Annotated in this window: 45 protein-coding genes; 22 read left to right on the forward strand and 23 right to left on the reverse strand. The window is 60.2% G+C overall.

Annotated features, from left to right (window positions below; all coding sequences use genetic code 11):
- Window positions 1–226: 226 nt before the first annotated feature.
- Window positions 227–850 carry a VOC family protein gene (locus KFO72_RS22855; protein ID WP_225033106.1) on the reverse strand — a complete coding sequence of 208 codons (624 nt, stop codon included), beginning with the start codon at window positions 848–850 and terminating at the stop codon, window positions 227–229.
- Window positions 851–1,084: 234 nt separating this feature from the next.
- On the opposite strand from KFO72_RS22855, the gene KFO72_RS22860 reads away from it, so the two are divergent.
- The gene (locus KFO72_RS22860; protein WP_082433859.1) at window positions 1,085–1,633 is read left to right on the forward strand and encodes a DUF4142 domain-containing protein; all 549 of its coding nucleotides are present in this window, start codon (window positions 1,085–1,087) and stop codon (window positions 1,631–1,633) included.
- Between the two features lie 118 nt (window positions 1,634–1,751).
- Here the strand turns inward: KFO72_RS22860 and KFO72_RS22865 are convergent, their stop codons facing one another.
- Together KFO72_RS22865 and KFO72_RS22870 are read right to left on the reverse strand one after the other, a co-directional pair.
- Window positions 1,752–2,009 carry a hypothetical protein gene (locus KFO72_RS22865; protein ID WP_225033107.1) on the reverse strand — a complete coding sequence of 86 codons (258 nt, stop codon included), beginning with the start codon at window positions 2,007–2,009 and terminating at the stop codon, window positions 1,752–1,754.
- 311 nt (window positions 2,010–2,320) lie between these two features.
- Window positions 2,321–2,524 (reverse strand): DUF2795 domain-containing protein, encoded by a 204-nt coding sequence (locus KFO72_RS22870; RefSeq protein WP_107203160.1) that lies wholly within the window; start codon window positions 2,522–2,524, stop codon window positions 2,321–2,323.
- A 170-nt stretch (window positions 2,525–2,694) separates the two neighbouring features.
- Between KFO72_RS22870 and KFO72_RS22875 the strand changes: the two genes are divergently transcribed.
- From KFO72_RS22875 to KFO72_RS22910, 8 genes are all read left to right on the forward strand, one after another.
- Window positions 2,695–2,937, forward strand: a complete 243-nt coding sequence (locus KFO72_RS22875) for a hypothetical protein (protein ID WP_054931587.1) — start codon at window positions 2,695–2,697, stop codon at window positions 2,935–2,937.
- Between the two features lie 250 nt (window positions 2,938–3,187).
- Entirely contained in the window at window positions 3,188–3,502 is a 315-nt protein-coding gene (locus KFO72_RS22880) for a hypothetical protein (RefSeq protein ID WP_225033135.1), read from the forward strand.
- Window positions 3,503–3,567: 65 nt separating this feature from the next.
- A complete protein-coding gene (locus KFO72_RS22885) occupies window positions 3,568–3,756 on the forward strand; it encodes an SDR family NAD(P)-dependent oxidoreductase (RefSeq protein ID WP_060609940.1) in 189 nt (62 codons plus the stop codon).
- An 81-nt stretch (window positions 3,757–3,837) separates the two neighbouring features.
- Complete coding sequence (locus KFO72_RS22890; protein WP_225033108.1) at window positions 3,838–4,827, forward strand: chemotaxis protein CheB; 990 nt, start codon at window positions 3,838–3,840, stop codon at window positions 4,825–4,827.
- A gap of 85 nt (window positions 4,828–4,912) precedes the next feature.
- Complete coding sequence (locus KFO72_RS22895; RefSeq protein WP_225033109.1) at window positions 4,913–8,995, forward strand: CheR family methyltransferase; 4,083 nt, start codon at window positions 4,913–4,915, stop codon at window positions 8,993–8,995.
- A gap of 96 nt (window positions 8,996–9,091) precedes the next feature.
- Complete coding sequence (locus KFO72_RS22900) at window positions 9,092–9,673, forward strand: hypothetical protein (RefSeq protein WP_225033110.1); 582 nt, start codon at window positions 9,092–9,094, stop codon at window positions 9,671–9,673.
- The gene (locus KFO72_RS22905) at window positions 9,633–10,304 is read left to right on the forward strand and encodes a recombinase family protein (protein ID WP_224101982.1); all 672 of its coding nucleotides are present in this window, start codon (window positions 9,633–9,635) and stop codon (window positions 10,302–10,304) included. Before KFO72_RS22900 ends, KFO72_RS22905 begins: the two co-directional genes overlap by 41 nt.
- A gap of 445 nt (window positions 10,305–10,749) precedes the next feature.
- Window positions 10,750–11,049, forward strand: a complete 300-nt coding sequence (locus KFO72_RS22910) for a hypothetical protein (protein WP_225033111.1) — start codon at window positions 10,750–10,752, stop codon at window positions 11,047–11,049.
- A gap of 238 nt (window positions 11,050–11,287) precedes the next feature.
- Here the strand turns inward: KFO72_RS22910 and KFO72_RS22915 are convergent, their stop codons facing one another.
- The 7 genes from KFO72_RS22915 to mdlC all read right to left on the reverse strand — a co-directional run bounded on the left by KFO72_RS22915 (window position 11,288) and on the right by mdlC (window position 21,641).
- Window positions 11,288–13,492: a PAS domain S-box protein gene (locus KFO72_RS22915; protein ID WP_225033112.1), complete on the reverse strand. Its 2,205-nt coding sequence runs from the start codon at window positions 13,490–13,492 to the stop codon at window positions 11,288–11,290.
- Window positions 13,489–13,899, reverse strand: coding sequence for a response regulator transcription factor (locus tag KFO72_RS22920; RefSeq protein ID WP_225033113.1), 411 nt, complete (start codon window positions 13,897–13,899; stop codon window positions 13,489–13,491). The genes KFO72_RS22915 and KFO72_RS22920 overlap by 4 nt, the downstream gene beginning before the upstream one ends.
- A gap of 559 nt (window positions 13,900–14,458) precedes the next feature.
- Entirely contained in the window at window positions 14,459–15,604 is a 1,146-nt protein-coding gene (locus tag KFO72_RS22925) for an alpha-hydroxy-acid oxidizing protein (protein ID WP_062917592.1), read from the reverse strand.
- 357 nt (window positions 15,605–15,961) lie between these two features.
- Window positions 15,962–17,338 (reverse strand): MFS transporter, encoded by a 1,377-nt coding sequence (locus KFO72_RS22930; protein WP_054931569.1) that lies wholly within the window; start codon window positions 17,336–17,338, stop codon window positions 15,962–15,964.
- A gap of 188 nt (window positions 17,339–17,526) precedes the next feature.
- A complete protein-coding gene (locus KFO72_RS22935; RefSeq protein WP_318248517.1) occupies window positions 17,527–18,462 on the reverse strand; it encodes a 2-dehydropantoate 2-reductase in 936 nt (311 codons plus the stop codon).
- 73 nt (window positions 18,463–18,535) lie between these two features.
- Window positions 18,536–19,987 (reverse strand): aldehyde dehydrogenase, encoded by a 1,452-nt coding sequence (locus tag KFO72_RS22940; RefSeq protein ID WP_225033114.1) that lies wholly within the window; start codon window positions 19,985–19,987, stop codon window positions 18,536–18,538.
- 40 nt (window positions 19,988–20,027) lie between these two features.
- Window positions 20,028–21,641 carry a benzoylformate decarboxylase gene (gene mdlC, locus KFO72_RS22945; RefSeq protein WP_225033132.1) on the reverse strand — a complete coding sequence of 538 codons (1,614 nt, stop codon included), beginning with the start codon at window positions 21,639–21,641 and terminating at the stop codon, window positions 20,028–20,030.
- Window positions 21,642–21,937: 296 nt separating this feature from the next.
- On the opposite strand from mdlC, the gene KFO72_RS22950 reads away from it, so the two are divergent.
- On the forward strand, window positions 21,938–22,864 hold the full coding sequence (locus KFO72_RS22950; RefSeq protein ID WP_107203144.1) for a LysR family transcriptional regulator: 927 nt from the start codon (window positions 21,938–21,940) through the stop codon (window positions 22,862–22,864).
- A gap of 49 nt (window positions 22,865–22,913) precedes the next feature.
- On the opposite strand, the gene KFO72_RS22955 is transcribed toward KFO72_RS22950, so the two are convergent.
- The 3 genes from KFO72_RS22955 to KFO72_RS22965 all read right to left on the reverse strand — a co-directional run bounded on the left by KFO72_RS22955 (window position 22,914) and on the right by KFO72_RS22965 (window position 25,810).
- Window positions 22,914–23,240, reverse strand: coding sequence for a hypothetical protein (locus KFO72_RS22955; RefSeq protein WP_225033115.1), 327 nt, complete (start codon window positions 23,238–23,240; stop codon window positions 22,914–22,916).
- Between the two features lie 201 nt (window positions 23,241–23,441).
- Window positions 23,442–24,740, reverse strand: a complete 1,299-nt coding sequence (locus tag KFO72_RS22960) for an Nramp family divalent metal transporter (RefSeq protein WP_225033116.1) — start codon at window positions 24,738–24,740, stop codon at window positions 23,442–23,444.
- A 104-nt stretch (window positions 24,741–24,844) separates the two neighbouring features.
- Entirely contained in the window at window positions 24,845–25,810 is a 966-nt protein-coding gene (locus KFO72_RS22965) for a ferritin-like domain-containing protein (RefSeq protein ID WP_225033117.1), read from the reverse strand.
- A 444-nt stretch (window positions 25,811–26,254) separates the two neighbouring features.
- On the opposite strand from KFO72_RS22965, the gene KFO72_RS22970 reads away from it, so the two are divergent.
- The 6 genes from KFO72_RS22970 to KFO72_RS22995 all read left to right on the forward strand — a co-directional run bounded on the left by KFO72_RS22970 (window position 26,255) and on the right by KFO72_RS22995 (window position 32,339).
- Window positions 26,255–26,857 carry a sigma-70 family RNA polymerase sigma factor gene (locus tag KFO72_RS22970; RefSeq protein WP_412101797.1) on the forward strand — a complete coding sequence of 201 codons (603 nt, stop codon included), beginning with the start codon at window positions 26,255–26,257 and terminating at the stop codon, window positions 26,855–26,857.
- Window positions 26,854–27,573, forward strand: a complete 720-nt coding sequence (locus KFO72_RS22975; RefSeq protein ID WP_225033118.1) for an anti-sigma factor domain-containing protein — start codon at window positions 26,854–26,856, stop codon at window positions 27,571–27,573. The genes KFO72_RS22970 and KFO72_RS22975 overlap by 4 nt, the downstream gene beginning before the upstream one ends.
- A gap of 842 nt (window positions 27,574–28,415) precedes the next feature.
- Complete coding sequence (locus tag KFO72_RS22980) at window positions 28,416–29,255, forward strand: ABC transporter permease subunit (protein ID WP_225033119.1); 840 nt, start codon at window positions 28,416–28,418, stop codon at window positions 29,253–29,255.
- Window positions 29,252–29,995 (forward strand): ABC transporter ATP-binding protein, encoded by a 744-nt coding sequence (locus tag KFO72_RS22985; protein WP_225033120.1) that lies wholly within the window; start codon window positions 29,252–29,254, stop codon window positions 29,993–29,995. The genes KFO72_RS22980 and KFO72_RS22985 overlap by 4 nt, the downstream gene beginning before the upstream one ends.
- Window positions 29,996–30,035: 40 nt before the next feature.
- On the forward strand, window positions 30,036–31,040 hold the full coding sequence (locus KFO72_RS22990) for an NrtA/SsuA/CpmA family ABC transporter substrate-binding protein (RefSeq protein ID WP_107203147.1): 1,005 nt from the start codon (window positions 30,036–30,038) through the stop codon (window positions 31,038–31,040).
- A 51-nt stretch (window positions 31,041–31,091) separates the two neighbouring features.
- Window positions 31,092–32,339 (forward strand): acyl-CoA dehydrogenase family protein, encoded by a 1,248-nt coding sequence (locus KFO72_RS22995; RefSeq protein WP_225033121.1) that lies wholly within the window; start codon window positions 31,092–31,094, stop codon window positions 32,337–32,339.
- A gap of 46 nt (window positions 32,340–32,385) precedes the next feature.
- Here the strand turns inward: KFO72_RS22995 and KFO72_RS23000 are convergent, their stop codons facing one another.
- Window positions 32,386–33,450, reverse strand: coding sequence for an LLM class flavin-dependent oxidoreductase (locus tag KFO72_RS23000; RefSeq protein ID WP_060609892.1), 1,065 nt, complete (start codon window positions 33,448–33,450; stop codon window positions 32,386–32,388).
- A gap of 444 nt (window positions 33,451–33,894) precedes the next feature.
- Between KFO72_RS23000 and KFO72_RS23005 the strand changes: the two genes are divergently transcribed.
- The 5 genes from KFO72_RS23005 to KFO72_RS23025 all read left to right on the forward strand — a co-directional run bounded on the left by KFO72_RS23005 (window position 33,895) and on the right by KFO72_RS23025 (window position 41,384).
- A complete protein-coding gene (locus tag KFO72_RS23005) occupies window positions 33,895–35,865 on the forward strand; it encodes a lytic transglycosylase domain-containing protein (protein WP_225033134.1) in 1,971 nt (656 codons plus the stop codon).
- A 306-nt stretch (window positions 35,866–36,171) separates the two neighbouring features.
- Window positions 36,172–36,540 carry a DoxX family protein gene (locus KFO72_RS23010; protein WP_225033122.1) on the forward strand — a complete coding sequence of 123 codons (369 nt, stop codon included), beginning with the start codon at window positions 36,172–36,174 and terminating at the stop codon, window positions 36,538–36,540.
- Between the two features lie 365 nt (window positions 36,541–36,905).
- Window positions 36,906–37,211, forward strand: coding sequence for a hypothetical protein (locus KFO72_RS23015; RefSeq protein WP_225033123.1), 306 nt, complete (start codon window positions 36,906–36,908; stop codon window positions 37,209–37,211).
- A gap of 263 nt (window positions 37,212–37,474) precedes the next feature.
- A complete protein-coding gene (locus KFO72_RS23020; protein WP_225033124.1) occupies window positions 37,475–39,196 on the forward strand; it encodes a methyl-accepting chemotaxis protein in 1,722 nt (573 codons plus the stop codon).
- A 481-nt stretch (window positions 39,197–39,677) separates the two neighbouring features.
- Window positions 39,678–41,384: a thiamine pyrophosphate-binding protein gene (locus tag KFO72_RS23025; protein WP_253074229.1), complete on the forward strand. Its 1,707-nt coding sequence runs from the start codon at window positions 39,678–39,680 to the stop codon at window positions 41,382–41,384.
- Between the two features lie 493 nt (window positions 41,385–41,877).
- Here KFO72_RS23025 and KFO72_RS23030 read toward each other — a convergent pair whose 3' ends face one another.
- The 7 genes from KFO72_RS23030 to KFO72_RS23060 form a co-directional block, all read right to left on the reverse strand.
- Window positions 41,878–43,041, reverse strand: a complete 1,164-nt coding sequence (locus KFO72_RS23030) for an EAL and HDOD domain-containing protein (protein WP_225033125.1) — start codon at window positions 43,039–43,041, stop codon at window positions 41,878–41,880.
- Between the two features lie 1,183 nt (window positions 43,042–44,224).
- Window positions 44,225–44,428, reverse strand: coding sequence for a hypothetical protein (locus KFO72_RS23035; RefSeq protein WP_225033126.1), 204 nt, complete (start codon window positions 44,426–44,428; stop codon window positions 44,225–44,227).
- Between the two features lie 156 nt (window positions 44,429–44,584).
- Complete coding sequence (locus KFO72_RS23040) at window positions 44,585–46,192, reverse strand: methyl-accepting chemotaxis protein (protein ID WP_225033127.1); 1,608 nt, start codon at window positions 46,190–46,192, stop codon at window positions 44,585–44,587.
- 647 nt (window positions 46,193–46,839) lie between these two features.
- Window positions 46,840–48,360 (reverse strand): sensor domain-containing diguanylate cyclase, encoded by a 1,521-nt coding sequence (locus KFO72_RS23045; protein WP_225033128.1) that lies wholly within the window; start codon window positions 48,358–48,360, stop codon window positions 46,840–46,842.
- A 555-nt stretch (window positions 48,361–48,915) separates the two neighbouring features.
- On the reverse strand, window positions 48,916–50,640 hold the full coding sequence (locus KFO72_RS23050) for a methyl-accepting chemotaxis protein (RefSeq protein ID WP_225033129.1): 1,725 nt from the start codon (window positions 50,638–50,640) through the stop codon (window positions 48,916–48,918).
- Window positions 50,641–50,910: 270 nt separating this feature from the next.
- Entirely contained in the window at window positions 50,911–52,380 is a 1,470-nt protein-coding gene (locus KFO72_RS23055; RefSeq protein ID WP_224102003.1) for a carbohydrate porin, read from the reverse strand.
- 96 nt (window positions 52,381–52,476) lie between these two features.
- Complete coding sequence (locus tag KFO72_RS23060) at window positions 52,477–52,935, reverse strand: hypothetical protein (RefSeq protein WP_225033130.1); 459 nt, start codon at window positions 52,933–52,935, stop codon at window positions 52,477–52,479.
- A 1,015-nt stretch (window positions 52,936–53,950) separates the two neighbouring features.
- Here KFO72_RS23060 and KFO72_RS23070 point away from each other — a divergent pair.
- Entirely contained in the window at window positions 53,951–54,886 is a 936-nt protein-coding gene (locus KFO72_RS23070) for a substrate-binding domain-containing protein (protein ID WP_062918789.1), read from the forward strand.
- A 239-nt stretch (window positions 54,887–55,125) separates the two neighbouring features.
- Here KFO72_RS23070 and KFO72_RS23075 read toward each other — a convergent pair whose 3' ends face one another.
- Window positions 55,126–55,758 carry a response regulator gene (locus KFO72_RS23075; RefSeq protein WP_176054218.1) on the reverse strand — a complete coding sequence of 211 codons (633 nt, stop codon included), beginning with the start codon at window positions 55,756–55,758 and terminating at the stop codon, window positions 55,126–55,128.
- The coding region (locus KFO72_RS23080) for a sensor histidine kinase (RefSeq protein ID WP_263627777.1) at window positions 55,755–56,125 on the reverse strand (371 nt) is incomplete at its 5' end. The genes KFO72_RS23080 and KFO72_RS23075, both read right to left, overlap by 4 nt.

Below are 56,125 nucleotides of genomic sequence, written 5' to 3' on the forward strand. Positions count from 1 at the left end.
AAGAAAAGTAGGTGCCGCCCCGCACAGGGGCGACGCGTGAAGCGAGCTAACGTAAAGCGGATGCCAGCGCAAACACCGGCAAACCACCCAGCGTCGCAGACAACCAAAACCAAAAGCGGATGCCAGCGCAAAGACCAGAACACCAAACGGTATAGCCCGGCCCCACACCCGCACAATACGGAATGCCCGCCAAAAACCACCCCAACCCGCCCGCGCAGCAAAACCCCTATCCACCTTGCTCACGAACGATGAATTCGGCATACCAGTCAGGCCAGTTCTCATCATGCTGACCGGTCTTTTTCTCGTGTTCGCCATGCGCGGCGGCAGCGCGCCGCAACGCCCCTGCAAGGTCCTTCGCCGAACCGAATTTCGTATCGCCCGCCTCCACTCTGCCGGGAAGCCGTGCCGTCACTTCCTGAAAAACCCAGCCATTTCCGTCGGGGTCGCTGAACGATGCGAAAGAACCATAAGTAGCCCGTGACGGATGCGGACCGCTCAACCGTCCCACTTCACCGGCATGATGGAATACCCCACCGACGTCGTGAAAAACCTCGCTAACCTCGATACCCCGCTCCACGAGCTCCGCGCGCGCGGCCACGACATCCGACACGATAAGGTGAAGTCCCTGCACGGAGCCAGGTTCCTCCGTCGTGACGCCGGTTCCAAACAGAACCGAGCAATGCGAGCCCGGCGGTGTGAAGTGCACGACCCGAAACTGATCACCCTTCACGAGATCGACGTCGAGCCGCCAGCCCAACCTCTCGTAGAACTGCTTCGCGCGATCGACGTCCGCCACGGGAATGACCACGACCTCCAGTTTCATGTCGACCGTTCTCTGTCCAGTGCTCATGTCTAGCTCCTCATGATTGGCCAATCCAGGCGGGCAATTGCAAACAGGCAAGCTACGCGGAGAAACAGGCGGTCGGATCGAGTAAAAAGCGCGATCGACACGAATCGCGTTCCGCCTCCAGAGATTGGGTGAAGACCGCCACATGCGGGCGCTCGACGCGCCGATTCATTTCCGGAGGCGGCACATCGATTGCACCTCACACCTGAACTGCCATCCATTCAGGGAGAAAACCGCATGAAGCATAAACATATCGCCATTGGCGCGATCGTGCTGACAAGCACCCTCGCCCTCTCGCCTCTCGCAGCCGCACAAACGCAGGCCGCGTCCACAACCGCCGCCAACCCATTAGCCCAGGCCGACAAGGACTTCGTGCAGGCGGCGTCGATGTCGTCATCGACCGAGATCGATGCGGCCAAGCTGGCCACCGCAAATTCGGAAGACAAGGATGTGAAATCGTTCGCGCGCCACATGATGCTCGACCACACGAAGCTCACCGTGCAGTTGAAAATGGCGGCACCACATGGCGTGAGCGTTCCCAAGGACAACTCGGATACGTCCCTGCTCGGCTCGCTAAAAACCCTGAAGGGCAAGACTTTCGACCAGGCGTACATAGCGAAGGTCGGCGTGGAAGGCCACAAGCAAGCCGTCGCGGCGTTCGAAAAGGAGATCTCGGACGGTCAGGACGCGAAGCTGAAGAAGGCCGCCCAGGACGCACTGCCGACCATCAGGAAGCACTACCAGATGGCGCAGGATCTCGCCGCGGCGAAGGGCGTATCGCAGTAGCAGCAGTAGCGATAAAAAGGCGGCCGGCATAGGGAACGATGCCGGCCGCACGGGCGCCAGAGTTGGCCCTCCGGCTATCCGTTGCCCGCAGCAACGGAATGTCTTGCAGCGACATCGCTCAGAGCGTCGCTGCTTTCAGCACTCGTTCCTCTTCGTCGCTCGTTGCCGCGTCGCTACCGGGCGCAAGAAGATGGAGAAACGAATGGATGATCCACTTTTCCTCGTTGAGCCGGGACAGAATCCGGTCGGCTTCCGCTCTGCCCAGCGGTTCGAAACTGATCGTGATGCGCTCGAACTTGTCATACAGCACGGATGTCGTCGACGTGCCTCGCATGCAGGCACCCGCATCCGTTAGCAAACGCCAGAGAGCAGTCATATGCATATCGCCGCACGCCGATTGAACGGTGATGCGGCCGACACGCGCAGTTTCCCTCCGGATGCGGGTCATCTTTATGGTCCGAAATCCCTCATTGCGTGAGATCTGTCCGCCCGGAAGGTCGCATCAAACAGATGCGAACGCAGTTCTGGTGAATACGACTAGAAGGTTAGCGTCGGCGCGTGAGATTGTTAAGCGCGTGCGCCTGTCCGTAAGTTATGGTTATTGGACGGACGGGCGCCAGTTCGCGCCACATTGCGTGCATCCGCGCCGCCCCGGCATGCATCGCCGGCGCAATCCAACCGTCAGGCCTAACGCGCCCCCGTGCCCACCGCTTGGGAAACGGCAGCCGGACTGTCGTAGTCCTCGTCGGGCAAAGCCGCGAGTGCTTCCATCACGGTTTCATCCGCATCGTTTTCCTTGGCCGTTTTTAGAAGCGCATCCTTTCGCGCGGGATATGAAGCGCCCTTCAATGCCTTCTGTACTTCAATGAACCTCGCAGTTGACGTCGACATGTTTCTCTCCATACGGATCGGTGGAATTCCCAGTAGCGCATGCGCCATACCAAAGGTTGTCAGCGCGCGAATCCGCCGGGAATGCCGCTTGCCGCCGCAATGGTTAGACGAACTTTCGTTAAACGAACTTTCTTTCGCGCCAGTCAGCGATGCAATTCAAGGAGCAGATCATGACCATCACGACGATACGCAAGTCGGACACGGAACTTCAGGTCGAGCAGACCTTGTATGTCTTCGCGAGGAAAGAGGAGGCCGAGGCGTTCCAGCAGTGCCTCGTCAACGGCACGGTGGAAGGCTGTTATCGCGCGCATCCGCCTGTGTCGATGCGGCCCGCGCGTGCCGACGAGCGCGCCGACGACCCCAGCCGCGACAGCACGATTTCGCCGTCGCTCGGCGGCGATACGGCGATGTGACGGTGCGCGGCCGGTCAATCACGGCCAATGAACCGGGCGTCCAGAAACGGACAGAGGCCCAAATAGACGGCAATACTTCTCATCAGGCACCGGAACCGATTGGTACGCACGATCCGGACCATGCCCGGATTTCGGCGTCTGCCCGCCTTTCGCGCCGCGATCCGAACAGGTTTCGTCCGAGGCAGCCAGGTGCCGCGCACATATTCTTCGCGGTGCCGAACTCGTCCTGGCCCAGGAGACGCCCGATCGCATGAAGCAGAGCGTCGTCGCGCTCCTGCAGTTCGAGCACGCCGCGCTTGCCCCGCGTCCCTTCTTTGCACCCGATGCAATGGCACATGGCACGGGAATACCACTTGCGGATCGTCAGGCATACACGAAACCCCTGGAGGCCCAGATGCAGCCCGACGAAACCCCTCTCAAACCCGGCGACGAAGGACCGCCCGACGCTCCCGGCGTCGGCGAAGATGCGTGCCGCGCATGCCACGGCACGGGCAGTGTCGAAGGCCATCGCTGCGCCGTTTGCAACGGCACGGGCAAGGTGCTGCAGGGCATCGGCGGCGGCTAGCGACTACCGGCTGCGACTAGCGGTCGGCTCGCCGACAAGGAGACTCGAATGGATCTGAAAGACAGGTGGCGCTCGTGACGGGCGCGGGTTCCGGCATCGGCAGGGCGTGCGCGCTCAAGCTCGCAGCCGAAGGCGCAGGGGTCATCGTGCATGCACATAAGGGGGACGAGACCCAGGCAACCGTCGACGCGATCAGGCAGGCTGGCGGCACCGCATTCGGCATCACCGACGACCTGCGCGACGACCGGGGGTGAAGAGTCTCTCACTGCGCCGCGACATAGCCTGCGGGGCACGGCGATTGCTTCATCTGGATGCTTATGCAAAGCGGAGGTCATTTGACCCACCGGGACTTCATCGCCGTAGGCGCGTCGTCGGGCGGGGTCGACGCCCTCCAGGCCCTCGCCTCGGGACTCCCGCGCGACTTGCCGGCAACGGTTGTGATCGTCCTGCATGTGGGCGCGCACCAGAGTCTCCTGCCGTCGCTTTTGACCATGTCGGGCCCGCTGGAAGCCTCCCATGCCGTCGATGGCGAGCTCTACAAGCCGGGTAGAATTTACGTGGCCCCCCCGGATCTGCATCTGATCGTCGAAGGACCGCGCCTGCGCCTGGTGCGCGGCTCGAAGGAAAACTTCGCGCGGCCTGCCATCGATCCTCTCTTTCGCAGCACGGCAGCCGAGGTGGGCTCGCGCGCGATAGGCGTAATACTGACGGGCTTGCTCGACGACGGCGCGGCGGGCCTCGAAGCCATCCGGGCCTGCGGCGGCGTGACACTCGTGCAGGACCCCGACGACGCGTTCGCCCGCGACATGCCCGTGCATGCATCGCCGTTTGCCGACCATGTCTTGCCCCTCTGCCGCCTCACGGCGCTGCTCGTCGAACTGGCGGGCGGCGCGGCCGACGCGCCCGGAAGCGCCGACAGCTTGCGGCGGCCCGCCCGTCAGCGGGCCGCCCTCGAACAGCTTGCATGGCTTGGCGACCCCTCGCCGCCCGCCGCACTGAGCCAGTTTGCGGCGCCGTCCACGTACACCTGCCCCGAGTGCAGTGGAACGTTGTGGCATGTCATGGATTCCCGCCTGTTGCGTTATCGCTGCCACACGGGCCATGCGTATTCGCTCGTCTCCCTGGCTGGTGGCCGCCGCGACGACGTCGAGCGCTCGTTGATGGACGCCATGCGCGCGCTGCGCGAGCACGAGATGACGAGCCGTGCGCTGGGAGAACACTTCGGCAGACAGGGAGACGCCGCCGCACAGACACGCGAGGAGGACACCGCGCGCCGCGCAGGCGAAGCGGTCAGCGTTTTGCAGTCGCTTCTGGTGGAGCGATAATAGTGTTCTACCGCCCCTCGAACGCATGCGGCCCTCTGCGGCCGAAGGCGGCGGCAGACCCTATTTTTCCATCGGACATGCGGCCATGCCAAAAGAGCGTGCACAGACGTTACCCAGCCAGGCCGACTTTCCGATCGTCGGAATCGGGGCCTCCGCGGGTGGACTGAGCGCACTCCGCGAATTCTTCGAAGCGTTGCCCGCCCACACGTCGATGGCCTTCGTGGTCATCGTTCATCTGGCGCCCGACCATGCAAGCAATCTGGCCTCGCTGCTGCAGAAGGGCACGCATATGCCCGTGACGGAAGTCACGGCGGCGACGCCCATCGAGCCCGACCATGTCTACCTGATCGCCCCTTCGCTGGAGCTGACCATGGTCGACGACTACCTGCGCGTCACGCCCAGGCAGCCGGACGACGGCCGCAGAGCCGCGATCGACCTGTTCTTCCGGACGCTTGCCGAAGCGCATCGCGAACGGGCAATCGGCGTCGTGCTGTCGGGGGCCGGTTCAGATGGCTCGGTCGGGCTGTCGCGTGTCAAGGAGATGGGCGGCATTACGTTCGCGCAGGACCCGGCCGAAGCCGAATACGACAGCATGCCCCGCAGCGCCATCGCAACCGGGATGGTCGACTTCGTGCTGACGGCTGCCGAAATGCCGCAGCAGCTGCTGGACCTGTGGGTGACCACGAAGGAGATCCGTCTTCCCGACGCCGGAAGCGATGAGCGCGAGGAAGTCACCTCCAATGAGTCGGACGAGCGGGCGCTGCGCGAGATCATGGTCATTCTGCGCACGCGCACCGGTCACGATTTCCGCCATTACAAACGGGCGACCGTCTTGCGCCGGATCGAACGGCGTCTGCAGGTCAACGGCATCACCGACCTCCAGGTGTATCGCGACCATCTGCACCTGCATCCGGACGAAACCCAGGCGCTGCTGCAGGACATGCTGATCAGCGTCACGAACTTCTTCCGCGACAAGGAAGCGTTCGACGTGCTGGAGCGCGACATCCTGCCGTCGCTTTTCGAAGGGCGCGGCGAACAGGACCGTATCCGCGTATGGTCGGTCGGCTGCGCAACGGGCGAAGAGGCCTATTCGGTTGCCATGCTGCTGCAGGAGCGTTCGCTCAAGTCGACGGACGGCATCTCGTTTCAGGTATTCGCAACCGACATCGACGAGCGGGCCATTGCCTTTGCCCGCACGGGTCTCTACCCCGATTCGATTCTCGGCGACGTGACGGCGGCCCGGGTGCGCCAGTTCTTCTCGAAAGACGCCGCGCATTACCGCGTCAAGAAGGAACTGCGCGAGCACATGCTGTTCGCACATCACAACGTCCTGAGCGATCCGCCCTTCTCGCGGCTCGATCTGATCTGCTGCCGCAACCTGTTGATCTATCTCGACCGCGAAGCGCAAATCGAAATCCTGAAGATGTTCCATTTCGCGCTGCGGCCAGGCGGCGTGCTGTTTCTGGGCAGCTCGGAATCGGCCGACAGCGTCAGTTCGATGTTCACTGTCATCGACAAGCGCAACCGCATCTATCGCGCGAATGTGGCCGTGCGCGGCGACACGCCCATGCCCGTCGCGATTTCCGGCGCCACGAGCACACGGCCGGTCGTGGCGACGGTGCAGCCGCCGGGACGCCGCCGCTTCTCGTTCGGCGACCTGCATCAGCGCCTTGTCGAGCAATATGCGCCGCCCAGCGTGCTGGTGAACCGCGACTCCGAAATCGTCCATCTGTCCGATCGCGCGGGCCGCTTCCTGCAATATGCGGGCGGCGAGCCATCGCACAACATCGTCGCTGTCGTGCGTCCCGACCTTCGCCTCGAATTGCGCACCGCGATCTATCAGGCGCTGAACACGAATCGCAGCGTCGAGGCGCGGCGCGTGAGGATCGAGCGCGACGGGCGCGCGTACTTCGTCAACATGACGGCGCGCCCGGTGCACGATCCCGAAGCGAACGCGGACTTCGTGCTGGTGCTGTTCGACGAAGTCGAAGACAGCATGGGCGGCTCGGAAACGTCGGCGGCCGATGCGCAGAAAGACCCCATCATCAGCCAGCTCGAACGCGAACTGCAACGCACGAAGGAACAGTTGCAGTCCACCATCGAGCAATCGGAAACGTCGACGGAAGAACTGAAGGCTTCCAACGAAGAACTGCAGGCGATCAACGAGGAACTGCGCTCGGCGACGGAAGAACTCGAAACCAGCAAGGAAGAGCTTCAGTCGATCAACGAAGAACTCACCACTGTCAACGCCGAGCTGAAGTCGAAAGTCGAGGAAACGGGCAAGATCAACGACGACCTGCGCAACCTGATCGCCGCGAACGACATCGGCACGATCTTCGTCGATCGCAATATCTGCATCAAGCGCTACACGCCGCGCGCTACGGATGTCTTCAGCATCATCGCGTCGGATATCGGCCGGTCGCTGCTCGATATCACGCATCGGCTCGAATACGACAAGCTCGCCGACGACGCGGCGGAAGCATTCGAATCCTTGCGCCTGATCGAACGCGAACTGAAGAGCAACGACGGGCGCTGGTATCTCGCGCGCTTCGTGCCCTACCGCACGACGGAAGACCGCATCGACGGCGCGGTGCTCTCGTTCATCGACATCACCGGCCGCCGGCTGGCCGAAGAGCGGCTGCGCGAAGGCGAGCGGCACATGCGCATCGTGGCCGAGGGCACCAAGGACTACGCGATCATCACGTTCGACGACGAAGGGCTCGTCACCACCTGGAATGCGGGCGCCGAGCGGATCTTCGGCTACACCGCGGCGGAAATGATCGGCCAGTCCGCCGACCTGCTGTCCACCGGGGAAGACCGCGCGAACGGTGTCGCACAGCGCGAATTCGCGCAAGCGCGGCTGAACGGACGCACGGACGAAGAGCGCTGGCACGTGCGCAAGGACGGCACGCGCTTCTTCGCGAGCGGCGTGCTGTCCCGTCTGGACGAAGCAGGCATGAGCGGGTTCACGAAGATCGCGCGCGATCTCGGCGAATTCGGCCAGGCGCTGACGGCTGCGCGAGGCACCCCCACCGACCAGTTGCGCGACGCGGGCGAGCGCGATGCGCAGCGACGCCGCGACGAATTTCTCGCCGTGGTATCGCACGAACTCAAGCATCCGCTGAATCTGATCTCGGCGAGCGCCGAACTGATCGCGCGCGCGCCGGAAACGCGGCAAAGCCTGAATATCTCGCGCGCAACGGATACGATCCGGCGCACGGTCGTCGGTCAGGCGCAAATCATCGACGATCTGCTCGACATCTCGCGCGTGCGCACCGGCAAGCTGTCGGTCGTGCGCACGGTCGTCGACATGCGCGAGATCGTGCAACGCGTCAGCAACGCGGTGCGGGACGAGGCGCGGGAGCGCGGCATCGCGCTCAACGTCTCGGTGACGGAGGCGCCCGTCATCGTTCATGCCGATCTCACGCGGGTCGAGCAGATCGTCTGGAATCTGATCAGCAATGCACTGAAATTCACGACGCACGGCTCGGTGGATGTCTCGCTGCAAATCAGCGAACAAGCCGAGGCCGTGCTGCGCGTGACGGACACGGGCAGCGGCATCGAGCCGTCGCTGTTGCCGCATATCTTCGACATGTTCCAGCAAAGCCGCGACCCGACCGCGCGTCGCGCCGGGCTTGGCATCGGTCTGGCGCTGGTCAGGGATCTCGTGAATCTGCACGGCGGCGCGGTGCGGGTGGAATCCGAGGGAATCGGCCACGGCGCGAGCTTCACGGTCACGCTGCCCACGCATCGCGCGCACGTCTACCCTGGCGCGAACAATAGCGCCGCAGCGGACTCGCTCCACGGGGTTCGGGTGCTGATGGTCGACGACGATGCGGCAACCGTCGAAACCTTCAAACTGCTTCTGGAAGGCGAAGGCGCGATCGTGCAAACGGCAACCAGCGGCGAGCAGGCCTTGTCGATCCTCGACAGCGATATCCCCGATATCGTTCTGTCCGACATCGGCATGCCGGGCATGGATGGGTTCGAGTTCGTCGGCAAGCTGCGCGAGGAGGCAACGCTCAAGTCCGTGATCTGCGTCGCGCTGAGTGGCTTCGGCCAGGACGCGGACATCAGGATGGCCCAGAGAGCCGGTTTCGATGCGCACCTGAAAAAGCCCGTGCTGCTCGAGGATCTGCTACACGTTTTCTCGAACCTGCGGCGCTAGCGGTATCGCCGGTAACGGCAGGTTGTGCTTATGCAACGACAATGCGTCCGGCTATCCAGGCTGTACCGCGTGCGCCGCTGCGAAAGGAGGCGATAAGTGGCGAACGACACCGACAGCGGTTCGGTCGGACAGGCGAAGGCGGAGTTCGATGCGGCGCTCAGGCGGCTCGAAACGGCCCAGCGGCGTCTGCAGGCACTCGTCGACAACCCCGTCGACGACGAAGCAGCACTGCAGGTAGCGCGCTCCGCGTATGATCACGCCCGGCTTCTCTGGCTTAGCAGTGAAGCCGCCCTGCGCAGCATCACGCTCGTCGAGAACCGTCAAGCCCATGCAAACCGGCGCATCGTGATTCTGCCCGGCAGTTCGCACGTGACGGAATCGCTTGCCATTCTGTTGCGCCTGCGCGGGTTCAGGGCGACCATCATGTCGAAACATCCGGCCGGCCTCGACAGGGCCGTCGAGCCCACGGCTGCCGTCGTCGCCGATTTCGACGGGAGGCAGGAACAAGAGGACGAACTGGCCGTCAACCGGCTCAGAACGTCGCCCGCCACACGGATGGTGGCGATGGTCCCGGCTGCGCTCCTGCATCATGAATGGCACGGGTTCGACGCCGTGCTCCCGAAGCCCACCACGGTCGATGCGATCATCCGCGTCATTCTCGGCGATGCCCATGAATAAGACCGGTTCGAGCCGGCTCAAACCGGACACCATTTCGCGCAGGACGTACTTCTATATCAACAACCCCGACGCCCGCGGGTTTCCCGAGCCGGAACTGATCGCGCTCGACAGGTCGGGCTACACGGTCGTCCTCAATCGCGTCGCAATCGATAACGCGCCGCCGTACCTCGCCGCATCGAGCCGCGAGGAATTCAGCGCCCTGCTTCGGCGCATTGCACCCGGAGAATTGCTCGTCGTGCTCGAACTCGCGTCGCTCGGGTGCAGCGCCCGCGACGTGCTCGCCACGCTGACGCGGTGCAGGAAGGCGAAAATCGCCGTTCGCTGCGTGGAGTTGGGCAACTGCGATCTCACGGCACGCCCCGAGCCGCAAGCGGTCAAAACGCTCAGGGCAATCGTCCGGATGGACAGGTCGGTGCGAAGCCTGCGAAGCACCGAAAGCCTGAAATCCGCCCGGGAGAACGGCAGGCCGACCGGCCGCCCCGCTTCATTTTCGGGCGGCGATCGGGAACGCATCGTCCGGTCGTTGGGGAAGGGGCTGTCGGTCAGTGAAGTCGCGCGCAGATTCGGCACTTCGCGACAGACCGTCATGCGCGTGCGTGCGGCGGCGGCCCCGCCTGCTGGCGACAGTTGACCCGGCCGGGTCACGCGGCTTCACTCTGCGCGTCGCGTACCATTCGCACCGCAACCGGTTTTGCGGCGGGCGCGCTTATGCCGTTTCGATAGCTTCGCGAGCGACCAGGGCTCCTCGCGCTTCTCATTGAAGCAGTCCACAGCTATTCGCGCGCGTCGACAGACACAGGGTCCAATTCGATGTGTGCGGATACGGCTTCGCTATCCAACTCCACTCCGACGTAGTTCGCAAAGACGGCGCGATTGCAGTCACGATATCGAGCGGCCCGGATGCGCAGATTCGACTACATGTCGTTTCAGTTTGCGGATTACTCGCGAATCCGGCAAGTAAGCGTTCCCGCCAGACACCTTATTCTCTCCGGCTTCGCCTTATAGACTGGTTTCGACGTTGACGCATAGCCGTTCAACGAATTGTCGATCCCTGAACTGTTTCTGGAGTACCAGTCATGAAAACCAAACTTGTCGCCGCCGCCCTTCTCGCCGCTACCGCGTTCGTATCGGCTCCCGTCTTCGCGAGCGGCTACGGTCCGGCGCCCTACTACAACCCGATCGCCGGCGCGCCTGCTTCAGAGCGCGGCCCGTCAGCTACGACAGCTCAAGGTGGCGATACGGGTGCAACGTCGTATGGCGGCGTTGCTTCGGGCACGTCGCAAGCTGGCTCGGGCGGCCTGTTCCACAAGCACCACAGGGACGCCAATTCATGCGTCGGCCCCGCCAGCTACTGCAACATCTACTTCGGCAGCTGATCGCCCATGTGCGGCCTCGTGCTGGACATGAATTTTCCTTTACATCAGCGGCTCGCTTCTCTTTGAAGCCGCCGCTGATCTGCATGCTTTATCTTCTCTTCTCCATTGCGTTGATCGACGCTGACCGACATGTTCAGCGAATCGCCAGATCGCTTTCCTCTTTGCGTTGAAACGCCGCGTAGCGCGACGCCAGTTTGCCGATCGCATCGGCCAGCTTTTCTTATAGCTTCACAGCCGGTCATCCAGCAAAATGCACGTCCAGCGGCAGGACGAATTGCATCGTCGTGCCTTTGCCTTCCTGCGATTCGGCCCAGATGCGTCCGCCATGCGCTTCGACAATCGAACGGCAGATCGACAGCCCGATGCCCATGCCTTCCTTCCTCGTCGTGAAGAACGGGCTGAACAGGCGCCGGCTGTTCTCTTCGCTGATGCCCGTGCCCGAGTCTTCGACGCTCAATTGCGCATGCCCGTCATCCACCTTGTGCGTGACGATCTTCAGCCGGCGCGCGCGGTCGTTCACCGCCGACATCGCCTGAACCGCGTTCATCATCAGGTTGATGACGACCTGCTGGATCTGAACGCGGTCGACGCACACGCGCAGAACATGCTGCAGATTGCCCGTCTCGACTTCGATGGCGTGCGCTTCCAGTTCGCGCCGCAACAGTTCGATCGCCTCGCGCGCCAGCGCGTTCAGATCGAGCGGCATGGGACTCGGATCGCGCTTCTGCGCCATCGCGCGGATCTGCCGGATGATGTCGGTGGCGCGCTTCGCGTCGCGCGTCATGTTGCCGATCGACAGCCCGACCTCGTCGAGATCGGGGCGCGGCCGGTTGAGCCAGCGCGCCGCCGCGTCGCCTGCCGTGACGATCGCCGCGAGCGGTTGCGTGACCTCGTGCGCAATCGAGGCCGCCATCTCGCCCAGCATCGTCACGCGTGTGACATGGGCAAGCTCGGCTGTCGAGCGGTCGAGCGCTTCCTGCGCGGTCACGCGATCCGTCACGTCCATCAACGCGCCGACATACTCGACCTTGCCGGAGGCGGGCGCCGACAGATGCGCGACGTATTGGACATGCTTGACCGAACCGTCCGTCAACAGCAACCGGAACTCGCTGTCGATATGCGGCTCACCCTGCAGCACCCGTTCGTGCGTGCGCGTCACGGCTTCGATATCGTCGGGATGGGTTCGAGCCGCGATCAGCTCGATGGTCGGGCTCACGTGACGAGGCACGTCGAAGATGCGATACGTCTCGTCCGACCACCACATGCGGCGCTCCGCCACGCACGTGGCGATGCTGCCCGTGCGGCTCAACCGTTGCGCGTCCGACAGGAACGCCTCGCTGCGTTCGAGCGCCTGCTGCGTCTGCTTGTGCTCTTCGATATCGGTATTCACGCCGTACCAGCGCACGATTTCCCCATGCGCGTCGCGCAGCGGCTCCGCGCCGATGTGCATCCAGCGGTACACGCCGTCCTTGCGCCGGATGCGCGCGGTCGTTTCGAGCGCGCTGCCCGTCGCGACGGCTTCGCGCCACGCGGCCTGCATCGCTGGCAGGTCGTCGGGATGCACGATCGACTGCCAGATATCGCGAATGTCGTCGGCAAGGTCCACGCCGTACTCGTTCCAGCGCCGGTTCATGTAATCGGGGCTGCCGTCGCGCGAAGAGCTCCAGACCATGCCGGGAATGGCGTCGATCGTCGCGCGCAGTTCGTCCTGCTGGCGCCGCAGCTCCGCTTCCATCTGTTTGCGCGCGGTAATGTCGTTGCTGGTGGCGAGGATCGCGAGCGGCTTGCCCCGGTCGTCGCGCCACAGCGTGCAGCGGCTCGAAATGCAGACTGTCGCGCCGTCGTTTCGTATGCGTTCCAGTTCGCCGTGCCAGCCGCCGTGAAGCAAGGTCTCGCGGCGAATCGCGTCGATGGGCATCGTCGACGCCCTCGTGTGCGTGAGTTCGTGCAGCGGCTGGCCCATCGCCTGTTGCGCCGTCCAGCCGTACAGCCGCTCCGCGCCCTGGTTCCAGAACGTGATGCGGTCATCCATGTCGTAGACGATGATCGCGTCATGCGTGAGGTCGAGCATGTCGAGCTGCTTGCGCAGCATGTCGTTGCTCGCCTGGTTTCGCAGCGCCAGCATCGACGTGGTCGCGATGGCGAGCAGGCTGACCACGCAGCGGGCCACCGACCCATCCGAGTAGTGCCCGTCGTGGGAGAGCATGAATCCCAGCAGCGTCAACGCGACGCAACCCCAGGCGACGTGGGTCGTGGTCGTGCGCGAGCCTGCCGAGGCGACCAGCAACACGACCGTCGCGTACAGCACGGCGACGGCGATATCGATCATCGTGAATGCGTCGATGACGAACACGGCGACCGCGATCGCAGCGGCCGCCGCATAGAGCGCGCGCGTGCTCCGGAGGCGGCCCGCAGTCAAGATAGGCAACGCATTGAAAATCATCGTGCTCCCGCCGGCGGTTGCGCCGCCGAGGCGCGGGATGCGTGCACGCGCGCCGATTCGAGGCAGCGTGTGACGTCGGTCACGTCAACGGGTTTGCTGAGCATGCAGACGGCGCCCGCGTCGAACGCCTGCCTGCGGGTGTTCTCCGACGCGAATGCGGAGATGAAAATGATCGGCGTCAACAAGCCGCGCCCGACCAGTTGCCGGTACATGTCAATGCCCGAAATGCCCGGCATCCGCACGTCTGAAATGATGCAGGTCACGTCGCCGAGGTTGCCGGACGCCATGAACTGCTCCGCCGACGCATAGAGCCGGGCCTTCCAGCCTAGCGAGCGGACGAGGCTGGAGGTTGCGACGCGCACGGACTCGTCGTCGTCGATGATGGAGACAATCGGGTTGTTGCACACGGCACGGGCCCTTCAACAATGAAGCGCCGCGCGCCCGATGGCCCGTCAACCGTTGATGGCCTGCGGCGCGCGACTCGATAGAAACGTCGCTGTCGTGATCGACAGCCTGCATGGCAACGATTATCGGAGCCGGGCGACGCGCGGCACCCTCTTTCCACCCGGTATTTCTCTATTCGCACGGCACGCAACGCACGCGCCGCGATCTTTTCAGTCAGCCTGCAAGGCGGGACGGAAGCACGTGGCGGAGCGAAACGGCTGGACGCGTTTCGTGACGATGCAGATTGTGGGGGGTGTTGGTTGATACTTTACGTTCACGAAGTGAACTGATCAGCGGTTGGGTTTGGGGGTAGATTTTTCACATCACTTCATGATGTGAAACCCCGGCTCGCAAAATGACGCGAATACGATGTTCAGCGAGCATTATTTCGACGAAGGCTCCTGCCGTTCCACGTCAGGTACGCCGGGCGTCTCTTAAGGGAGTGCAACGGTCAGTCGCTCGCCGTGTCGAGGGCACGTCGTCAGCCGACTTTCGGCGGACTAGTGCAGGCGGTTTCCTCCGCTACACAGGCCGCCGAGCGACGCAACTCCGATCGACTTCCATGATCGAACTGTACCCGACCAGGGCGAGGGTCCGGTCGATTTCCTCCTTGATCATTGCGACGACATCAGACACACCGGCCTCGCCTTTCGCGGAGAGCCCATACAAGGTGGCGCGTCCGAGCATCACGGCCGTCGCACCCAATGCGACCGCCTTTACCACATCGGCTCCTCTTCGAATGCCACTGTCCAGAATGAGATCGGTGGTCGGAGTCGCATCGGAAATGCCCGGCAATGCGTCGATCGGTGCAGGAAGATCCGCAAGCTGTCGTCCTCCATGATTGGACACGATGACACCGTCGGCGCCGATTTCCACGCATCGTTCTGCATCCTCAGCCGTCACTATGCCTTTGACAAGCAGCTTCCCGGGCCAGTCGTCGCGCAAGCGACGGAGGTCGTCCCAGCCGAAGCTCGCGTCCATTTCCCGCCGCAGCACCGCAGCCTGCGAGGCGGTATCAGACGCGTCATCGGTCGCGAAGTTCTTCAACTGCGGCAAACCATTCCTCAGATAGGACCAGAGCCAACGGGGATGTGAAATGCCATCGAGGGCGCCTCGTGGAGTGACTTTGAATGGCATGGCGAACCCGTTTCGCAGATCACGCTGCCGGAACCCATTCACCGCAACGTCCGTGGTCAGGATCAACGTCGAATAGTTTGCCGCCCGCGCTCGGCTGACCAGGCTTTTCGCCAGATTCCGGTGTACCACGTATAACTGGAACCACAAGTCTCCGTCCGCGCCCCTTGATACCTCTTCGATGGACATATTCGACGCGGTAGAGAGTGCGAACGGAATGCCGGCCTTGCTCGCAGCGCGTGCAAGCGAAAGATCTCCGTTGGGCCAGAACGCACTATTGAGACCGGTCGGCGCGATAACGAGCGGCGAGGAGATTTGTCTTCCCAGAAGCTCGGTAGACTGCACACGCTTGCTCACATCGATAAGACGCCGGGGGCGCAATTCCCACCTGTCAAAGGCCGCGCGATTGTGCCTTAGGCCGGACTCGTCGTCAGCCCCGCCTTCCAGATAGTCGAATACCATCCTTGGTAACCGGCGCCGAGCCTCGGAACGATAGTCATCGACGGAGAAGATGCCGGGAAATGCTCTTGTCATGATTGCGTCTTGCGTGATTGAAATGGAAAGCGGGGAAAGAAAGCAATTTCTTATCGCTCCTCACATGACCGTCGAGCGCCAACCCCAGAGGAAGACCAGCCGCAGTTTGACGGGCAGCAACACATCGATTTATTGCGAGAATCAGCTCGTGATGCGCAAGCCAATCCGGAACAAAAACACAGCCGGTCACGTGGTGCCTGTCGCGACGAGCCTTGAGATCGTTTGACGGGGTAGGCACGAATCCCGTTATGCAATGCTTTGAAGCGTTGCGACAGACCGCGCCGTCTTGACGCTGCGGCGATTGCGACTGGTAGGCGGAGCGAGAAAGCGCCGCCCATTCCAGTCGCCGTTCCCGCGTTACTCAGTGACGACTTGAGTGACCAGCCGCTTCTGCCGAAGCGCCGGGATATGGTTTTTGACCGCTGATAGCGAAATCAGTACCAGCAGCATTGCGACTCCGAGCATCGCGAGATAGAGCGACGCTCCGCCTACGGTGATGACGATGGCGCCAGCGAATGCGCTGAGAATGGCACCTAGTCGTCCAAACGCGAGCCCTGAAGCGAGGCCGGTTGCTCTCACGCGGGTCGGATAAACATACGCACACAAAGCGTACATCGTCGACTGAACTGCGTTGACAAAGAGGCCGTGGACGCCCAGACCGATAACAAGGAGGCTCGTGTGAGTTGCCACGTCGACGCCTCGTAGGAAAAAGGCGCTCGCACATCCTCCGGCGCAGCACACCAGGAGCGGCCAACGCGAACCAAACCGCGTGATGGCCAAGGCGCAGATGAGTGCGCCGAAGACGCCGCCCAGGTTGTATGCCGTCAGGCCCGAACCCGCAAGTGCCACAGGAAGCCCTTCCGATGCGAGCATGGTCGGTAGCCAGCTAAAAGCGGCGTAGACCGCCAGCAGACACATGAAAAACGCACCCCAGATAGCAATGGTGTTGCGTCGCTGATCCGGCTCAAAAAGCGACCCGAAGCCGTCGCGTCGCTCGAGCCTTTGCTCGGCGGCGTCGACGAAAATCGTCTGTGCACTAATTGGCCGCGACATTTTCGCGAGGAGCGCGCGCAACTCGGTCCAGCGCTGTTCCTTGCGAGCGAGAAAGCGGGGAGACTCCGGAAACACGAAAAACAGAAGAATGCCGAGGGCCAAAGGGATCGTGCCACCGATGAAGAACAAGCCACGCCAACCGAAGGTCGGCAAAACTGCACCGGCGAAGAATCCAGCAAACATGCCTCCGAGCGGCACGCAAACGATGGTAGATGTGACGGCGAGCGTGCGGCGACGTGCAGGGGTGAACTCTGCCGTCATCGTCGTCGCACTGGGAAGCGCTCCGCCGATACCCAAGCCCGCAATGAACCGAAGCGCGGCAATCATCGTTATGTTCTGGGCAAGTCCGATGGCACAGGTTGCCGCGCCGAACACCACGACGCTACCGATGAGCGCCCAGCGCCGGCCAAATCTGTCGGCAAACAGGCCAGCGCAAGCGCTCCCGACGCCCATGCCAACCAGACCCGCCGCTACGGCCGGCGCGAACGCGTTGCGTGTTATGCCCCATTCCTTGATGATCGTGGGAATGGCGTAACCGATGAGTTGGCCATCGAAGCCATCCATGACGATCGACAGCGCAGCGAGGCAAACGATCAACTTCTGAATGAGCGTAAATGGTCCGTCGTCGAGAAGACTGCCGATGTCGGCAGTCTTTGAAGTGCTGAAGGTCTGCGAATTCATTACTCGACCTCCGCGCACGCTCTGGATGGTCTGTCGATTGCAACAAGGTCCGCGACGTCGCGCGGCGGCATAGCAAAATAAATCTTCATGACGTTGTCTCCTGGGTACGCTGCGCCGAGCTGACCGACGCGTCTCTTGATGCATGAACGCGGACGTTTGTTGTCTTCTGTAGGCGTGCCCGCGGCTATCTACTTCACAACGGTTGATGCGTTTCGCGCGTCAATAAGCCTGACGAGTTTCGCTAATGTCTCGGTGTGCGGAACAGACACGCTGAGTTTGCGGGCCACATCGACGACTGCGCCATTGATGCCTTCGATCTCTGTCTTTCGCCCTGCCAGAACGTCTTGCAGCATCGACGGCTTGTGGCCGCGGTGCTGTTCAATCGCATGAACGATATTCGTCGAACAGGTGTTCAAGTCCGCTGAAACGCCGCTGGCATTCGCTACCGAGACGACCTCGGCGGCAACGGTCAGCGCCAGGCTCTTGCTGTCGTCCAACAATCCCAGCTGGTCCACCGTCGTTCCAGTGACCGCACAAATGCTGTTGAGCGCAGCGTTGAACGCCACTTTTTCCCAGATAGCTGCCCAGACGTTGTCGTCGACCTGACAATTCAGTCCAGCAGAATTGAGGGCTTCGGCGACGGCACTGACTTTGGAAGTGCGTTCGCCGTCGGCACTCATCATCCGAATCTTCCCTTCGCCGTGACTGCTCACCGAGCCAGGCCCGACGAGGTCCGCCGGCCACGTGGTGACTCCAATGAGCACGTTAGCGAGCGGCACAAAGTCACGAATCGCTTCGACGTTCCCGAGTCCGTTTTGCAGCGTGAGCACGGCGGTTGTCTCGCCGAGCAGATGCTCGATGCCAGACAAGGCGACACGGGTATGCATCGACTTCGTGAACACCAACAGCAACTCAGGCGTTTTGTCCGTCGCTCCAGGTCGCATGGCCGCGATGTTCTTAATGGCTCGAGTATTGCCATCTGTCTCTACGCGAAGGCCGTTCGCACGAATCGCTTCTAGATGCGGCTGATTGATGTCGATCAGCGTCACTGAGTGACCGGCTTCCGCGAGGCGACCGCCGAACAACGACCCCATCGCTCCTGCACCGAGTACAGCTATTTCCATAGTTGACATGTCGACCGTGGCTGCGGTCCTACCTGAGTTGTTGAACGACTTCGCGAGTTGATGGGGGTATAGCTCAGAACGGATAGTGTCGCGGCGACGTTTGCACAGTGACCCAGCGCAGGTCGGTAAACGCGGCAATGCCTGCGTGTCCACCGAAGTGGCCAAAGCCACTACCCTTGACGCCTCCAAAAGGCATCTGCGCTTCGTCGTGGACGGTCGGCCCGTTGACATGGCAAATCCCGGACTGGATGCGACTGGCTACCCGCATCGCGCGCGCGACATCGCGACTGAACACGGCTGCGGCCAGACCGTATTCGTTATCGTTGGCGCACCGGATCGCTTCTTCTTCGCCGTCAACGCGCACGATTGCCTTGACGGGGCCAAACGTTTCTTCGCTGTAGATCCGCATGTCCGGCCCGACGTTATCTACGAGCGTTGCAGGCATAAGCGTGCTGTCTGCCTTCCCTCCGCAGACCAGGGTTGCGCCTTTGAGCAGGGCGTCATCAATCAGAGCGTTACATCTCTGAACCGTCGCCATATCGACAACAGAGCCGAGAACGACCGGCCCCATTCGCGGGTCGCCAAGCGGCAGCGTTTTGGCCTTTTCACCAAGTTGACGAACGAAGTCGTCGGCGATTGAGCGATCAACGATGATGCGCTCCGTGGACATGCAGATTTGCCCCGAATTGGCGAAGGCACCGAAAGCTGCACCATCGACCGCCGCCGCTATGTCGGCGTCCTCGAGCACGATCAGCGGGGCCTTTCCGCCCAGTTCGAGAACGGACGGTTTGAGATGCCGTGCGCAGCTTTCTGCAATGATTTTCCCGACCTTTGTCGAGCCCGTAAAATTGACACGTCGGATGGCCGGATGCGAAATCAGCGCCTCGACAACCGTACCTGCGTCAGCAGGCGCGTTGGTCACGAAGTTGACAACGCCTGCGGGCAACCCCGCATCCATGAAGGCTTCCGCAATAAGTGCGTGCGTCGCCGGACAGATCTCCGAGCCCTTCAGTACGACCGTGTTACCGCAAGCGAGTGGGAGGGCAACCGCACGGACGCCAAGGATGACAGGCGCATTCCACGGCGCAATTCCGAGGCACACGCCTGCCGGTTGCCGAACAGCCATAGCCAGGCTGCCAGGAACATCGGACGGAATGACTTCGCCCGAAATTTGCGTGGTCAGTGACGCTGCCTCTCGCAGGCCGTCAGCGGCCAATCGCACGTTGAAATCGGCCCAGATGCGCGACGCACCCGTTTCGGCCGCCATCGCCGAAGCAAAGGCATCCGCCTTTGCTTCGAGCGCTTGCGCCGCGCCAAGGAGATAGGAACGACGTCGCGTTGGGCCCAACTGAGACCAGTGAGAAAACGCGATGGCGGCTGCATCCACTGCGTCACGAACATCGTCAAGCGTACACGCGGGGGCCACGCTTGCGACGTCCTGATCCAAGGGGTTAGAGCGTTGAAATGTCGCGCCATTACTCGCGCCGACATGCGCTCCGTTGATGAGCATCAAAACTGTCTTCATAGTCTCCGCCGTATGTTTCTCTTTTCCTGAACGAGGTCCGTCAGGCAACCACGACCTCTACAAGACGCGGCTCGCCCGCCTCGAGGGCTTCCTTAAACTTCTCCGCAAGCTCCGCGGCGTCCGTGACACGGAGGCCTTTGCAACCCATGCCCTTGGCAAGCGACACGAAATCCAGACCCGGAAGATCGGTACCCTGAACCGGGTCGTCGGAAGCGAAGCCAAACACCGGCGCAAACTCTTGAAGTGCGGCGTAGCGCTGGTTGTTCAAAATGACAAACGTGATCGGCAGACGCATCTGCACGGCGCTATAGATCGCCTGGATCGAGTACATGCTCGAGCCGTCGCCGATCAGTCCAATCACTCTGCTGTTGGGAAGAGCGAGCGCAACGCCGACGGCTGCAGGCATGCCGTACCCCAAGCCGCCGCTAGCCATCGTGAAAAAGGTACTGCTCTTTGTGAATGGCAGATACCGCTGCATGACCGGGCGAGAACTCGGTGCCTCTTCAACGACAACGTCGCTCGGGTCGCGAAGCTCAGCCAGGGTTTGCAGCGCGAAGGCGACCGACATCACGGGCGACGGCTCAGCACGGGGTGGCTTGGGCCGAGGCTCAGGCAAAGGGCGAGCGCCCGGTGCTGCACGCGCCAGCAGGTCAAGCACGCCGAGGCGGACGTTACCGACCACGGCAGCCCCCGCGGGCGTCCACGCCGCGACATTGGGGTCGTCGATGAGTTGATAAAGGGCCGCGCCCGGCGGCACGTGCGGGCCTGTACCTTCGACGTGGTAAGAAAAAGCAGGCGCGCCAAGGACAAAGATAACGTCATGCCCATCGAGCAGCGAGACGATCTTTTCACGCATCGCGGGTAGAAATCCGGCGAAGAGTCGATGGTCCTCGGGGAACGAACAACGAGCGCTCATCGGCGCGACAAACACGCGTGCGTTATGTCTCTCGGCCAGTTGAACAACTTCCTTCCATGCGCCAGCCCGGTCGACACCGGCGCCCACCACGAGAGCAGGCGTTCTCGATGCGTCCAGCGCTGCGCCGAGTTTCGCCAACGCCTGCGGGTCAGGACGGACCGAATTGCTGACAGTCGCGCGTTCATGAAACTCCGCAGGCTGGTCCCAGTCATCCACGGGAATCGAAACGAAGACGGGCCCACGTGGCTCCTGCATTGCAATGTGATACGCGCGCTCCAGTGCGCGCGGCACGTCTTGCGCACGCGCGGGTTCAATCGCCCACTTCACGTACGGCTTGGGCAACTCGACTGCCTGTGCGGCGGAAAGGAACGGGTCGAAGGGCAAGATCGAACGGGCTTGTTGACCCGCCGTAATAACAAGCGGCGTCTGATTCTTGAATGCCGTGAAGATGTTGCCCATCGCGTTGCCGACGCCGGCCGCAGAATGGAGGTTCACCAGGGCTGCGTTTCCAGTCGCTTGCGCATAGCCATCGGCCATCCCGACGACTGCCGCTTCTTGTAATCCCAGGACGTATCGGAAATCGGCAGGGAAGTCCCGAAACATCGGAAGCTCCGTCGATCCAGGGTTAGCAAAGATCGACGTCATGCCCAGTTCGCGCACAAGCTCGATGACGACGTCCCTGACGGTGGCTCGTGTCGACGGACTGCTTCCTTCGCCTTGTTTGTCGCTGCCTGTCATTGCAATTCCTTTTTCGTTCAAGAGCGTCTGCTCTTCGGTAAAACGAGTATGAAATTCGGAGGCATGCTTGAATATTGCTTTTTTGCGCGAAACCCTTTACCTTCAGGTTAAGGGCTGGAACTGGTGGAAAATTTCATACGTTTAGGTAAGGGACTGTTTATGAAGGGTTTTTAAAGGTCCGCTTTACGTTGATGGCCGATGCTGCAGGCCAGCGTCCCTAGGGAACACCCCGAGATGCTTCCTGGCGCGTTCCGCGGTCTGACGCTTGCCGGCATCGAATTGACCTGTGCGAACTCATGAGCTACAACCTCCATCAATTGCATGCTTTTACGACCATCGTGTCGTCCGGTAGTCTCGGAAGGGCCGCAGCATTGCTCAATGTGACTCAGCCAGCACTAAGTCGAACGATCAAGCGCCTGGAGGAAGATGTTGGCGCGTCGCTCTTTGAACGGCACGTGAAAGGCATGCAGTTGACGGACATTGGCGCTGCCTTGCTGCCGCATGCTCAACTTCTATTGCGCGAGGCAGAAAATGCGCGCGAAGAAATCGACGCGATGCGCGGACTCGCCAAAGGAACGATCAAGGTGGGAGCGGTAGGCAGTCTCGCTGCCCACTTCCTTCCTTTGGCCGTCGATCGTGTCTTAGGGAAATGGGGCAACCTGCACGTCGAAATAATTGAAGGCGTGTGGGACCGCCTCGCTGAGGGACTCATCAATTACGAGATCGACCTCGCTCTAAGTACGGCTACCAATGACAGCGACGAGATCGTGGCCGTGCCCGACTGCCGATGGGAGGACAACAGCTTTGTGGTAGCGGCTTTCGGCCATCCATTGCGCAAGAAACCTAAGCTCACTCTGGCCGACACGTTGACCGCGCGGTGGGCCACCCCTCCCAAAGGTACAGCCCCTTATGAACACATGCGAGAGACGTTCCTCTCTCGCAACCTCGACATGCCGGATATTGCTGTCCAGACGCGGTCGGTGACAGTGCTTAAAAGTCTGGTAGCCGAATGTTCGTTTCTGAGCTGGATGCCGGAGCCGATGTACGACTCTGAAAGCAAGGCAGGGATCATGGGGACGCTGCCAATTCCGGGCATTAGTGCGGCCAGAACACTGACCGCGTTTCGGCGCCGCAATGGAATACTGCCACGTCCAGCCGCGCGTCTACTCGACGAACTCAGAGGCTTGACCGAGCGCGGCATGGCGTTGCAGACCACGCGATAAGCCTTATCTGCCCGGCTGGTTCGGCATTCTCGTCGAAGCGCTGCCCTCTTCAGGCGAGCTCATCCATGCGCGGCACAATCGGGGCTTCGCGCTCATCAGCATGCGCTCGACCACTGCTCCATATCGAGGTCTTCACGGGCGACGGTATCAATGCTTTCATTTCGCGCAGTCGCGCACGGGCGCAGCAACTCGATCCGAAATCACGCAATCTCTTGCTGATTTCGAAAGGCGCAAAGCTGGTGTAACCGTCTTCTCCTGATTCATCGATCACGGACATCATCCAGGCAACAATGTTGCACACCGATTCGACCCGATATGGGATTAAAACGCTATTCAAGCGTCCGCCGATTGAGTGTCCGCTGTCGAGCAATCTCATTGTCCGCTTCCCGTCGGGAGTACGCACTGCCGACTGGCCGCTTCCAGGAAGCAGAATTCCGCTGGCCGCTTTCCGGCGATAGATTTTACGAGCGGGCTGACACAATCCGACCAATATCTGCCGGTCGCCATGTAGCGACCCGTGTGGCGCATTTCGGAGCACATGGCCATTCGCGCGGCTGAAATTCCTGGCTTTGCCGTCTCAGCCGCCAAACGCCTGCGCAATCAACACGAAGTTCAGACACAGCACAACCACCGTGCAAACCAACGCAGCAGCATTCGTGATCATCCTGTTGCGAAAGCGTCCCATCACGGCAGTCCGTGACGTGAACCACACCAGCGCAATCATAGGCACCGGCAATGCGATGCTCAGCACGACCTGGCTCGACACCAGCGCGCGAGTCGGGTCGACGCCGCATGCGACGACGACGAATGCGGGCGCCATCGTCACGAGCCGTCTCACCCAGAGCGGAACATGAAAGCCCACGAAGCCCTGCATGATCATCTGCCCCGCCATCGTGCCGACCACTGAACTCGATATGCCCGAAGCAATCAACGCAGCGAGGAAGATGCCTGCCGCTGCGCTTCCAAGCAACGGCGTGAGCGTGCGCCACGCAGTCTCGATGCTGACGATGTCCGGGTTGCCCTGATGAAACGCGCCCGATGCCATGATCACCATCGCCAGGTTGATGAGACCTGCGACGCCGAGTGCGACCACCACTTCGATATTCGAGAACTTCAGCAACGTAGCCCTTTCGCGATCGTTACGTGCCGACACGCGAGTCTGCATCAGCCCCGAATGCAGAAACAGCACATGCGGCATCACGGTCGCACCGACGATGCCCACCGCGAGCGTCAATGCGCCGCCGTCGGGAATGGAGGGTGTGACGGCATGGCTAGCGACTGCATTCCAGCTCACCTGTGTCATCGTCAGTTCGGCGAGATACGACAGTCCGATCACACCGACGAGTGCCGCGATCGTCAGTTCCAGTGGACGAAAGCCGCGCTTCTCGAACTGCAGCAGGCTGTAGGTGACAGCGGCCGTGATGCACATGGCGGGCAACATCGGCAGATGACATAACAAGGCCACGCCGATCGAGCCACCCATAAATTCCGCAAGGTCCGTCGCCATCGCGGCCAGCTCGCTGATGATCCACATCGCGATCACACATCGCCGCGGCAGTGAGTCGCGACATAGTTCAGCGAGATTGCGACCGGTGACAAGACCGAGTTTCGCCGACAGCGACTGGAACAACATCGCAATGAGATTCGACAGCACGACAACCCATAGCAGCGCATAGCCGTAGCCCGCACCCGCCTGAATGTTAGTCGCGAAGTTGCCGGGATCGATATAGGCGACCGAGGCGACGATAGCCGGGCCGGCGAATGCGAGCATCGTGCGCGGACCGCGGCGCATGCCGGCGAGTGCGGCATGCATCGTCGTGCGCGAGCGCTCGGTGAGCGATGGGGACGCGACGGTATCTACAGCGATTCTGTTCATCCATAGCTCCAGTGCGTCGATCAAGGCACAAGACAGCGCGCAAAAGAGGACAGCGGGCGAAAACTTCGTGTCGCCCGCTGCTCGTCACTCCGCGCAATACGGATTTACGCGCTCATGTTGAGCGTGCCATTCACACCGTTTGGAAAGAAGCCGCCTTTCATGGCCGCTGAACTGGTCAGATACACAATGTTCAGTACGTTTGCGTAATTACGGCTGAACGCAAGCCCATTACTGTCGAGTGGAACGATATTGGACGTATCCGCCGTCGTGCCGGAAATGCCCTGATCGTCGTGGCCGTTATTGTCGAGGCTGTCGCGCGCAGCAGAAATCGCATTGGCAGCCGATACCAGACTCGTCGTGTCGAGCCCCTTCGCATACAACGTCGTGCGCACGAGGCCTGCGTGATACGCCTCGGCTGCGAGTATGCCCGCCGCTGCTTCCAGAAAAGTCTTGTTCGTAATGAGCGGCGACGCGCCCTTGTAGGCCGTGACGCCCACGTCTTCGAAGATGAATGCGCCGAGCAGAAAGTTGTTGTCGCTGGCGTACGGGTTGAACGCCGCGCCTGCACCGACGAGTCCTGCCGCACGCGCTGCGTTCGAAAATGCGCCGTTCGGATCCGTACCGCCGATATCGATCGCAGGCTGTGCTACCGCTGCGGAGCCCAACGCGCTGCGCAAAAACGTCACGTGCTCGCGCTCGTCCTTCGCAATCTCGTTTGCGTACGCCTTGACTAACGGATCCTGAAACGGCACCTGCTGACCGGCAATCACAGCGCCCATCGTGCCAACACCCGCGGTCATCGAAGCCGGCAATCCCGCTCCCGTCGTCGCATAGCTATAGAACTGCGATTCGAGGTATTCGAGATTCAGCGCGAAGTTGAGAATCTCCGCATCGGTCGGCGCGCCTGCCGCGCCAGCGTTATTGCCCGATCCGCCGCCACACGCACTGATGAACGTACCGCCCACGAGGCCGAGACCGAGACCCCCTGCATTCCTGAAGAACTGCCGCCGGTTCCTGCGACGCTCGGCACGCCGGTCGAATGTATCGAGAAGTGCTTTTGAATCTGACATGATCCTGCTCCTTTCGATGCTCAATTGAACCCATGCCGGAGTCGGCATGAACGGAGACACGGACTTGTCATTGACAGTCAACGGTCGCGTCTTCAATAGCGTTACGTTGCTCGAACGTGAGTGGATGCAATGCAGTGCCAGTTTATTTTCGGAAGCATCTGAATGTAGTTTTCACGGAGCGCGAATGCATGGTATTGCGCGCGTTGCGCATGGAAAATATGACTATTGTCAGTTCACGCAGCGAGTAAAAAAACGGTAATCTTTGACTGTCGCGCATCCGGTATGCCTGCCCCCGCGTAAAAGAACAGGAATCCGACATTGACGGCGATCCAGGAGGTTCTGATGTCCTCGCAACTATCCGCTGGTCACAGGATTGTCGCAACGAATCGCGCTGATACACTACGTGCACGGAAGCGCACCTTGTACAGCGAACCCAGGTGTAACATGTCCTCAAGGCCGCAAAAGAATTCAAGCCAATTACCGGGTCCGCCCACGTCGCCGGACGCTGTTGCACGCGACGAGCTGGACGGGATGCTCTCGGCCGTCGCCTTGCGCGATCGTGCTGCGTTCGAAACGTTTTATCGCCGGACGTCCCCGAAGATCTTCGCCATCTGCCTTAAGGTTCTGCGCGACCGCTCAGAAGCCGAAGACACGCTTCAGGATGTGTACGTCACGGCATGGAATCAGGCGGCCACATTCAATCCGCAACTCTCAAGCGCGATCACCTGGCTCGGCACGATCGCACGTAATCGCGCGATCGATCGCATCAGACGCCGCCGTACGCAACCGCTCGACGAGGCATCGGCTGAAGAGATCATCGACGACTCACCGACACCCGCCGCCCTCGCACAACTCAGTGAAGAACGGCGGCGTCTCGAAGACTGTCTGCAGGCGCTGCCCGATACACAGAGGGGCGTGATTCGGGAAGCGTTCTTTACGGGTTCGTCTTACGCCGAGCTAGCTGTACGCATGAGCGTTCCATTGGGCACCATGAAAAGCTGGATCCGGCGCAGCCTGATGCAGCTGAAAACCTGTCTCGAAAGATGAACACGCCCGCCCCTTCCGACGAAAACGATCTGCGTTGCGCGGAGTACGTACTCGGCGTGCTCAGCGACGACGAGCGCCTCGCAATCGAACTCGCCATGCAGCAGGAGCCTGGCATGGCGCAATCGCTCGCGCGCTGGCAAGCGCGCCTGATGCCTCTAACGGAAGATCTCGCGGACGTCGTTCCACCAGCCCATATCTGGGACTATGTGCGAGCGCAACTGGGATGGGCGGAAGCTGACCGACGTCCTGGTTTATGGAATACCCTGTCGTTCTGGCGCTGGACGGGATTGACGTCGGTGGTCGCAGCCTGCGCACTCGCAATCGTCCTGACGCGCACCGTAACGTTGCACAACGTCCCTACACCGACAGCAGGTACGCAATATCTCGTTGCGACGCTCGAACGTCAAGGCGCGGGCGCAGGCTGGACTGCGACTGTCGACATGCAACATGCGCAGATCGTCGTCGTGCCACCGCACGACTTCACGGTTGCAGCAAACCAGTCCACCGAAATGTGGTTGATTCCGCAAGGCATGAAGCCCATTTCACTTGGCGTGATCGATGCGCAGCGCCCGACACTCGTGCACGTCGCGCAGGCACAGCTTCAACGTCTAGGTCCGCAGACGACGCTTGCGGTGTCGCTTGAACCTCGTGGCGGATCCCCAACCGGGCAACCCACTGGCCCCGTGCTCGCCGCCGGAAGCCCGCACGAAATCTGAGAGCTTGCCGGCCAGATTTTGGAGTTGGGTATTCTTGTCCGCTATGGCTGCGCGAGCTGATTAATCGCAGGAATTTGAGGCGGGCCGCCAGACTCGATCGGTTCAGAGATCGGGGAAGCATCTTTGCGTATCGGGCAGGTTCTGGAGCGACCCTGCCGTTCGACTGACAGCAACCTGAGATCAGTGAACGGCAGCAGTTGGCCGATAGGGTGAGGCCGCCAACGGCCGCTTATTGACACTCCAGTCTGCAAAATCTGGATTTGGCTGACTGAGAGGTTCGGAGAAAGCCCATCAGTAGCGACGATGTGAATCGATAGTTCGCCGCGGTTTCGAAGTTGTTGAACGCCGTTGTGCACGACACCCCAGCGTATTCGCCGCTCATCTGGTCCCGCATTTAGATTCGCACCGAAGAGCGACGTGCTGCCATAGAGGCACTATTACCAGTTCCTTCAGTAATATTTCGAAGACCCGAATCCCGCCCCCACATTGGCGTGGTCTCTGCGATAAATGACATTTTGTGCTGCGTCGCGACGCTCCCGTCTTCTACAAAATCGTTTTATCCGCGACAACAGATGCGCATACATCGACAGTTCTCTTGCCTCACTTCCCTATAAGTAATGCGTGCAAGGCCGTTCAAACCGTGCACGACCCTCTCCCCTTCAGAACTGAAAAGCAAAGCACAATAAAGCGTTTGTCTTTGTAGCGCTAACCAGCTTTAAATATGAGGCTCGCCGCCGCGAGAAGCACGCCCTTCCTGACGCGTGGCTTGTCGCCTTCGGATTGGGTGCCCGTCATGGCTCCGCAGCGGAGCGATCTCTTTTCATCGCGATCATGGAGCGCATGTGTCTGATCTAACTTCTTCGCGTCATGGGCATGTTTCGCCCTTACGCACGCGCGCCGGCGTGTCGAAAGCCACGCTGTACAAGTGGCTTTCGTGGGCTGTTCCGGCGCTTGTCGTCGTGTTGTGGGAAGCCGCGGCACGTCTGGGTCTCATCACATCGCAGGTGCTGCCGGCGCCCAGCAGCGTGCTCGGAACGGCAATCGACCTTGCGCGTAACGGCGAACTGTTCATCCACCTCGGCGTGTCGCTGCTGCGCGCTGCCGCGGGTTTTGTGATCGGCGGAACGATCGGACTTGCGCTGGGCATTCTCGTCGGCTTCTCGCCGTTCGCGCAGGCGCTGTTCGACCGCTCGATCCAGATGGTGCGCGCGGTACCCTTTCTCGCGATGCTGCCGCTCGTCATCGTCTGGTTCGGAGTCGGCGAAGTCGCGAAGATTTTTCTCGTCGCGCTTGCCGTGCTCTTTCCCATCTATATCAACACGATGCTCGGCATCCGCCAGATCGATCCAAAGCTGATGGAACTGGCGAAGGTGATCGGGCTCGACTGGACCGGCATCGTGCGGCGAATCATCCTGCCCGGCGCGATGCCGTCGATCCTCACCGGCGTGCGCTACGCACTCGCTCATGCATGGCTTGCACTCGTGATCGCCGAAACGCTCGCGACGACCAGGGGCATCGGCTTTCTCGCGATGGATGCCCGTGAATTCCTGCAAACCAATGTCATTCTGCTGACCATGATCATCTACGCGATCATCGGCGTGATCGCCGACGCACTGGTGCGATCGCTCGAAGCCCGCTTTCTGTCGTGGCACGCGAACTACGCGCAAGGAGTACGCCAATGAGCGCGAGCCTCGCTTTGTCCCGTGAATCGAATGTCCTTGAACTCGATGAAGAGCGCGCGGCGCGGCCAGGGCTCGCCGTATCGGTACGCGGCCTGCAACGCCGTTACGGCTCGCGAGTCGTCATCGATGCGCTGGATCTCGACATCAACAAGGGCGAATTCGTCGCGCTGCTAGGTGAAAGCGGCTGCGGCAAGACCACGCTGCTACGCGCGCTGGCCGGGCTCGATCAGCCTGATGCGGGACAGATTCGCGCGCCAGAGCGGCCTTCCGTCGTGTTTCAGGAGCACCGGTTGCTGCCGTGGGCCACGCTATGGGAAAACGTCGCGCTTGGCCATGAAGCGACGGTTGGCCGCGCGGGTGCCGCGCATGCGCTCAATGAAGTCGGCCTGTCCGGCCGTGAAAACGACTGGCCGCGGAACCTGTCGGGTGGCCAGGCGCAACGCGTCGCGCTGGCACGCGCACTCGTTCGCGATCCCGCGCTGCTGCTGCTCGACGAACCATTCGCGGCACTCGACGCGCTCACGCGTATCAAGATGCACGGGCTCGTCAAGGAACTCGTGGCACGCCATCAGCCCGGCGTGCTGATCGTCACGCATGACGTCGACGAAGCGCTCACGCTCGCCGATCGCATTCTGGTGATGCGCGCGGGGCGCATCGCCGCTTCCTTCCAGCCCAAACACCACACACCACAGGCGTTGCGCTCCGTCCTGCTCGACGAGCTGGGCGTACGTGCTCACTGATCGAATCGCTTTTCAGCATCACATCGAGGACTTTAAAACAATGAACGATCACTCATCTGGCCGCCGCCAGGTTTTGCGGGCGGCGGGTGGACTGCTGGCCGGTCTCGCCGCCAGCAGCGTGCTGCCCGTACGCGCCGCCGAGCCGCGTAAGCTGACACGCAACACTGACACGGTGCGCATCGGCTGGGGCTATGGCAGCCTGCCCGATATCGCGAAGCAACGTGGCGTGTTCGAAAAAACGCTTGCCGCGAAGGGCATCAAGGTCGAATGGATCGGCCCGTTTCCGAACCACGCACCGTCCATCCAGGCCGTGGTCGGCAACAGCGCTGACTTCGGCTTCTGGGGCTCGACAACGCCCGCGCTGGCCGCGATGCTCGCCGGCTCGCCTATCGTCTTCACTGCGTTCGACGTCTATTCGCCGCGCTCGACGGCCATCATTGCGAAGAAGTCGAGCGGCATCAATTCGGTCGCCGATCTCGCAGGCCGCAAGGTCGCCGTCAACCGGTCGGGACTCGGCGAGTTTTTGCTGATTGCAGCGCTGGAGAAGAACCATATCGATCGCGACAAGGTTCAGTTCGTCTACCTGAATCCACCCGATGCCGCGCCCGCGTTCGCGCAAGGCAAGGTGGACGCCTGGTCGATGTGGTCGCCGGCCGTCGATATCTCGCGGTTTTCGAACGACGCGCACGATATCTTCAACGAAGGCCGCGACCTCGAATTTCTGATCGACTACAGCTCGCTGGTGACGCGCCGCAAGTTCGCCGACGAGAACTCGGAACTGGTGCGCGCGGTGATCGACGCGTATTACGTCGAAGGCGCGTGGCAGTCGGCGCATCCTGTCGAATCCGAACAGCTCGTGCAGCGCGAAGCGAAATATCCAGACCAGGTACGCGACTATCTGGCGAGCCTCAAGCGCGTCAACCAGTTCCACGAACCCGACGACGCGGCATTCATCGCGCAGTTGCAGCGCGCCGCCGATTGGCTCGCCGAACGCAAGATCATCAACTCGCGCATCAAGGTCGCGGATTACAGCGTCAAGGTTTGATGCAGCCGCCCATGAACGCACACCACACTATCCGCGAGGAGCGCCACACGCATGGCTGACTCTGATCCAACCATCGCTCATAGCGGACAGCCGAAGCTGGTTTCGCCGTTGTCCGTTGCGCTCGGCCTGTCGGGTGTCATCGACGATATCGCATCGACTGCGGCGGAGCGTGAACTGGCACACCGTCTGCCGCACGACGAGATCGGCACACTCAAGGCGCACGGCTTCGGCGCGTTGCGCCTGCCCGCCGATGCCGGTGGGCACGGCCTGAGCTTGAGCGAACTTCTGACGGTAGCCCGCGATGTAGCGGCGGCAGATTCGAATATCGCTCACGCGTTTCGCAACCACTTGTGGCAAGTCGAAGCAGCGCTCCGGCGACGAGATCATCCCTTTCACGCTCACGTGCTTGCATTGACTGCGCAGAAGAAAACGATCGGACTGAGTTTCGCCGAAACCGATGCGCCCGCAGCAGGCGCACGATCGAGCCGCGTGCTCAGCAAGCTCGAATGGGACGATACGCAACAGCACTACGTCGGCTCAGGCGACAAGGTCTACGCGACGGGCAATCTGTATAACGACGCCTTCGTCGGCGTCGCTGTCGAAAGCCGCGAGGGCCGCACCGTGCAATACGTGCTCGAGCGCGGCAAAGGCGTCAGCGACGATGACGACTGGCAGGGTTTTGGCCAACGCCTGACGGGATCCGGCACCGCGAGATTTCGTACTGTGACGGTCCCCGCCGCGCATGTTTATCCGCAGGATCCGCCGCGCTCCGACGAAGCTGCGCCTTGGGGATTTACCTTCCATCAGGTGTATCTGACGAACTGCATTGCGGGCATCGCGCGACGCGTCGCGTTGGACGCGGTCGACGTGCTGCGCGCACGCAAGCGTAACTTCTATCACGGCGAAACCGCGCATCCCGCCGACGAGCCTGTGCTGCAGGCCTTGCTTGGCCGCATCCGCGCATATGCCGCGAGCGTCGAGGCGACAGCCGATCGGGCGGTCAGCGCGCTGCAGCGTGCATCGGACGCTTATGGCACGACCGACGAATATGACGCGACACTCGCTGCAACATTCGCGGCTTCGGAGGCCAAGGTCGTGATCGACGATCTCACGCCGCAGATTGCCACCTGGCTGATCGATCTCGGTTCAGGCTCGGTTGTCTCACGCGTCGGCGCGCTCGACAGGCACTGGCGCAATATCAAGGTGATTGCCTCGCACAATCCGCGGCTCTACAAAGAACGTCTGCTTGGACAAAACCTGCTGACCGGGAAGCTTCCGCCGACAGGCGCATTCTTCTGATAGCAACAGGCCACGTCGTCACGTGGCCCGCTGTCATTCTGTGCGATCAGCCGGCAAGCAGGCGGCGCACGCGCGGCGCCACTTCTTGCGCGAAGATACGCATATCGGCCTCGAATGGCTGAAACTGCAGCATAAACAGTTCGATGCCCGCACGATGGAACTCAGCGATACGCTGCGCCACCGTGTCGTAATCACCGACCAGCCCCGCCGCCGTTCCGCCGTTCGATCCCACGCGCGCCGATTGCGCGAAAGTCTGGATCATCACCACGTTGGGATCGATATTCGCCTTCTGGCGCTCGCGCAATGGCTTGTCGAGTTCGGCGAGTGCAAAGAGATGCGCAAGGTGGGCGTCGGCTTCGGCCTGCGTCGGCCGCGCAATCACGAACGCCGACAAGCCGAAGCGCAATGGAGCCTGCCCCGCTCGCCGGGTTCGCGCCGATACATCGCCGATCAGGCGCGCGACATCGTCATACGGCTGGCCATTGATGAACCACACATCGCCGTGCGCCGCCACCAGCGAGCGCGCCGGCTCCGACTCTCCGCCCACGTAGATGCGCGGACGTGCGCGGAACGGGTCGGCGGGCCGCAACGCGTAGTCGTCGATACGGAAATGATCGCCGTGATGATTCAGCGTTTCGCCGCGCAACAGCGCATCCACCACTGCGATCCATTCGCGGCCGTATGCATAGCGTTCATCGTGTTCAGGGAACCCGATGCCAGCACGCTCGAGTTCCGGACGGTTCCACGCGTTCACCAGATTGATCGCGAACCGTCCGCCGCTGATGTGCTCGATCTGCTGCGCCATCTTTGCCAGCACGACGGGATGATAGAGATACGGCTTGATCGCAGCGATGATCTCGATGCGCGAAGTCAAAGCCGCCAGTGCCGCTGACGCCGTCCACGCTTCGAGTTGATCGAGCGAAGCGTCGTGCGGGTTGATTGTATGCTGCGCGACGAGCACCGAATCGTAGCCGAGTTGCTCAGCCTCCAGCACGAGTGCCTTGTTGCGGGCCCAGGATGCATCGTAGGGTTCGTCGGGGTCCTGCAACGCTGCACGGCTGCCGTGCACGAGCGCCCAAATACCGAAGCGCGGGAGTGAGGTTGTTGCCATCAGTGCCTGATCGATACACGTCCATTGAGGACATGTATGCTACCGCTGCATTCGTTCGCGCGATCTATTTTGTGCTGCTATCGATTTATCGAAATGGCATGTTGCAAACATGCTGTCGATGCCGCTCAGCGTGTGTTCTGACCGTTCTCTTCAATAGACAAGGCATCGATATTTACTAGATTCTTGTCGGCTGGACCAACTATTCGTACCAGAACCGCGAGAACGACCCACACCGCGCTCAAGACTTTCTGCAGCGCATTGCCAGGTCCGGCCGCTGATGCACGGCGCGAAACAGCGGACACTCAACTGCCGGGGCGGTCCAGTCATCCGGTTCCCAAAGAGCCGAATTGCGGGTTGAGTCCAGTGTTTTTCGACGCTTCGATTCGCCCGGTTGCGGCCTAAGCTTTGGCTCAATGTTCTGCACCGAAACAACGAGAAACAGCGATGTCCACACGACTTCAACGGGCGTCTCGCGCGCTCGGCTCTGCCCTTGCCGTCGTGACACTGGTCATGTCCGGCCCGGCGCTAGCCAGACATCCGACCCCAAGCGCCCCGCTATCCGTCGACGATCAGATTTTCATCAAGCTGCGTGACGCTGCGCGCGACAACGATCCTGCGCGCGCCGCGCGCCTCGCAAGCCTGATTCCGAATTATCCGGCGCCCGCTTATCTCAGCTATTTCCAGATCAAGCCACGTCTGTTCATCGGCGCAGGGCATCCAAATCCCGACGCCCCGGACGCGCCGGTGCTGTCCTTCCTGCAACGCTACGACGGACAGGCGATCGCCGACCGTCTGCGCAACGACTACCTTCGCGTGCTCGGGGCTCGGCACGACTGGCCCACTTTCGATTCGCAATATGCAAGGTTCGTTCTCGACGACGACGCGCAGGTGAAGTGCTATGCGCTCGAGTCCCGTCTTGCGCGAGGTGAAAATGTGGCGGACGCGGCGCGGGCCCAGCTCGTGGACCCGAAGTGGTACGGTGACGGATGCGTCGATCTGATCACTGCGCTCTACCGTAACCAGCAGTTCGGTTCGGACGACGTGTGGCAGCTGATTCGCCAGGGCTATGAACAGGGCGCGACGACGACGGCCGGAAGACTGGTCGATGCGCTGGGTGCGGCGCGACCGGACCCGCGGCTCCTCGAGCAGGCAACGAACCAGCCACGTCTGCTGCTCGCAAAAGGCATCCCGCTGGATTCGGCGTCTCATCAACTCGCGTTGCTCGCCATCACACAGTTGGCGGCCGGCGACCCGCAGGCTGCCGAGGCCACCTTCACCGTCATCGCGCCGTCGCTCAGCCTGGCGGAACGGGCTATCGGTTGGGGCACGATTGCCTATCAGGCGGCGATCAGGCAGCTGCCGGGCGCGGTGAACTGGTATCGGCTGTCGGCGAACGCGCCCCTGTCGAGTCAAGCCTACGAATGGCGCACGCGCAGCGCGCTGCTGGCCGGAGATTGGACCATGGTGCGCTGGTCGATCGAGCAGATGCCGGCCGCGCTGCGCGCCCAACCCGCATGGGTCTACTGGTACGCACGCGCGTTGAAGCAGAGCGGCGAGGTAATGGCAGCCGACCAGGCATTCCGGACGATCGCGGCTAACTACACCTTCTATGGTCAGTTGGCCTCCGAGGCGCTTGGCGGGCAGATCGTGATCCCGCCGCAGACCCGCGTAACCGACGAAGAAGTTGAACGCGCCAGCCGGATACCAGGCTTTGAACTGGCAAAACGCTTTTATGCGCTAAATCTGCGCACGGAGGGCAACCGTGAGTGGAACTGGCAACTGCGCGGCATGACTGACCGACAGTTGATCGCTGTCGCCGAGTACGCGCGCCGCATCGAGCTTTATGATCGGGCGGTCAGCACTGCCGACAGGACGCAGGCGGAACACGATTTTTCGCTGCGCTACCTGACGCCGTTCCGCACGATTGTAGAACGCGACACGCGGTCCACCGGGTTCGACGTCGGATGGGCATATGGCCTCATTCGCCAGGAGTCGCGCTTTATTATCAATGCGCGCTCCGAGGTGGGCGCGGGCGGCCTGATGCAGGTGATGCCGAACACCGCTGAGATGGTCGCCAAGAAGATCGGGCTCGGAACGATCTCGCGGGCGAGGTTGAACGAACTCGACACCAACATTCTGCTCGGCACGTATTATCTGTCGATGATCTACAACCAGCTTGACCGTTCTGCCGTGCTCGCGACGGCCGGCTACAATGCCGGCCCAGGACGCCCGCGCAGGTGGCAGGCCAACCTGCCTCGCCCAGTGGAGGGCGCAATTTTCGCAGAAACCATTCCGTTCAACGAAACCCGCGACTACGTCAAGAATGTGTTGTCGAATACGGTTTACTACGCAGCGCTATTCGATGGCCACCCGCAATCGCTGACGGAGCGGCTTGGCCAGATCGAGCCACGATGACATAGTCCGCAACGCCGATGTGCGAATTGCACGGGGGCAGTAAGTGTGATCCATCCGCGACACGTATAGCGCTCCTTCTACCTCTGGATGCCGCTGTTGTTGACGAATGGCGCCGTTCGCCGCGTTAGCGGCCTTACGCGCAGCTTCATACTGCGCCCCGTCGATCAACTGAAACGGCCCTTCAGGCGTCGGCATGCCTTGACGATATCGTTCGCTGAAGGGGACATTCCAGAGCGCGCAATCGATTGGTCTCAAATGCAATTGGCCGATCTGCCCAATCCTACATAGGTCACCTCACGACGTTAGATGATGCAGCAATGGCGCATGACGATGGCGTTAAACACTGCATCTTTCGAATCGGCTCTCGCGACGATCGTGGCGGTTCTGTTCACGGTTGCTGGCCTGGTCAATCTCGCGGGACCCGGCGCGGTGAAGCGCGACTTTGCGCGCTGGGGTTACCCGGCATGGTTTCATTTTCTCTGTGGCGCACTCGAACTGTCGAGCGCGGCACTTATTGCTGAACAACAAACCCGAGTCTTAGGTCTGATGCTGGCCGGTGCGATCATGGTCGGCGCGCTCTTCACGTTGCTACGAAATCGAGAGCCGTTCGGGCATCTCGCCCCCGCGTTGATCTTCTCGGCTCTCGTTGTGATTACTGTGACGCTCCGCGGTTGAGGCTTGCTCGCCACCAGGCGAGTAAGCCCGGGACGCCAGTAGTACCGGCCTATTTATCCATTCAAGCATCGGACCGTGTCCGGCCCTTCCGCGCCGCGCCTACCCGCGCCCCGTTTGCATCGCAACAATAATGATCAGGATGGTGCGTGATGCCAAGTAGCCTTACCGCCAGCGACTGGTAAGCGCCATGCACCCTGCATGATGTAGCGATTTTTGCACAGCAACATTTCGTCACACAAAAAGAGTATATTGATTCCGGACGCCTCGGGGTGCAGCACGGGTGTCGAACTGTCGCGTAATCGACCAGATGCGACTCGCCGTGGGCCACGGCTGAAGAGAGAACAAAAAATTATGCAGGAACAGAAATGAATACTTTCGAACAACTTACCGCAGCAAGCGCGGCCTCCAACGGGCGCCGCGGCGGACCGCATTATCGAGCGTCACGACATCGACGGCCGCTCGCTAACGAGTTCATTGATAACTCTTTGAATCAAACGCAATTGACCGTCGCTGTTGCCGGCAATACGCGCAAGGCGAAGTCCCATGCCGTCACCACGCCAACTAAGGAAGTGCAGGTGTGGCGCCCCGAAAACGGGCATTTGACGAAACGACGGTCGAGCTTATCCGACGAAAATCTGTCAGCTGCATCGTCCACTCGCTCACAACGTTGAGTTGACCGGACGTGGAGTCCCTTGCTGGGACGGCGACAGACAATTTTCTTCCTTAGTACTACGGCAGTCATTTTCTCGACTTTTGGCGAGAGCCCTAAATTCGAATGCAATGCCCGCTTATCCAGCGGAGCAACATCGTGCTTACTGACCGCGAGATTGCGGAGCATGCGTCATGTACCAGCCCGTTGGCCATCCGCCGGCACCTTCGTGTTGCTACCGCTGACCCGTTCTTTCCCGGTTTTTAGAATCCGACAAGGCAAGCTATGAATTTCAGCAACATGAAACTCGGCGTCAAACTTATCGGCGCCTTCGTCCTTATTTCCATAATCAGCGCCATCGTTAGTGGGATTGGCGTGCGCAATATGGCGCTGATAAGTGGAAACGCAGACAGGACCTACCGACAGGACCTTGTCGGGCTTAACCAGATCCAGCAGGCAAACGGCGACGTGCTCAGAGTCGGCACCTATTTGCGTAACGCGATCCTGGCGTCATCGGCTGATGCGCGCAATACCGAAATCGAAAAGGCGGAGAAAGGTCTGGCCTCAGCACGCGAGCACCTGACGCAGGCTGAACCGCTTGTGTACAGCGAAAAAGGTAAGGCGATTTTTTCGGACCTCGACAAGAGCTGGGAAGACTTCGTCCAGGCATTCAACGAGATGAAAGCCCAGATCAAGGCGGCGGGACCGCAAGAAAAGGATAGCCTGACTCAATACTTGTTGAACGAGTACCACCACAAGGGATACAAAACGCTCGTCCTGATGGGCGACCTCGTTAAGGTTAAACAGGCAGACGCACAGACGACCGCCGCCGACAATGACGAGGTGTATGACCAGGGTCGCGACGTGATGCTTATTCTGGTGGCAATTTCTGTGGTTACCGGCGTCGGCATCGGTGTCTGGCTAACGCGCGCTATCACGCGTCAACTGGGAACTGAGCCTGGAACAGCTGCAGCATTGGCGCAGAGCGTAGCCGCAGGTGACCTTACCGTGCATATCGACCTGCGATCAGGCGATACATCCAGCCTTATGGCATCGATGAAGGCTATGCGCGACTCCCTGACGCGTGTCGTTTCCGATGTGCGCGAAAACGCCGAAGGTGTAGCGACGGCGAGCGGGGAAATCGCGCAAGGCAATCTGGACCTCTCAAGCCGTACAGAGGAACAGGCAGCGTCGCTGGAAGAGACAGCATCCAGCATGGAAGAACTCACGGCTACAGTCCGTCACAACACGGACAACGCAAAGCAGGCTGCTACCCTCGCGGGCACGGCGTCGAACGTCGCGCAACGCGGCGGCGAGATTGTGGGGCGTGTAGTCGAGACGATGCATGACATTTCCGAGAGCTCGACCAAAATGTCCGAAATTATCGGCGTGATCGAGGGCATCGCCTTCCAGACCAACATCCTCGCATTGAACGCAGCAGTTGAAGCGGCTCGCGCAGGCGAACAGGGGCGCGGATTTGCCGTCGTAGCGGGCGAAGTCCGTACGCTTGCACAGCGCAGCGCCACGGCAGCCAAGGAAATCAAGGAACTGATTTCCGACTCCGTTAGCCGGGTGGACGCCGGCTCAAGTCTGGTCGAGGAAGCGGGTAGCGCGATCAACGAAGTCGTGACGTCTGTGAAACGTGTGACGGACATCGTGGGTGAAATTTCCTCAGCTTCACACGAGCAGAGCACTGGCATCGAACAAGTGAATCAGGCGGTCAGCCAGATGGACCAGGTGACCCAGCAAAACGCTGCACTGGTGGAAGAAGCGTCGGCCGCTGCGCAATCAATGGCGGAACAGGCCCAACGCCTGCGCACATCGGTTGCGTTCTTCAAGGTCGAAGGCGTACAGACTATGTCCCGCTCAGAGATGCTTCCAAAAAAGCAGCCGAAGCCGGCAACTCGAAGCACTAGTGCACGCTCCGCAGTCGCATCAAGTCTCGTCAGTGCGCGCAGCGCAGCCGCCGCCACTGGCGACAACGCTGCGCAATGGCAGACATTCTGATGAGGCAGAGCCGACATGGCCGCTGCATAGACACAGTTTGCTACGACGAAGCTGCGATGCCCCGAAGTAACTGTCCCACGCACGTTTGATAGCGCAAGACAAGAACGATCAACAGCCGGCCGGGGGCGTCCCGGCTTCATCCTTGTCGGCATAGTTGATGCCCCGGAAATCGCCGTCGTGCGCACCCGTCGGTCACGTGCCCTCGATAGCAGAACCGGTAAACGGTAGTCATGGACGGAGACCCACGGTCCGTTTCCCTGTAGAGGGCCGTGGATGCTGCACGAGTCGCGATCACAGTGAAGTGCAGCGCGTTAAGGGCCGTCTCGCCGGCTCCTGAACCAGGCAAGATCCGTTTGTAGCCCGACCGTTGAGAGCGCGCCGGATAACGAACGGGTCAGGAACGGTGAGGTTCGATTAACGGTTTTCGTTCATGGTCAGAAAAACTATGTCACACGCTCCTGTTAACGTCTCGAACGCAGTCGTGAAATCGTTGGAGTCGGCGAAGATAGAACACGTTTTTCTCGTTCCGGGAAAGCTCGTCTACCCTCTGCTCGACGCTATTGATGAATCACCTTCTATTCGCGCAATCGTTGCCGCCCACGAGACGGGCAGCGCATTCATGGCGGATGGCTATGCGCGGGCCAGCCGGAAGTTTGGCGTCTGTCTGGGCATATCTGGTCCCGGCACGATGAACTTTGTGCCAGGCATGGCAGCCGCGCAGGCAGATGGAATCCCCGTGCTTTATGTTGTCGGAGGCGTCTCCTCACGAGCAGAAGGTAAAGGTGCTTTCCAGGACGCAACGCCGGGCGGTATCTTCGAAAGCACTGTCGTCACAGGCCTGGTCGATGAAGTCATCGAACTTAAAAACAAGGACAACTTCCTGGCTGAAATGCGTCGTGCAACAACTGGTTTGAACTGGATGCGCCGGGCCCGCTCCTTCCTCAGCATTCCGGTCGATATTCAGCGCGAGACTCTGCCTGGGCACGAGGTCGTCCGCAAACCCTACGAGCACGCCGAATTTAACACCCGGGAAGTTCCTGCAGACCGTGTTGCACTTGATGCGCTGTGCGACCGGTATCTGCTTAAACCGATTAGAGTCGCCTTCCTGATAGGGAGCCGCGGCAACGACCGGGAAACCGCAAGTGCCATTCTGGCGGTCGCGGAGAAATTCCGGATCCCCGTCGCCACAACCCTTTCGGGGAAAGGCGCCTTCCCCGAGAAGCATCCGCTCTCGCTCGGCGTCTACGGGTTCTCGAGCCACTCGCGCGCTGCCCGTGCAATCAATTCCGACGAGCTTGATGCACTCATCGTCTTCGGCTGCGACCTCAACCAGCGCGACAGCATGAACTGGAGCAGACGACTGACAACCGGCAAGGAGCTCGTCGTCATTGACGACAGTTTCGAACCGCCAGTAACCGGACACATCGAGCACGCAAGCATTTTTTCCGGGATTCGCGCCTCCTTCCGGTGGCTAGCCAGCAAACAGCCCGAGCAGACGAGTGATTTCCTGATGGCCCTGCACGAAAGAAGGGCGTGGCTGGAGGACATCGGAAGAACGCCGCTGTATGACCCCCAGTTCGAACAATTCCCTGCCCCAACCTCAGGTGAAGAGCCGCCGCTTTATCCCGGCGACGCGGTGAAGCATCTATGCCGACTACTGCCGCCGGACACCAACGTTGTCGTCGACTCGGGCGCTCATCGTATATTCATGGCGCACTACTGGCTCTCGTCCGGGCTAGGGAATTACTTTTCATCGAATTCCCTTGCTCCGATGGGTTGGGCGATAGCCGCTGGGATTGGTGTCAAGCTCGCCGCCCCCGAACAAGCTTGTATCGTGGTTACCGGCGACGGATGCATGATGATGCACGGGACGGAGATTCAGACAGCAGCGCGATACGGGATAAGGATTATCTTTGTCGTCTTGAACAATGCCGCTCACGGCGCGATCCATATCGACGCAATCAGCAACGGCGCCATTTCAGAGCGATTTACCAAACTCCCGACGCATGACTGGACGGCCTTCGCACGGTCACTTGGCGTGGCGGCTTGCAAAGTTGAACGCATTGATGATTTCGAGGGAGCGCTCAACGATGCATCACGACAGGACGGTCCATTCCTGATCGAAGTCATGACGGGGGTCTTCCCTGCTCCCAATCGGTACTATGTGGAGGCAGCGGCATGCGCGTGATACGTCGCGTAGCACTTTGCGTAACTAGCTTTGTGCACACGGAATCGACTTCGCGAGTCAGAAGTCGCAGCAAGTAGACGGAAGCCCGGGTGACGGCGGCCCGGCGCCGCCATTTACCCGGTCGCCGCGCGCCGGTCCCCGCCAGAGGCGGAATGCCTCGAGGCGAAGTGGGCAACTCATTTGCCCTATCGGCAGGCGGCGGATATCTCAAGAAAGTGCTTCCGCTGGACAATGGCATCTCGTCGAGTGGCATCAGGCATCGGATTCTTGAGCTCGGGAAACAGCTTGGCCCTGAAATCGGGCGCGCCCTTGCAAAACTACCCCAGCCTGGCGCAGACGAGCAGGTTCGCGAGCGCAATCGTGTCACCGCCATGAGCGGCGACCCGGCGCGGCTACACAATTGCCACCCTGCGAAAGCCCCGGCCGTCACGTGAACATCGTCGCGGGAACGGCGACGTTCACCGACTGCCGGATCAAGTCGGACTCAAGTAGATCAGATACTTATCTCCATTGACTTCGCGAATACCAAGGCTTCTCCCAAATGGCCACTACCCTCTATTAGGGCCGCACAAATATTCTCCGCGAGGGGCAGTTCATACCAGAAACAGGCCGGTTGACGGCCATATTTAATGTCAAGTACCGATATTGCACCGGTCAGACGAGCGCTGGGCAGTAGCGACTTCTCCTCCGGATAATGGTGCGTGACATATGAGACCATGAGGCAAGACCTTTGCAAGGCAAGAAAAGAAAGAGCCTCGTCCTCCAACGACAACTCATCGACATACAAAATAAGTGCACACCACTGAAACAGTCGATCGTTTCCAACCACTTGCAGTGCGGAGTCGGTCGAGCACAGTCCCTCATAATCCGGACCAGACACCATGGCAACGCTAGAGGCCAACTTCAGCAATTTGGTAAGTAGCAACGGCGATCGCTCGACCGCTCTTACCAGCCGGTGACGCGATGCATCGTCCACAATTAGCTGCATAACTAATATCACCGCTTCCGCTGGGGTTGAAATTTTTCGTCTACTATGTATTTCAGGCCGACTAAAAAAATACCCTTGAAAGAGGGTCGCCCCAGCTTCACGTGCCTGATGAAATGCGCTCCACTCTTCGATTTTTTCGGCGAGAACCTTCTTACCGGCGGACGATAAACTGCGGCAAATTTTGACACGCTCGTCCGGATGTATCGTCAACCAATCGACCTTGACGATATCGACGTCGGAAAGCAATTGAGCCATCTCAGACGTGTAAGCACAGACGTCGTCCAAAGCAATTTTGAACCCTCGCTCTCTTAGGCTTCGGCACGTCTCAATTAGCGCAGGCGTGATGACACAAGTTTCGAGAATCTCTAAAACAAAACGCTCAGGCGGCATTAGTAGCAACGCTGGCGATTTCAGAAAATCTTCCGAACAATTAATGAAGCAAAGGCTTCCCTCCGTCAGCTTCTCGAGTCCAAAGTCAACCAGAGTTGTCGAAAGCACCGAAAGAGTGCTGGTTAGATCGTCTTCTATGCACGCAGTGCTATCGCCCCTTTTTCGAAATAGCAGCTCGTAACCAACGACCCGAAGATCGATGTCCACAATTGGCTGTCGCGCAACGAATGAGTAATTCTCCTTGCTTTCCCCACATTTCGTTCCGGCGGCTAAGTACATTCGACTTCCCGATAAATCATGTCGTTCTTCCGCCAGTAACGGCGGTCGTGCGCTGCGTAATGCATTGGCTCCTGTAAAGACTCGAATTAGCCCGATCGCACCCTGCGTCCCATTGACGATCCGGCGGAAATCGATCCAAGGCTGAATATTCGTCCGCGAAAACTATGTATCGACGAATTCGTCGCTAGCGTCGGCTGATCAAAGTAAAACCACTGTGTAATTAGCGATACATTTGCGGGCAATGTCAGATTCGGCAAGCCAACTGAAGTCGCGGGTCCCTATCGTCGTCGATTACGAGACGGATACGATGGGGTGAATGCGCGCGTGTCAGGTTACGTAGCCCAGCGTCATAGATATTCGGCGATCATGCTCTCACTACGAGTCACTTTTCGTAGCACGGCGGTATCCACCGACCGGTTCAGTGAAAGAAAAGGAGCTATCGGGACTTTCTCGAGATCAGCTTTTTTATGTCGGCCGCTCCGAAACCGCCTCGTAAAGGCGATCGAAAAGGCCCGGCTCCAACGGCCATGACGATCCACTAGAATCTGTGACAATCCAATCACCTTTTGCAACGCACCTCCACCCCTCTGGTGTCGCTATCGCCCAACCGTCCCCGCGCGCGACAACCGCCGGATGATCGCCCGGCGCCCACCACCGACTCCCGGTGACTAGCTGTGAACGCTTGCGGTAGAAGGGCTGCTTGTAACCTCCGAATTCTTTCAATCTTCCCCCCGAATTAAGATGGCATCGCCAGGCCAGTGGGCGGTATGTTCGACATGGGAGTGCCATCATACAACGTGGCACATTGATAAGGATAACTCGTAAATACGCTCGGATAATCCAAGTATCGACGAAATCCGACATGGATTGCTCCCGGCTCGCGCAAGGGAGCGACGAGCCAGTACCGTCACTTTTCGCGTGGCTTAGGGAAGCGCGTTATGATCAAGTTGCCGCGCGCCTTCCAACAGTCAGCATGGAATCGAACGCCGGAAGCTCCTGCGAGTTCCGATCTCGGTGTCAAATTTCACCACGCGCAAATCGATCACGTACAGCGGCAGTGCGTTTGAAGCGTCGTTATACATGTGCGTCTTCCCATGCCCGATCACCCGATGCTAGGACTAACCCGATGCACGGCCAATCGGCAGCGACGGATTGTGTATTCAGGAAATGCTGATTTGAAGCGTCAGGAATTTCCTCGGGAAGCGCAACGCGAGCCACCGACATACAACAGTTTTTGCGTACCAGCGGCGGCTTGCAGAGGCGCGCGACGTTTACGGATGTCGCAAATACGTTTCTCGTCGCGCTGTTCACGTTTTACATTCTGTGGCAGCTGCTCACGCGGCACCTGGCGGCGATCGCGCGCAGCGTCAGCGACTACGATTTCCACGAGCCGCCGTCCCCCGTTCGTTCTGCAGCGCAAGCCGTCGAGCGCGAAGCGCGGCACATGGCGGAAGCGGCCAGCACCTGCTGGCGGAGAGGGCAGTCTGCGCGACGCTTTGTAACACGCCAGGGAAGTCACTGTGGCGCAGCCGGTTTTTCGCGATCAGCCTACGGCCTTCAGCATCGATTGACCCGCACCTGTGTCGCCGGTACGGAAGAACGCGACAGCTCGCGTCAACTGCCGCCCCTGCTCTTCGAGTGAAGCTGAGGCGGCCGCTGCCTCCTCAACAAGTGCCGCATTCTGCTGCGTCACCTCATCCATCTGCGTGATCGCCTGGTTGATCTGCTCAATGCCCCGGCTCTGTTCGCCCGATGCCGCCGCGATTTCGCCCATGATATCCGTCACCCGGGCGACGGCCTGCGTCACTTCCGCCATCGTTCTGCCGGCTTCACCCGCGAGCGTCGAGCCGTCGTGGATCTTCTGCACCGACGAGTTGATCAGATCCTTGATTTCCTTAGCCGCGCTCGACGAGCGCTGTGCAAGACTTCTGACTTCGCTGGCCACTACAGCAAATCCACGCCCCTGCTCACCGGCGCGCGCAGCCTCTACGGCGGCATTCAGTGCAAGGATGTTTGTCTGAAAAGCAATGCCTTCGATTATCCCGGTAATATCCGCGACCTTCGTCGAGCTCTCACTGATTTCGGTCATCGTCGCCACGACGCGCCCAACCACGCTACTGCCTTTCTGCGCGACTTCAGACGCGTTGGCGGCTAGCGCACTCGCCTGCTGTGCGTTCTCCGCGTTCTGTTTCACGGTCGATGTCAGTTCCTCCATGCTGGACGCGGTTTCCTGCAGCGACGACGCCTGTTGCTCGGTGCGGGACGAAAGATCCTGATTGCCGGTGGCAATCTGGCTTGACCCGGTGGCAATATTGTCAGCGGACGACCTGACCTTTCCGATCAGATCGACGAGGCTGGTCCGCATCTCGCCCATGGATGCGAGCACGCTACCCGACGGGGCATCCTTCGTACCGGCAACGGGGCCAAGATCACCCGTGGCGACCCGTCGGGTCGCTTGAGCCAGGGCCGTCGGCTCAGCGCCTAGCGCGTGTAGCAGATCCCGCGTAATCAGGACGCCGGCGAGCACCGCTATCGCAAGAGAGCCCAGACAGATGGCAATCAGCAGATTGCGCTGACTCCCGAACTGGTCTTCCGCCTCGCGGACCATTTCCACGGCACGTTCGCGGGTAGCGTCCGCAAACTCGTTGGATGCCTTGATCAGGGCAGCAAGCAGGGGACGGCATTTTGTATCGATTTCGTTGATCGCAGCTTCCTTCTGACCGCTCAGCGCCAGCCGGTCGATGTCCAGCGCCACGGGTTTATAAAGCGCCTCGATTCGTGAAATCTCCTCCGCGAGAGCGCGCGTCTTCGTGCTCATGTCCTGAGCGACAGCAACCATCGCGTTGAATTTTGCCAGTCGACTTTCGACGGCCTGTTCTGCATCGTCAACAGCTCTCTTCTCTGTTTCGACGTCGGCAGGCGTGGTGACGAGAACCAGATTGCGAACTGCCATTGCACGATCGTCAACGGAGGCACGAAGTGAGGCGGCCATTTCAGCGCGAGCGTTGATGCCGTTCACGTAACCGGCAAACCGCTCGTTGGAATCGTTCAGTGCTTTCAGTGCCAGCAGGGAACTGATCAGGACAACCATGACAAGCAGCCCGAAGGAAACGGTCAGCTTAACTTTCACCGGCAAATTCGTTAATTTCATGTGCACTCCCCTTGCGACTATTCGCGTGATGAAACGACACTCCGCAGTTTGAGACACCTACGTTGGCTTTCGAAGATGTCGCGCCTTGCATAATGCATAACGGCTCAAAAACGTCCTTACTGAAGCGGGAGCAAACCTCAGTGTGCTTCCTGCCAAGCTTTGCTCGACACGGAATTTTTCTGTCAGTGCAACGCGTCTGTTGGTAAGCCCAAGACGCCGCGGCTCGAATTCGGCCTCAACTCGATCAAACGCGCCGAGACCCGTCGAGATGCCGACACACTTGCCAACGGCTTCCCCGCACGCATTGGCCAGCGGCGCCACGGCAGCGAAGAGGCTTTGTCACATTGCCAAGCTAGCCGCGCAGAATTCCTATGATGAATAATTCCTGATTGCTGCTACGGTCATCATTCAGTTGAGTTTGCGCGGTATTGAAGACGGCTGTTCGTGGCGCTGAATTTGAGCAGACGACTTGCATCCAGATACGGCAGCGTTGAGACGATAAAGCAAGCCCTGACGAAACATTCGGCTATGGGGGCTTAGGTCCCGATTTGTCGCTGTCACTCGAATGCGGAAATGGCTAGGCCATCGCGAAGGTGCATCCTCGCGAAGCTCGATGCTTAAACAAATGCGGATTCGAATGGAACGGGTCATGCTGAGCCTGCGAGCGGATCCGCCTGCGCGCAACACACACGATTCCTGCCATTGCGCTTGGCGCGGTAGAGCGCCATGTCCGCCTGATGCGACAGCGCATCTACGGAAGCGTGCCGCCCGCGCCGACTTGTGGCACATCCGATGCTGACGGTGAATGCCGGTACCGTCTGCGCGCATCCGTCGAGCCGGTTGCGCTCCACCTCGCGGCGAATCGCCTCGGCGACCCGCGCGGCACCGTGGTCGTCCGTATCGGGCAACACCGCGACGAATTCTTCGCCGCCGTAGCGTGCGGCGAGGTCGCCGCGCCGCCGCGTATGTGCGCGGATGCATTCGGCGAGAAAGCGCAGCGCCGTATCGCCCAGTGCATGCCCGTGCTGATCGTTGTACTGCTTGAAGTGATCGGCATCGATGAATAGCACTGAAAGACTGCCGCCGCTGCCACGCTGCAGCCGCTCCCATTCGTCGGCCAGCGCGGTATCTAGCGCGCGGCGATTGTGCAGTCCGGTCAGCGGATCGGTGCGGGTGAGGTCGGTGAGCAACTCCTGCTTTCGCAGGTTGTCGCGCAGCGCGAATGCAAGCAGCCATACCGCCGCACAGAACATCGTGCCGATGGCGGATGCCGAAACGCCGACCGTCCAGGACAGGCGCGTAACACCAGCGAGTACATCGCGCTCGGCCGGCGCGACGACAGCGATCAGCGGCGTGCCTGGTACCCGCTGGTATGTGTACAGCCGCGTGATGCCGTCGATGCTCGAACGTGCGGGATAGAAGCCCGATTCGCTGTTCACCATCCGCTCGAAGGCTTTCGAGCGATGCAGCTGGGCCACCTGGTTTTCATTAAGCGGCGGGTTTCTCGCGAGGATCGTGCCGTCCACGCGCAGGATCGCGCTGACCCCACTCGGGCCGATGTCGAGGCGGGACAGAAGCTGCTCAAAATAGCGGAGATCGATGGCTACTACGGCAATGCCGTTAAACGCATGATTGGGTCGCTCAATTCGCCGCGAAAGCGCGATGGATTGCCGGCCGTCTCTCGCGCGCGCGCGATACACGTCGGAGACGTAGAGGCCGATGTTCTCCGAGTCGCGATGGACACGGAAATAATCTCGATCGCTGAAGTTCCAATGGTGTGTTGGCCCGCAACATCCGTCGATCAGCTGGCCGTGCTCATCCGTTGCGCCCATGCCTGTCAGGTATCGGGCTGCGGGGCGCCCGAACAACAAATCGTGGCGCAATTTAGGATCCATCCGTCTCACTGCGGGTTTGCTTAGACTGGATGCGAGCGCGATCAATGCGCCGTCAGACGTTTCGACCGTGCGCCCGATTTGGGTGGCGAGTATAGCTGCGACGTTTCGCGAAGTTTCACGCGCACGATCCACCGCTTCATTGTGTGCCGCCCACAGCGTCGCCGCGCTGATGCCGAGGGCGGCTAGCGACATCAGCGTCCCTATCGCGCCAACCAACAGATGGTTGCGTCCGGCCCAGTCGGCGATTTTCTCGATCGAAGTGAATGCGGGCATGTTCACGCTCATGTGAAAGCCGGCTGCAAGTACCGCGGCGCAGACCAAATTCGTGTTAACGGCGCGACGGTCAGGAAATCGAGGTCGGTATGGCGTCGCAGGGATTTCGCTAACAAGTGCCGCGACGGTACGCCTGCATATTCAGAGCGGTGTGTCATAGCCGTATGCCACAACCGATTCACCGCAGTCGGGATGATTCTGACAGTCCGTCGTTCGTTCGCAGTTCGACATATTGCGCGGAGTACGAAAGTGAAGGAATTCGCGCGACTGCAAGGCAACGGCCGCTTCCCCCACCCGTGGCGGGTCCATCTGCACGATTTCGCACATTTACGCATTGATAGGGGTGTTGACCTGGCCGATGAAACGACTCGACAGGGCGAGTGTTCTTGTTCCTCAGCACTGGCACGCGTATCCGGTAGGTTCGCGACTGCGTCCCATGAAGGCGAAACAGGCATCGTAATGCCGGCGGCGAATGCACTCTCGCTACCCACAGAGTTCCCATACCCGTGGCATGACGTCGGATTCGGAAACGCCCGAACGTGATGTATCTCATGATTAGAACGCTTCCCACTCTGCGTTCGCCATTTCGGCTGGGGCGGCAACTGATCTTGCAGACGAGGCATCCAGTGCCTTCTTCGCTCTCGCCGGTTGCACCCGGTGCGCGAGCGGAACCTTGGAAGCGGGCGGGCGAAGACTGATTTGCGCTAGTGCCATGCTTACTGCAGGTTGCCCTGTTCCGGCCACCTTGAACACGGAAACGGCATCCTTCAGCCTGGTCGCCTGTTCCTCGAGAGACTGCGCCGCCGCCGCTGCCTGTTCGACCAACGCCGCATTCTGCTGGGTCACTTCATCCATCTGGCCAACGGCCTGATTCACCTGTTCGATGCCGCGGCTCTGCTCTTCGGACGCAGCCGCGATTTCACCGACAATATCGGAGACCTGTTTAATCGCCTGCTTGACCTGCCCCATCGTGGAACTGACCTCTGCTGCCTGCGTCGCACCGTCCTGAATCGTTGTCACAGAGGAACTTATCAGCTCCTTGATTTCCTTCGCGGCAGCAGCGGACCGTTGCGCCAAACTGCGAACCTCGCTCGCCACCACAGCAAAGCCTCGTCCCTGATCGCCAGCACGGGCAGCTTCAACGGCGGCGTTCAACGCAAGGATGTTCGTTTGGAACGCAATGCCTTCAATAACGCCGGTGATTTCGGAAATCTTGTTTGAACTGCTGCTGATCTGCTGCATCGTCCCGACCATGGCCTGAACCGAGTCATTGCCCGTATCGGCCATGTTCGTGGCTGACGTGGCCAGCACGTTAGCCTGCCGGGCGTTGTCAGCGTTCTGCTTTACCGTTTCGGTCAGCTGCGTCATGCTAGCTGCAGTTTCTTCGAGCGACGCGGCCTGTTCCTCTGTCCGGGCAGAGAGGTCGAGATTGCCGCTAGCAATTTCGCGCGCTCCCACAGTAACGGACGCGGCAGACGTCTTGATTCCGCGGACCGTATCGCTGAGTTGCTGGTCCATTTTCTTCAGTGCGTCGAGAAGTTGGCCAAACTCCCCACGTGAGTCGACTACGATCTGATTTTCCAGACTGCCGCTTGCGATATGGTTCGCCACGTCAACAGCCCTGTTGAGCGGCTTCGAGATCGCACGGAGCAGATAAGCTGACATGCAAACGGCAACAACAATGCCAACGCCAAGAAGCGCGATTGCGCTCCACAGCGTAGTCCTGAACGTCGACCCACTATCGTCGACAAATCCTTGGGCCTGAGCCAGTTCGAGTGCGGCTGCCTTGTCCAGAGCATTGCTTATAGTCTCAGACACCGGAACAATCTGCTCAATCGCAGAAGATGCTGCGTCGAGATTACCCGCGCTCGCAGCCGTTATAGCTTCGTTCGCGAGTGCTGCAAACTGGGGCAGGCTTTTCCTGACTCCCTCGGCGATCTCGCGTTCCGTGTCGCTAGATACACCATCTGAGTAATAGCGATTCCACGACTTGTTGATCCGGTCAAATTGTTGTGGCATGGCCGCACTGAATTCCGTCGTTTTGGCCGAATCGTGAGCTACCTGAATACGCCTTAGCAGTAGGCGCACGTTCAGTTGGGCTGCACGAACCTCCGACAGTTCAGCAATCGGAACGGTACTGCCAGAATACCCGCCGATCACGTTCGAATTGAGCCTGGACAACCCATACGCCCCAAAGAGTCCGATCATTGCCATTAGTATCACGCACACACTAAACGCGAGAATGATCTTGAATCTGATCGTTTGTACAAAGTTGGCCATTGTGTCCACCTAGGAGTTGATGCCCGGTTCGATACTGCAAAACCGATGGGCACGGGCCAGCATCGCCAGGCCCTTGCATTGGTGAACGGTAATATGCGTCGTTTATTTATGGCAAAGATACTGAATTTACATTAGGGGTTCGCTTCTTTTTTTGTAGGGATATACGAATACGGGAATATACGGACGACACGACCTGACGTGGAAAAGGCTAAGCATCGATCATCCTTCATCCCTTCGCTTCTGCGTACAAGGATCTAAAGCCCAGAATGTTCAGAACGTAATGTTCGTGCGAACGCCGACGACGAACTCATTGCCGATACGTGAGCCGGCGTTGTCCGGTTGAGGAATCCCACCCGAAGGACGGAAAAAGTACTGCGCGTCCGCCTGAAAGATCCACCAGGGCGTGAGTTGACACTGATACGTCGCTTCGATCACAGTCTCGGCGCTGCGCGACGGATAGCCTGGCGTGGTCAGCGCGGCCGTATCGCTGGCGAGGTCTCGCGCGTGCGAGCCGATCTTCGCGTAGCCGACCGCAATCCCGGCGATGTCGTTATCGCGCCCGTTGAACGGCGCCTTGAGCGTCACACCTGTATTCACGCCGAAATCGATCAGATTGCGGTCGCCCGGCGCGCCCATCACGCGTGCAAATACATTGATCGAGCGTGGACCCTCAGCCGATGGACGCCACACCATCTGGTCCGCTACCGCATACAGGCTGTAGTCGCCTGTGTGGCTTTTAGGGATGCCGGTACTCGTCGGATCGGCGAGCGAGCGGCCCGTGTTGTCGAAACGCTGATCCGCGAAATGCTGCGTGTTGTACCAGAAGCCGAGTTTGTAGGTACCCGGTAAGCCTGACGAAGCGCCTTGATACGCAGGATTCTCAGGCGGCGGATTCAACGCGTACTGCACTTCGCCAATGACGAGCGCGCCATTGTGCAGGTTGAAGTTTGTGCCGTGTGCGTTCTGCTGTTGTGGATCGCCCGTGTTGCTGCCAGCGGGATTACCGCCGAACACGCCTGCGAGTACCGTCCATGCATCCGACGGCTTCACACGCACACGGGCGCCGAGCGTCGATAACGGATACGCCGGGCCACCGGCAGGCATGTCTATCGAAGGCAGTGCGGGCCAGCCAAAGGTCGCGTTGATGAATGGCGCGGCGTTTTGGCTGACCATGAATTCCTGATCGAGACTTTGTTGCCCGATCTTTACGTCTGCCTTGCCGCCAAGCAGCGTCTGCTGATACCAGAGTTCCCACAGACGCGTACTTGCGTCGCCCTCGATGCCGCTCGCGGTTTGCAGCGTCTGCAAGTTGCGTTGCGTCAGGCTGGTGCCGTGAATCTGCAACGCCGACACGTTAAAGCTGCCGCCCGCGAGTCCGATCGCCTTATCGAGGTCCACACCGACGGCCAGTTGGGTCAGGCCATCGTAAGCGCCGCCGCGCCGCGTGCCGCCCGTGAGATTACCGAGGTATTCACTCGTTTCCTGCAAGGCGAGTGTCACGCCGTACTGGCCGAGCAAAGGACGCAGGCCACCCATGTCACCCAGCAGAGTCGAACCCTCCCAGAATCCTGTTGGCGCAGCGTTGCTATCCGCGGCGGCTTTCGAAGCGGGTTCTGCGGGAGGCGTGCTCTCGGGCGCCGTTTGCGCGTGGGCGATCGACATCATGCCGAACGAGACCAGCGCGCTCAGACCGGCAGTCATTGCGGACGACAGCCATGTGGTTATCAGTTTTTTCTTCATGACGGGCAGGGACAGGTTGCGCCCTGTCTGTTCACGGACAAGGGCGTTGTAGTAATAGGAGACGCGGAATATGGCGCAAGCGTGAAGTCAGGAGATTTAGCAGAACCACCAGCTGAGCCGCAACGCACTCTCGAGTTCGCCACCCGCCGAAGATGTGGAGAACATCGCCACCATCGCCAACGCCATGGCCATCAGGGCGACAATTGCATAGCCGGTCGGCGTGAGCGGACGTCCACTAAATGCTGCGCGCAATACTGACCGTGCCAGTTCGACTCCAGCCTGGCGCAGTTTCTGGACCACGATATGCCGTAGCTTATGTAATGCACCAATGGGCCCCGACGTGTCGTTCGCCCCTTTGTTCGCAGCGAAATCCGTTGCGCCGCCGCGCATCGGTGCGTTCAGGCTATGCGCTCGTGCAGCGACGGCTGTCATTGGAGGGGCCCAGCGTTCACGTGACCATGCTGGCACGTGACGGACATCGAATGTCACCAGGCGTACTAGAGGCACAGCCCTGACCGATGTAAAAAAAGGAACAACGATGTTGGTGAAGAACATGACCCAACTCCCGCCGGGCCCGACAAGATGTCAGGCAACGTGCAGAGTCCCGTAATGTCAATACGAGACGAACGTAACGAAAGGGGAGCGTGCAATTGAAAGACAGCCGAAACCACTGTCTTCGATGAAGCGCACTAACCCGACTCTGCGAGTTAGCGGCGTAGGCGTATTCCTGCAGCGGCTATCTCGCGGTTGTTTTGCCGGTGCATATATGCATCGGACTTCCACTACCAGGACTCGTTTCCACGGAGGACTCCTTCAAGGCAACGCGGCGGATTGTATGCGGTGAAAAAGGTGGTTGGCAAGTTAAATTTCCGTGAAAAGCGACGCAGTGCGAAACAACTGAATTAACCTTTCGATCCGCTCTCGAACTGACCGTTTCGAAAGCTGTCGTTCACGTTCTACAAACTAATGGGAGATCCTCCGTGGAGTGTTTGAACATATGCTTGTCGCGCCTATAAACCGTTGCGGTTGATGTCGTCGAATTACCTTTTTGACGCGGTCAAGCATGCGCCTCGGTTCGTTCGAAGGGTCTCGTAATCGTGTCTCCGGACGAACCGGGCGCGGCCTTGACCGCCGCCTGATGTAACTGGTGCTCGAAGACCCTGGCATTCGCGTGACCTTCCTGCAAGCTACCATGGCAGGCAAGCCGCTCTGTGAAAAGCTCGGCTTCGTCCATTACCGGTATTCACGAGATTCACGACACGTCACCCTTCACCAGATCTGGCCGCGCGGTCAAGAGACGATACGCTCGCCCGATGCCGGCGGCGTCGCGGAGCGATCCACGATGCCTCGCTCGAAACACAGGAGACACTCTGCCAAGCGCCGTGTTGTCCTCTCGAAAAATACTCTCCTTACGATGGCGAGCGGTCGCCCATCGGCTTATCATTCCGACAGGTCTCGAAAATTTCCGCGAGTTAACGAATTTCGTTTGCGGGCAGGAACCATTCTATGAATGATCCTTTCTGCCGCAGGCTTAGCGGGTAAGGTCCCAGCTCTGATCAATGGACACTCTATGCGCAGGATCGTGAGACTGCTCTTGCTTCTTCTGTATTTGACTGGATCCGTGCCGACCGCGCACGCGACCACAATCGGTGTCGTCCTACCGGGCTCATCGCTTCTTTTCTATCAGGTAATGCTCAGGGGAATACGACAGTCGGCTCATGATCAGCATGTTGATCTGTTGATCCGCAGCCCGTCCGATGGGGAGTCGCTCAATACGCCGAATATCCAGTTGCATATTATCGATTACCTGGTGACGCAGGGAGTCTCCGGTGTGCTACTGGCACCGGAACCCTTGCGGAGCGACACGCAGGTTTCCATCCCCGTTCCTGTGGTCCTTGTCGATCGGGCCAACACCGATTACGACAGCGTCTCGACCGTTTACACAGACAACTTCGGAGCAGGCGGAAAGGCTGCGCTCAGCTTGATACCGGTTTTGAAACGGGGAGCCAAGGTGGCAATGCTGCGGCTCGCGCCCAACGTAAGTTCGACCACCGCGCGGGAAAGTGGATTCTTGAGCGTCGCCCGGAGAGAGGGATGGAATGTGGTGATCGACACCTACGTCGGATATCGCCCCCACGACGCAGAGGTGCTGATCGCTGAGGCGATAAACGCCTACCCGGACCACCTGGACGCGATTTTCGCGCCGGCTGAACCCATTGCCTACGGCGCTTTGCGGGTAATTGAAAGCACGCCAACCGACCAGCGTCCACGCCTTGTGGTATTCGACTGGCGTCCGGAATTTCTGGACGGGCTCAAGCGAGGAATTGTACATGCCGCCATATTGCAGGACCCTTACCGCATGGGTTATCTAGCATTGGCGGCCTTGGCCCGGACACTACGAGGCCATCCCCCGCCCCGGGAAATATTCGTCGATGTGACCACCGTAACGCCGAAGAACATGAACGATCCGGCGATCCGTTCGCTGTTGGCGAACTACGCCAGGTAAGCGGCGTCAGGGACGCATTTTTCGTGACTGGTTCAATTCACAGTGGAATTTCAATGAGACGTTAATCGTCTTGATTGCACGCATCGTGTTCCGCTTCGGCTTCATCCAGATGATCGGCCAGTAGCGCATAGAAAATGCGGTCGTAAAGACGTTCGGATACATCCGCTGACATATTGCAATCGCAATACGTTCTTAAAGCATTCAGGCACGCCGCGCATGTGCAGCGCGCGCTGACGCGTCTACTCGACAATCAGTCCATGCCGGATCGCGTAACGGATTACCTCGGCGTTGTTCGCAAGGCCGAGCTTCTGCATTAGCCGCATCTTGTGCGTGCTGATCGTCTTCGCGCTGAGCGCGCATATGTCGGCGATCTCGTTGACAGTCCTGCCAGCGGCGAGCATCTGCAACACCTGAAATTCGCGGTCGGACAGTACTTCGTGTGGCAGCATGTCGCCGCGGTGCGTCTCGAACACCATCGCATCGACGAGCTTCGGATCGATGAAACGGCCGCCGTCCGCGAGTTTGCGGATCGCCGCGAGTAGCACATTGGGATCGCTGTCTTTCGTCAGATAGCCCGTCGCACCAGCACGAAGCGCGCGCGATGCGACCTGCGCCTCGTCGTGAATGCTCAGCACCAGCACGGGCAATGTAGGCTGCTCGGCACGCACGCGTCGAATCAGATCGACACCGCTTATACCCGGCATCGTCATGTCGAGCAACAGCAGATCGACCGCGCAACCGCGCAGCTTGTCGACGACTTCCGCGCCGTGCGCCGCTTCCGCCGCGACGATCATGTCGCTCGTGGTCGCGATGATCTGCCTGAGTCCGCCGCGCACGATCGCGTGATCGTCTGCAATGAGTATCCTGATCATGGTTTGAGTCCGCCATCGAGCGGAATGTGAATCGAAACTGTCGTGCCGGCGCCCGGCGCGCTGTCGATCGACAGCGTCGCGCCGATCAGCCGCGCGCGTTCATACATGCCGAGGAGCCCGTACGAATACTCGCGGCGCGCCGCGTCACGGTCGAAGCCCCGGCCATCGTCGCAGACGCGCAGTTCTAGCGCGTCCGCCGTCGACACCAGCGACACATCGACGCGCGCCGCCTCCGCATGCCTCGCCACGTTGGTCAATGACGCCTGCACGATGCGGAACACGGCCGTCGCGTGTGCGTCCGACAGCGCGGGCTCGCCGCCTTCGATGCGCAGTTCGCAGGGAATCGCGTTGCGCCGGTTGAATTCGT

The sequence above is a fragment of the Paraburkholderia sp. XV genome (assembly GCF_020177535.1).
GTDB classification, from domain to species: Bacteria; Pseudomonadota; Gammaproteobacteria; order Burkholderiales; family Burkholderiaceae; genus Paraburkholderia; species Paraburkholderia caribensis.

What these genes read in the sequence shown, in the direction of transcription:
- mdlC (WP_225033132.1), bottom strand. Translation starts at nt 21,641, where the DNA reads ATGACAGGCAGCGACAAACAAGGCGAAGGAAGCAGTCCGTCGACACGA.
- KFO72_RS22925 (WP_062917592.1), bottom strand. Translation starts at nt 15,604, where the DNA reads ATGACAAGAGCATTTCCCGGCATCTTCTCCGTCGATGACTATCGTTCC.
- KFO72_RS22990 (WP_107203147.1), top strand. Translation starts at nt 30,036, where the DNA reads ATGAACGATCACTCATCTGGCCGCCGCCAGGTTTTGCGGGCGGCGGGT.
- KFO72_RS22855 (WP_225033106.1), bottom strand. Translation starts at nt 850, where the DNA reads ATGAGCACTGGACAGAGAACGGTCGACATGAAACTGGAGGTCGTGGTC.
- KFO72_RS22995 (WP_225033121.1), top strand. Translation starts at nt 31,092, where the DNA reads ATGGCTGACTCTGATCCAACCATCGCTCATAGCGGACAGCCGAAGCTG.
- KFO72_RS22870 (WP_107203160.1), bottom strand. Translation starts at nt 2,524, where the DNA reads ATGTCGACGTCAACTGCGAGGTTCATTGAAGTACAGAAGGCATTGAAG.
- KFO72_RS22905 (WP_224101982.1), top strand. Translation starts at nt 9,633, where the DNA reads ATGCGATCATCCGCGTCATTCTCGGCGATGCCCATGAATAAGACCGGT.
- KFO72_RS22865 (WP_225033107.1), bottom strand. Translation starts at nt 2,009, where the DNA reads ATGACTGCTCTCTGGCGTTTGCTAACGGATGCGGGTGCCTGCATGCGA.
- KFO72_RS22915 (WP_225033112.1), bottom strand. Translation starts at nt 13,492, where the DNA reads ATGATTTTCAATGCGTTGCCTATCTTGACTGCGGGCCGCCTCCGGAGC.
- KFO72_RS22930 (WP_054931569.1), bottom strand. Translation starts at nt 17,338, where the DNA reads ATGAATTCGCAGACCTTCAGCACTTCAAAGACTGCCGACATCGGCAGT.
- KFO72_RS23005 (WP_225033134.1), top strand. Translation starts at nt 33,895, where the DNA reads ATGTCCACACGACTTCAACGGGCGTCTCGCGCGCTCGGCTCTGCCCTT.
- KFO72_RS23015 (WP_225033123.1), top strand. Translation starts at nt 36,906, where the DNA reads ATGAATACTTTCGAACAACTTACCGCAGCAAGCGCGGCCTCCAACGGG.
- KFO72_RS22910 (WP_225033111.1), top strand. Translation starts at nt 10,750, where the DNA reads ATGAAAACCAAACTTGTCGCCGCCGCCCTTCTCGCCGCTACCGCGTTC.
- KFO72_RS23030 (WP_225033125.1), bottom strand. Translation starts at nt 43,041, where the DNA reads ATGTACTTAGCCGCCGGAACGAAATGTGGGGAAAGCAAGGAGAATTAC.
- KFO72_RS22935 (WP_318248517.1), bottom strand. Translation starts at nt 18,462, where the DNA reads ATGGAAATAGCTGTACTCGGTGCAGGAGCGATGGGGTCGTTGTTCGGC.
- KFO72_RS23020 (WP_225033124.1), top strand. Translation starts at nt 37,475, where the DNA reads ATGAATTTCAGCAACATGAAACTCGGCGTCAAACTTATCGGCGCCTTC.
- KFO72_RS23010 (WP_225033122.1), top strand. Translation starts at nt 36,172, where the DNA reads ATGATGCAGCAATGGCGCATGACGATGGCGTTAAACACTGCATCTTTC.
- KFO72_RS22965 (WP_225033117.1), bottom strand. Translation starts at nt 25,810, where the DNA reads ATGTCAGATTCAAAAGCACTTCTCGATACATTCGACCGGCGTGCCGAG.
- KFO72_RS22955 (WP_225033115.1), bottom strand. Translation starts at nt 23,240, where the DNA reads ATGAGATTGCTCGACAGCGGACACTCAATCGGCGGACGCTTGAATAGC.
- KFO72_RS22875 (WP_054931587.1), top strand. Translation starts at nt 2,695, where the DNA reads ATGACCATCACGACGATACGCAAGTCGGACACGGAACTTCAGGTCGAG.
- KFO72_RS22940 (WP_225033114.1), bottom strand. Translation starts at nt 19,987, where the DNA reads ATGAAGACAGTTTTGATGCTCATCAACGGAGCGCATGTCGGCGCGAGT.
- KFO72_RS22950 (WP_107203144.1), top strand. Translation starts at nt 21,938, where the DNA reads ATGAGCTACAACCTCCATCAATTGCATGCTTTTACGACCATCGTGTCG.
- KFO72_RS23045 (WP_225033128.1), bottom strand. Translation starts at nt 48,360, where the DNA reads ATGCCCGCATTCACTTCGATCGAGAAAATCGCCGACTGGGCCGGACGC.
- KFO72_RS22960 (WP_225033116.1), bottom strand. Translation starts at nt 24,740, where the DNA reads ATGAACAGAATCGCTGTAGATACCGTCGCGTCCCCATCGCTCACCGAG.
- KFO72_RS23075 (WP_176054218.1), bottom strand. Translation starts at nt 55,758, where the DNA reads ATGATCAGGATACTCATTGCAGACGATCACGCGATCGTGCGCGGCGGA.
- KFO72_RS23040 (WP_225033127.1), bottom strand. Translation starts at nt 46,192, where the DNA reads ATGAAATTAACGAATTTGCCGGTGAAAGTTAAGCTGACCGTTTCCTTC.
- KFO72_RS23070 (WP_062918789.1), top strand. Translation starts at nt 53,951, where the DNA reads ATGCGCAGGATCGTGAGACTGCTCTTGCTTCTTCTGTATTTGACTGGA.
- KFO72_RS23055 (WP_224102003.1), bottom strand. Translation starts at nt 52,380, where the DNA reads ATGAAGAAAAAACTGATAACCACATGGCTGTCGTCCGCAATGACTGCC.
- KFO72_RS22975 (WP_225033118.1), top strand. Translation starts at nt 26,854, where the DNA reads ATGAACACGCCCGCCCCTTCCGACGAAAACGATCTGCGTTGCGCGGAG.
- KFO72_RS22860 (WP_082433859.1), top strand. Translation starts at nt 1,085, where the DNA reads ATGAAGCATAAACATATCGCCATTGGCGCGATCGTGCTGACAAGCACC.
- KFO72_RS23060 (WP_225033130.1), bottom strand. Translation starts at nt 52,935, where the DNA reads ATGTTCTTCACCAACATCGTTGTTCCTTTTTTTACATCGGTCAGGGCT.
- KFO72_RS23000 (WP_060609892.1), bottom strand. Translation starts at nt 33,450, where the DNA reads ATGGCAACAACCTCACTCCCGCGCTTCGGTATTTGGGCGCTCGTGCAC.
- KFO72_RS22895 (WP_225033109.1), top strand. Translation starts at nt 4,913, where the DNA reads ATGCCAAAAGAGCGTGCACAGACGTTACCCAGCCAGGCCGACTTTCCG.
- KFO72_RS22970 (WP_412101797.1), top strand. Translation starts at nt 26,255, where the DNA reads ATGTCCTCAAGGCCGCAAAAGAATTCAAGCCAATTACCGGGTCCGCCC.
- KFO72_RS22880 (WP_225033135.1), top strand. Translation starts at nt 3,188, where the DNA reads ATGAAGCAGAGCGTCGTCGCGCTCCTGCAGTTCGAGCACGCCGCGCTT.
- KFO72_RS22985 (WP_225033120.1), top strand. Translation starts at nt 29,252, where the DNA reads ATGAGCGCGAGCCTCGCTTTGTCCCGTGAATCGAATGTCCTTGAACTC.
- KFO72_RS23050 (WP_225033129.1), bottom strand. Translation starts at nt 50,640, where the DNA reads ATGGCCAACTTTGTACAAACGATCAGATTCAAGATCATTCTCGCGTTT.